Below are 45,308 nucleotides of genomic sequence, written 5' to 3'. Positions count from 1 at the left end.
GAGCTGTTCCCCCGCCGGCGGTGCGACGGCGCGGCGGCGCCGCCCGGTCGGCGCGCTCACGGGGTGCGGCTGCGGCGGGGTGTGGTCACCGCTCTGGTCGTGCGGTACGGCGTCGTGGCGGCCGTGGTCGATCGGTGCGTCGGCGGGCGCACCGCCGGCCGGCGCGGGGGAGCTCCCCGGTACCGGAGCGGCATCCCCGGGCACCGGAACGGGACCGCCCGGCACCGGGCCGGTGCCGGCCGGTGCCGCGGACTCCTGCGCGGCACCGCCGTCCGGCCGGTCGGCATCGGCCGGCGGAAGGGCGAACACGGTACGCGGCCCGGCCTCCTGCGCCGCGGCACGTTCCGCCGCGGCGGCGAGGGCCCTGCGGCGGCGCCCCGTCGGCTGCTGCTCCGCCGAGGCGGAGGCGTCGCCGGCGGCCGGTGCGGGCAGGGCAGGGGGCAGCGCCTGCTGCTGGTCGCCCGGTGCGGGCATCCCCTGCGGCGGCACGGCGCCACCCAGCCCGGTGCCCGAGGCCGCGGCGCCCGCGGCATGCTCGTCGGCGGTGACGACGGAACCCTCGACGCCCGCCCCTTCTCCACGGCCGCCGGCCGGCTGCGGCTCCGCCCGCGGTTCCGGCTGCGGCTGCGCGATCGCGCGGCGCCGACGCCCCGTACCGCCGGAGGCCGCAGGCTCGACGGCCTCGGCGGGCAGCTCCTCGGCGGCCACCGCGGCCCGCCGGCGCCGCCGCCCGGTCGGGGGAGCGGTCTCCGCCCGGCCCGCCTCGGCGGACGGCGCCGCCACCTCGCTCTCCAGGAAGGCGTCCACGGAGGACCGCCGCGCCCGCCGGCGCCCACCGCCCCCGGAGGCCTGCTCGGCGCCGGACGACCCCTCCGCGACGACCGGAGCCGGGCCGGGGACCGCCGCGGAACCCGATGCGGGCGCCTGGCCCGCCCCCATCGGCGCCGCCTCGATCTGTGCCGGTCCCGTCTCGGCCGGGGCGGCCGCCACGGCGCCCGCTCCGGCGCCGATCGGCACTTCGAGCACGTACGCACTGCCACTCATGCCCGGCACCTCGTGCGTCTGGAGCACGCCGCCGTGGGCGCGCACGATCCCGCGCACGATCGGCTCGTGCACCGGATTCCCGCCGGCGTACGGCCCGCGCACCTCGATGCGCACGACCTCACCGCGTTGCGCCGCCGCCACCACGACGGTGTTGTCCATGTAGCCCCCGGCGGACACGGGCGCGTTGCCGGTCGCGTCGACACCGGCGACATCCGCGACGAGGTGCGCGAGGGCCACGGCGAGGCGCTGCGGGTCGACCTCCGCCTCCAGGGGCGGCGCGTGCACGGCGAACTGCACCCGGCCCGGCCCGATCAGCTCGACGGCCCCGTCGACACCGGCGGCGACGACGGCGTCCATCATCACCTTCGTACGGGAGACCCCCTGGCCGTCCGCGTCGAGCCGCTGGTGGTCGAGGACGTTGTCGATGAGCGTGGTCATCCGCGAATAGCCCGCGGACAGATGGTGGAGGACCTGGTTCGCCTCCGGCCACAGCTGCCCGGCGTCGTCCGCGGCGAGCGCCGCCAGCTCGCGGCGCAGTTCGTCCAGCGGCCCGCGCAGGGAGGTGCCCAGCAGGGTCAGCAACTGCTCGTGGCGTGCTGCCAGCGCCTCGTACCGGTCCTTCTCACGCTCCCCGAGCGCCGCGTACCGCTCCTCGCCGGCGGCCAGCTCCTCCTCGTGCTGCTCCCGCAGCTCCTCCAGCTCGGTGACGTGCTTCTGACGCAGCGCGGTGAGATCGGAGGCGTGCTCCTCGGAGAGCCGCTCCAACTCCTCGGCGTGTGCCTTCCCGACGGCCTCCTTCTCCGCGGTGAGCTTGTCGAAGGGGCGGCGGTCGCTGAAGGTCATGACGGCGCCGACGAGCTGGTCGCCGTCGCGCACGGGTGCCGTGGTCAGGTCGACGGGCACCTGGTCGCCGCTCTTGGACCACATCACCTGCCCGCGCACCCGGTGCTTGCGGCCGGAGCGGAGGGTGTCGGCGAGCGGTGACTCGTCGTACGTGGAGGGCGACCCGTCGGCCCGGGAATGCAGGACGAGCGTGTGCAGCTCCTTGCCGCCCAGCTCACCGGCGCGGTAGCCCAGTATCTGGGCGGCGGCCGGGTTGACGAGCACGACCCGCCCGTCGGTGTCGGTGCCGACGACCCCCTCGGACGCAGCCCGCAGGATCATCTCCGTCTGCCGCTGCGACCGCGCCAGCTCTGCCTCGGTGTCGACGGTCCCGGCCAGGTCGCGCACGACGAGCATCAGCAGCTCGTCGCCGGTGTAGCCGTGGCTGTCGTACGCCTGCTGGCCGTTCTCCAGGTTTGCGCTGGTGACCTCGACGGGGAACTCGCTCCCGTCGGTCCGCCGCGCCATCATCCGGGTCGGCTTGGTCCGCGCGCGGGGGTCGATGTGATCGGGCCGCCGCATGGACCCGGGGATCAGCTTGGAGTCGAACTGCGGCAGCAGATCCAGCAGCCCCCGCCCGACGAGCGCGGTGCCCGGCGCCTCGAACGCCTCCAGCGCTATGGCGTTGGCGTTGACCACGGTGCCGTTGGCGTTGACCAGCACCAACGCGTCGGGCAGCGCATCCAGTATGGCTGCGAGGCGAGCAGCGCCTCGGGGTGGCCTGCTGCTCACGAGACGCTTCCTCCCTGTTACCGCACCTTGCCGACCGCTCGGGCCATCTTGCCAACCGGCCCGCGGCGTGTCACGCGAGGGAGTCTAAGGGCAGCGGTTGCGCCCGCGACGAGGGATGAGAAGGAGGTCGCACGACGAAGTGACACAGAACGTGTGACCGGATCTACGACACCGGTCCTGACCGATCCACGCCGCGGTCCACCTCCCGGTCGCGACGGGGCCGAGCCCCGGCGCACCCGTCCGGGCCCGCGAGGCGCCGCCGCCCCACGGCCCCACCCGCGACCCGTCCGCGCCGTCCTGCGGGCCCGTACGGTGACCCGTCCTGTGATCCGTCCTACGGCGAGGCCTCGGACAGGGGACCGATACCGGCCGTCGGAACGGCGGCCCCGGTCAGGGCGCCCGCATCGCTCGGGGGAACGGCATCGGGCAGGGGGAGGGCGCCGCCCGGGAACGCGCCGTTCAGGGAGGTGGCACCGGGTGCGGTCATGTCCGGCAGCAGCGGAACGAACCGGTCCCACCGCTCGATCTCGCACCCGTTGCCCCGCCCGAAGACGGCGTCGACCGGTCGCCCGTCCCAGGTCCCGGTCACACGGGCGGTGGCCGGCCCGCCGTACTGCATCGTGCAGACGGACCCCTCGGGCACCGGAGCGAAGGTCTCCGTCCCCCACCGCGTGTTCCGCTCCACCGCCCGGCACGCCCCGTCCACGTCCGGGTGACTGCCGCCGCCCGGGTGGCAGGACAGCTCGTACGTCCCGTCCCTGCCCGCGCCGGCGTGCCGGACCTGGACGACGAGGTGATCGGCGGAGGCCCCTCCGGCCCCGGAACGGGTGGGCGACGACGGGACGGTGGACGTGGTGGACGTGGTGGACGCGGTGGACGTGGTGGACGCGGTGGACGCGGTGGACGCCGACAGGGTGACTACGGAGACGGCAGTGAGCAGCGGGGCGGCGGTGCCGACGAGCAGCCGGCGCACCCGAGCGGAGAAGGGAGCCATGCCCTGACCAACGCTCCCCGCCGTGTGACGTTGCGGCACGCGCCGCCCACCAGGGGCAAGGGCTTTGCCCTGGGCCCCGCCTGCCTAGTACCGTGGGAGCCGATTGGTGACACGACGCTCGGCTGTGTCATCATCTGCACGCACCACTCGCGCTCACGCGGGCGGTTGTGCTGGAGGCGTCGCCTAGTCCGGTCTATGGCGCCGCACTGCTAATGCGGTTTGGGCCTTCAAGCCCATCGAGGGTTCAAATCCCTCCGCCTCCGCCGTATCCATCAGGGAGTCCCGCCGGCATCGCCGGGACTCCCTGATGCGTTTCCGGATCTCCGCCTCCCACCCCCTCCGCCACAGGGGCGGCACCGAAGATCGTTCCTTCGACGCGACGCGGCGATGCCCTCCACCCTTCCCCGGCCCGTACCGACCCCGGCGTACGCGCCGGCACCGCGGAACAGCGACGCACCGGGCACTGCCTCACCGCCTACCGCCTCCTGCCTACCGCCCCGCCGTGCCGCGCGCCCACGACTCGGCCCGGGCGACGGACTTGGCCGGACGCCTCGCCGCAACGGCGCGCGGGCGCATCCCGGCACGCCGAACACCTCGACGGAGCCCCGGCGTCGCAACTCCGCGCCACATCGACCGCGCTCGCCACGCCCGCCCACCGACCCCACCCCGAAGGACGCGCGGAACCGTCACCGCCACCCCCTTGCGTCGACGGGGCACACCCCCGACGGAGACGGCTTCCTCCTCCGCGCCACCCTGTGGGAACCCTGCTTCCCGGGCGGTGTCACTCAACGCCCCAGTTTGACGTTTTCGCAGGTCAGGTGGGCTGGAGGAATCGGATTTCACATGTCGGCGGCAGTCATGTAATGTTCTTCCTGTCGCCGCGAGCGGGCCGAAAGGACCGGAAGCGAAGGCAAAAACAGAAAACAAGCACTCGTAGCTTAACGGATAGAGCATCTGACTACGGATCAGAAGGTTGCAGGTTCGAATCCTGCCGAGTGCGCAGCATGTCAGAGGCCCTGTGGAGAGATCCACAGGGCCTCTGCTTTATGCCTTGACGGCAGTGTTTGACGTTGAGGTTGAAAGGGTGGGGTGACAGTGGGCGTTGGCGGTGCTACATCCTCGTCATGAGGTACGCGGATGGCGGCGGTCTGACCGCGGTGGGGTGGGTTAAGCGTGAAGCAGTGCGCTTCGAGGCCGCGGAGATGTTCGAGCAAGGTGTGCGGCCGCCGGAGGTGGCCCGCAGGTTACGGGTGTCGCGGAAGTCGGCGTACGCCTGGCACGCCGCCTGGCGCCAGGGCGGCAAAGCAGCTCTGGCGTCCAAGGGGGCCGGCGGCTTCCCCTGTCAGCTCAGCTACGCCCAGGCAGAACGCCTGCAGGTCGAGCTGGAGGCAGGGGCGGCCGCGCACGGCTGGACGGAGGACCAGCGCTGGACGCTGGCGAGGGTCGCGGAGCTGATCCACCGCCTGTTCGGCTACCGGTACACCCCGCGCGGGGTGTCGTACCTGCTGCACCGGCTGGGCTGGTCACCCCAGGTTCCTGCGCACCGGGCCGTCGAGCGGGACGAACAGGCCGTCGCCGCGTGGCGGACGGAGCATTGGTCACGGGTAAGAGGACGGCCCAGCTCCTGGGCGCGTGGATAGCCCTTGAGGACGAGGCCGGGCAGGACCTGAAACCCGGCAAGGGTCGTACATGGTCGCAGCGAGGTAGGACTCCGCTGGTCAGAGTGGTGGGCAAGGGTTCTGGTCGGGTCCTGATGGCCGGGATGATCTGCGTCAGACCGGGCCGCGAGACCAGGCTGATCTACCGGACTCAGACGCCATCCGCTTTCCGAACGCGATCGCTTGGTTCGGGCTGGGTGGGCATGAACTGCGGCTGACGGCGGGAGAGATGCGGACGGTTCGTTCGCTCGCGTCGCTTGTGGAGGTGGCTGGTGCCGTCGGTGCTCGGTCTGCTGGAGGCTCGGGAGAAGAAGGTGCGGGAAGAGGTCGCACGGTTGCAGGAGGAGGCCGAGCGGGTGCAGGCCGCGCTCGGCGAGGCGGAACGCGCGCTTCAGCGTCTGGTGGATGCCCGTGCAACGGTGACCGAGGTACTGGCCGAGCCGCCTGCCGCGGTGGCGGAACCAGTGCGGAGTGCGGTGACGGGATCGGTGGTGCCGCACCGGACCGAAGGCATGGCGGTGTCGGTCCTGGCACCGGATTACCAGCGGATCGTGTCGGTGCTGGAGTCGGAAGCGGGCGTGGAGGGCATGCGCTGCCAGCAGCTGGCTGCGGCCCTGGGACTTCAGGCGGTGCCCGCGAAGGTCGAGGGGCTGCGGTCGAAGGCGAAACGCCTGGTGGAGAGGGGATGGGCCGTGCAGGTGCGACCCGGGGTGTTCACCGCGCTCGTGGCGCCGTCCGGCTGAACGCAGCAGGGCGGCGCCCGGCCAGGCGGCCGCTCATGAGCATGGTCATGGACCACAGCACCATGTCAGATACCTCCATCATCACGAACCGCTTCCTTCAGTTGATCACCTGACCACACCCCGACAACTCACCCTCACCCGGCAGTTCAGGACGTCTCGCTGCCTGAGAACGCACGAGCCCTGCTACCTCGCCGCCCGACGCGGCAAGAAGCGGGCCCTGGCCGCCCTCCAGCACTCGATCCTCATCTCCGTCCGGCACATGTTCACCCGCGGCACCGAATACGCCGACCTCGGCGGCCGGTACTTCATCGAACGCACCGGCCGGGCCAGGAAGACCCGCCGTCTGGTCAGCCAGCTCAACCAACTCGGCTACCACGTCACCCTCCAAACGGAAGGAGCCACCTGACCAGCGGCTACGGACACACGGATGGTGGATTTTCGAATCAGTTTTCGTCTCATTCATCGCCGTTCACGGCCGTTCAGACGAGACCGGAGGGGGTAGACGCTCAGACGACCGACCGCTCATGAACGCAGGACGGCCCCGTCCGAGACCCTCGGCCCCACCACCACAGTTGGAAAGCGTGTTGGGGGGAGCCGTCCTGACATGAACGGCTGGGGACGCTTCCCGCAACCGTGCGGAGTCCGCCGAGATCACGGAGCGGGTGAGAGCAGGGAGTCGCGATGCAAGCGGCCGATCCCGGCGGACATCTCGTCAAGGTGACGCGAAAAAGGCTGAACCTGCGCCCGCCTCCGAACCGGTCTGAGATCCTGGAGACCGATCGAGAGGGGTCGCACGTATGGAGTGGAAGACGCACGGTGAGCGACAGATCTACACGAACAAGTGGGTGAATCTGTGTCTGGCCGACGTCCAGCAGCCTGACGGGCGCAGGTGGGAGTACCACGTTGTTCGCCTGCGGCACCTGGCCGTGGCCGCCGTGGTCAACGACCGCCAAGAGGTCCTGATGATGTGGCGGCACCGCTTCATCACGGACTCGTGGGCGTGGGAGTTGCCCATGGGCCTGGTCGAGGAGGGCGAGACTCCGGAGGAGGCTGCGGCCCGTGAGGTCCTGGAGGAAACGGGCTGGCGCCCTGGCCCCATCAAGCCCCTGATCTACGCCGAGCCGGCCAATGGCATCACCGACTCTCAGCATCACGTCTTCCGCGTGGACGGCGCGACCTACGCCGGACCTCCAACGGAGAAGAACGAGTCCGACCGCATCGAGTGGATTCCCCTCTCAGAGGTGCGGGGCATGATCGACCGCCGAGAAGTCGTCAGCAGCGGCTCGCTCGTCGGCCTGCTGTACCTGCTCATGGATGAAGCGATCCGCTAACTGGCGGGAGGAGTTCCCGTAGCCGCGCCTCGAAGGCCAGGGCTACGGGTTCCTGCCTGTGTGGGGCCAACTGGTCGTAGAACTCCCTGAGATGGCCTGACACTCGTTCGGAGGCCACTGCCGACGCCGGTTCCAGTGCTTGCGTGGCGGTGTCGCACGCCTGGGCGAGCTTGCCCTGATCCAGCTGCGTACGGGCAAGCCAGAACGAGTGAAACGCCCGACCGCGCTGGTTGGTGCGGGCCTCGCGCCGCAACGCGTCCGCGATCAGGGGGTCGGCGGTCGCTGATCCTGCACACGCGGGAGTACGCGAGGTCGTGCGAGCGGTACGCGGGCCGCTTCCTGCACCACAACCCGAAGCCGGGCGGTGGCCCCCGCGACCTGCTGATGGTCATCACCGCGGCGCGCGCCATGAAGGCGGCCGGGTTCAAGGTCTTCGACGACTTGTGGACCGTGGACGGCACGAACCTCGCGCAGTGCGACTCGGACTGCGGCCGTCCGTACGGTCAGGACTACCAGGAGTAGGACACGACAGCAGCGACGCGGCCGGCCTCGACTCGTGGTCGGCCGCGTTCGCCCGGAAGGAGAACAGACGTTGCCCGGGTCACCCGCTGAACTGCCGATCGTGGTGCTCGACGCGCTCATGCCCACGTCCCAGCGCCTGGTCCTCGACCGCCGGGGCTCCATGGTGTGGGAGGTGGAAAGCCATCGAGGCCGCTACGCCGTGAAAGTCGGCTACCCGATCGAGGCCACGGCCGAATGGGCCGCCCAGCCCTGGACCGCCCTCGCGCCCGCACGCGAAGGGGCCGTCCTGCTGCGCCTCGGCCTGGTCGACCTCGCGTACGGCGAGTGGGAACGTGGCACCTGGAACTTCCAGCCGTGGCACGAAGGGCCGGACCTGCACCAGCTCTGGGAGCCCTGCCGTAGGCCGGACTCGTCCATCGCACCGCACACCAGCGTGGCGTTGGGCTGCGTCGAGGCCCTGGCCGAACTGCACGCAAAGGGCTGGGCGCACGGTGACGTACAGCCCGCCCACTTCATCATCGGCCCGGAACGAACGCACCTCATCGACCTCGCCTTCGCCCGAGGCGGCCACGTGCCCGAGGGGTACGACTTCCCGTTCCGCGGCTGCCTCGTCCACTACGAGGCACCGGAGATCGCACGCAGCGTGCTCGACACCGGAGAAGCCGAGCCGACGCAGGAAGCAGACGTGTACCCGCTCGGCGCCTCGTTGCTCATCTCCGCCACCGGCTGGCGGGCCGTCGAGTACCCAGACGACGCTCCACGTCCCGTCCAGAGAGAAGCAGTGGCCGAAGGCCGACGCCGACCGGTCAAGGCACCCGGAGAGCTGGGCAAACTGGTCGACACGATGCTCAGCCACGCCCCCGAGAACCGGCCGACCATCTTCGAGGTGGGCAAGGCCCTGAACTGCCTCTGAGACGCCATCCGCTTACCGATCAGCGGGTTGGTCTGGTCGAACAGGGGTCTTGATCGGGTGATCGCGGTGCGGTCGGCGCATGAAGGCAGGGCCTCTTGGTAGCTCGGGGTTGTCGAAGCCAACGAGCACAGGAGGCCCTGTTGCCGCAGTCTTTCGCGCTCGCGCCCGTGGAGTCCAACGCGCCGTCTCGGTCGTGTGACTGCCTCGCGCACAGGTTCGGCAATGCGGCGGACGGGCCAGACCGTGTGCGGTGTTACGGCTCGGACCTGACAGACGCGGAGTGGCAGGTCATCCGGCCGTTGCTGCCGGTTCCGGCATGGTTTCAGGGGCGGGGAGGCCGGCCGGAGGGCTATTGCCACCGCGTGATGCTGGACGCGGTGCGCTACGTGGTCGACAACGGCGTCAAGTGGGCCAACCTGCCGGCGGACTTCCCGCCGTACCGGCGGGTGCACGCCTTCGCCCGCCGCTGGCAGGTGACGGGTCTGCTCGCCGAGTTCCACGACCGGCTGCCCGACCGCGTGCGCCAGAAGGAGGGCCGCACGGTGGACCCGACGGCCGCGATTGTGGACTCGCAGTCGGTGCGGGCAGCGGCGAATATCCCGCGCTCAACATCCGGCTGGGACGGCGGAAAGAAGGTGGGCGGCCGCAAGCGGCACCTGGTGGTGGACTGCCTCGGCCTTGTCCTGGCTGTCGCGGTGAGTGCGGCGAGCGTGCAGGACCGCGACGCTGGCGTCCCTCTGCTCGCAAGACTGCGCGAGATGTACTTCTCCATCCGCCTGGTGTGGGCGGACGGCGGCTATTCCGGGCGGCTGGTCGTCTGGGCTGCCGAGAAGTGCCGGCTCACCGTGGAGGTCGTCAGACGCTCCGACGACACCAGCGGGTTCGTGGTGCTGCCGCGCAGGTGGGTGGTGGAGAGAACGCTGAGCTGGCTGATGCGTTCGCGTCGTCTGGTGCGTGACTACGAGACGCTGTCCGTCGTGCACGTATCTGACGACGACGCCAGCACCCACCACGCCAAGCCCTTACGGGAGTTCTGCAACCGCAACAGCGACTGGCTCACCATCGTCAAGCTCCCGCCCTACGCACCCGACCTCAACCCCGTCGAAGGCGTATGGGCCCACCTGAAGAAGTCCCTGGCCAACCTCGCACCCCGCACGATCGACGACCTCACCCCACTCGTGAAGAACCGCTTACGCGGCATCCAACGCCGACCCGAGATCCTCAACGGCTTCATAGCCGAGACCGCACTCGGTCCGGAGCCTCCGTAGCCTGTCACCCCACCCTTTCAACCTCAGCGGCAACCGGTTGGACGCTGCTCGTCGGGTGCGGCCGGCACCCGTCGCCTCAGCTCGGTCGTCGAGACTCCGTGGACCGTGCGTCTGGTGATTGAGCGCCCGACGGGCAGCGGCAACAGATTGAGGGTGCGCCTCTACGTGATCCGTCGAGTGGCGCCGGCGCTCAGGCGCCCCAATGTTCAGCGTGCTCCCGTAGGTGCTTGTCGAGTTCGGGCGGATGGAGTTCGAGCGCTCTCACGGCTGACGCGGTCAAGGCGACTCGCACTGGCGAGAAGTCTCCTATGTCGGGATCGTCGAGCTCAGGGCCGCTGCGGCGGGTTGTGTCCAGGTCCAGCACGTCGGCGCGAAAGCAGTTCTGTACGACGGTGACCTTGACGCCCGGCTCGGTCAAGGTCAGGAACTCGCTCGCAGGGCCGATCGTGGCACCGATCTCTTCCATCACTTCGCGGCGTAGAGCCGCTTCAAGGTCGGTGTCCTCAGCTTCGACGCCCCCACCGACCATCGTGTAGTAGGAGGAGCCCCCGGCCGTCCTCGACGCAGGAACACCAGCTGACCGCCATCGATCAGAACCGCACGAACGTTGTGACGGACCTTCATATGCGCGACGGTAGTGCGTCCACCCCGGCGAGGAAGCCCGACCCCACCTCCGCGTCGCCGCGCCGCACGTCCGCCGACGGATGCCAGCGCTGCACGGACTGCTCAGCCCGGGTGCGCAGCTTCGCATCCGGGTCCTCCAGCAGTCCGACCGCCGCCCGTAGCGCCACGATGCCGCCGCGCGCGTCGAGCAGCCGGAACGCGCTGACACGGACGTGCCGAGGTGCTCGGAGCCGGCGCGCTCCAGTAGCCAGTCGGCGGGCAGTTCCTTTGCCAAGGGCAGCAGGGCGGCGGCAGTCTCGCGGACGACACAGGCGGCGGGGTCGTCGAGCAGCGACCGCAGTGGCTTCGCATCCACGCAGTCCAGTGCCCGCAGCCCCGCCACCGCCCGCGCCCGCACCCCGGCCACCGGGTGCCCAAGAAGCGGCCACAGCAGCCCGGCGTCGTCGCGGTTCCCGCACTCGGCCAGCCCGATCACCGCACCGGGCGGCAACTCAAGGTCGTCCGGTGCCGTGCACCGCTGCCGGTGCCAGGCCACCGGATCACCGCCCAGTTGTCGTACGACATACCGGGCGCAGGCACGCACGAGCGCGGACCGGTCGCTGAGAAAGGACTCCGCCTGCTCCGCCTGCCCCGCCCGCCGTAGTCCGGTGACGCCCGCTGAACGGGTGCGCGGGTTGCGCGCGGACAGCAGTGCTGGCAGCACCTCGTCGTACGCCTCCTCGTCCCCCAGAGCCGCGAGCGCCGCTGTGGCACACAGGTCCTGGACCGCGGCGTCCTCGTCCCGGGCGGCCGCGCGGGCCAGCTCAGGAACTGCGGGCGGTACCGGGCCACCTCACGCACTCCTGCGTCCAGCGTGAGCCAGTCACCGGGGTCGGAGACGTCGAGCGTGCCCTGAAGCGGCGCAGCTCCCGCGAGCCGCGTCGCTGCCGCCGTCCCGTCCCCGGTGTCCTCAAGCATTCCCGCCCCCTCCAGCATCCGTACCGGGTGATCGCAGGACGCGGGGTTGCCGCAGGGCGCGCGAGACGAGGCCCGTGATCGCCGAGGGCCGTGGCTCGGCACCCTGCCCGAAGTCTCGTACCCGCTGCCTGCTCCTTGACGGCCCCACGGCCGCGTGGGGGTCCCCGGGTGGCCTGCGAATCCCGTCCCGGCTTCCGGGGCACGGTTTCCGGGGTCCCGTTCCGGCTGTCGGGCTCCGGCAGTGGACCGTGTCCGGTGGGTCCGTGGGCCGTCGCGGTGGGCCGCACCTGTGCGGGTGCGTGATCTGGATCACGCGATGTCACAGCCGTCACGTGCCCGGTGTCTTGAGGTCGACCCCCTGGATACGGGGGAGGGCGTTGTGAACCTCGAAGGAGACACCATGGCTGAGAACACCGATGTCGTCGTCGTCGGGGGCGGGTACGCCGGCGTCATGGCCGCCAACCGCCTCACCCGGCGCGACGACGTGACGGTGACGTTGGTCAACCCGCGTCCGGACTTCGTCCACCGGGTCCGGCTGCACCAGCTGGTCTGCGGGTCGGGCGACGCCGTGGTCGACTACCGGGAGGTGCTGGGCGAGCGGGTCCGGCTGCTCGTGGACAGCGTCGTGCGGATCGACGCGGCCGGACGCGGCGTGAAGCTGGCGAGCGGCGGCACCCTCGGTTACGACTACCTGGTCTACGCGGTGGGCAGCGGCAGCGCCGATCCGGGGGTGCCCGGCGCGGCGGAGTTCGCCCACCCGATCGCCACCTACGAGGAGGCGGAGCGGCTGCGCCCGGTGCTCGCCGCCGCGCCCGCGTCCGCCGTGGTGACCGTGGTCGGAGCCGGTCCGACCGGGATCGAGGTCGCCGCCGAGCTGGCGGAGGAGGGGCGGGCGGTGACCCTGGTGTGCGGCGGGGTGCTCGGGCCGTACCTGCACCCCCGGGGCCGCCGGTCGGTCGCCGGGCGGCTGACCGCGCTCGGGGTGACCGTGGTCGAGGGCCCCGGGGCCGTCGTGAACGCCGTGACCGGTGATGCCGTCCGCCTCGCCGACGGGCGGACGCTGCACAGCGACGTGACCGTCTGGACCGCGGGTTTCACCGTGCCGGAGCTCGCCGCGCGCAGCGGACTGAGCACCGACGCCCTGGGACGGTTGCGCACGGACGAGACCCTGACGAGCGTGGACGACGAGCGCATCGTCGCGGCCGGCGACTCGGCTGCGCCGTCGGACCTGCCGCTGCGGATGAGCTGCCAGGCCGCCATGCCGCTGGGCGCGCGGGCCGCCGACACGGTGCTCAGCCGCATCGCGGGCGAGCGGCCGAGGCCGCTGCAGCAGGTGTTCGCGGGCCAGTGCATCAGCCTGGGACGGCGCGCCGGCATCTTCCAGTTCGCCCGCCGTCACGACGTCGCGGTGGGTTTCCACATCGACGGCCGCACGGGTGCCAGGCTCAAGGAGCTGGTGTGCCGCAGCATCATCAAGCAGCTGGCCGACGAGGCACGCAAGCCCGGGGCGTACGGCCTGCACCGCGTCCCGGGCGGGGCCAAGCGTCGGCAGATGCTCGACACCGGTTCCGCTGCCGCGGCGGGTGCCGCACCGGTCGCGGCGAAGCACACGGCCTGACCGGCTCCGACGGAGGGAACCAGAGATGAGCGAGCACGTCACCGACCCGGCCACGCAGGCATTCGTCGCCCACCGCGGCCTGCTCTTCACCGTCGCCTACGAGATGCTCGGCTCGGCGGCCGACGCGGAGGACGTCCTGCAGGAGACCTGGCTGCGGTGGGGCGGCGTGGACCTGGAGCAGGTGCGCGACCAGCGCGCGTACCTGGTCCGGATCACGACCCGGCAGGCGCTGAACCGGCTGCGCACCCTGAAGCGCCGCAAGGAGGCGTACGTCGGACCCTGGCTGCCCGAGCCGGTGCTCACCGCACCCGATGTCGCCGAGGACGCCGAACTCGCCGAGAGCGTCTCCATGGCGCTCATGCTCGTCCTGGAGACCCTGTCGCCGACGGAACGTGCCGTCTTCGTGCTGCGCGAGGTGTTCGGCGTCGACTACGAGGAGATCGCCGCCGCGGTCGACAAGAGCACCGCGGCGGTCCGCCAGATCGCGCACCGCGCCCGCCGGCACGTTGATGCCCGCCGCCCCCGCGAGGCGGTCTCGGCGAGCCGGACCCGGACCGCGCTGGAGTCGTTCCAGCGCGCGGTCGAGACCGGGGACCTGCAGGGTCTGATGGACGTGCTCGCCCCCGAGGTCGTCCTGCTGAGTGACGGCGGCGGCGTCAAGCAGGCCGCACGCCGGCCGGTCGTCGGCGTCGACAAGGTGGCCCGGTTCGTCATCGGCGGCTCGGGCAAGGCCGCCGGCACCTTCACCACCCACCCCGCCACGGTCAACGGAAACCCGGCCCTCCTCTTCCGTGTGCACGGCGAGATCGACGGCGTCATGGCGATCCGGGTCGAGGGCGACCGTATCGCCGGCCTCTACTACGTCCGCAACCCGGAGAAGCTGACCCGCATCGGGTCCGAGACCCGGCTCACCGTGCGGTGACCACGGGCGGCGCGGGTCGGTGACAGCAGGCGGCTCAGGCCGGGGCGGGGAGGGGCGGGAGGGGGCCGCGCCGGTCCTCCCCGCGCCCTGCGTCGCCCCGCGGCTCGCCTGCGGTCACCGGCCCGCGAGCCGCCCTGTGCTGCTCCTGTGGGTGAACGTGCGCCGGGCGTGCCGGGGCCGGCGGTCGGTGCGCCCGGCCTCCGGCCCGGTCCTGCGGGTCCTGCGGGTCCTGCGGCTCCCACCGTGGCTGTCAGTGGCGTCCCCTACGCTCACGGGTGATGGCACAGACATGGCATTGCACCGGGCTGCGGTGGTCGTCGGGCGTCCCCGTGCTGGGCTGGGACGGAGGGCACAGCAGTGCGCTGAGCCGGGGGAGGACCGTGGCCTTCGGGGTGGCCGAGGGGAGTGCGCGGATCTGCGTCGGGGCCCGTGGGCATGCCTGTCCGGCGCGGGCGGAGGTGCCGGCGCGCAGTACGGGCGCCCGGTGCGAGGAGTGCGCTCGGCTGGAGCGGGCGCACAGCGTCGCCGCCGACACGATCGCGGACGATCCCCGGCCGTACCACGTGTACCTGGCCTGGTTCGGGCCCGGCCTGACCAAGGTCGGCATCACGGCCGTCGAGCGGGGGCCCGCCCGGCTGCTGGAGCAGGGTGCCGTCTGCTTCAGCTGGCTCGGTGCCGGGCCTCTGATGGCCGCGCGGCGGGCCGAGGAACTGCTCCGGGCGGCCCTGCGGGTGCCCGACCGGATCCCGTACACCGAGAAGCGGGCGGTGCGGGCCGCGCTGCCCGCCACCGAGGCCGAACGCGCCGGTGAGATCGCCGGGCTGCACCCCCGGGCCCTCGCCCTTCCCGGCTGGCCCGAGTCACTCGGCCCCCGGCCCTTCCGGCCCGTGGACCACCTGCGCGCCTTCGGGCTCACCGGCGCCCCCGCCGCCATCGGGGAGGTCGGCGAGCTGGTCGCCGGAGGCGAGATCGGCGGACGGCTGGTCGGCGCGGCCGGGCCGGATCTGCACCTCGCCGTCGACGACGCCGGCACCGTCGTCGTCCTCGACACCCGGCTCATGGGCGGGTGGGGGATCGTGCCGGCCGCGTCCGCCGGGGACGGCCGGATCCCGGTACCCGTACGGCGGTTCCGGCAGCCTGCCGCGCACACTCAGGACGAGTTGTTCTGAGGGGATTCGTCCCCTGGTCGTCTTCCCGGCGGGTCGTCGTCCCGGCGGGTCGTCGTTCCGGCAGGCCCTCCGCCCCCGCGCCCAGCCCCCGCCTGAGAACCGCCTGTGTGTTTCTCAGGGAAATCACAGACTGTTGAAAGCGTCCTCTCAGAGCCCCCGGACATCGTGTCCGGCATGACCACGACGTCGCCCCAGGGGCGCACCGAACTGCTGAGGCCGGACGGGAGCCCCGTCCGCGTGCTGGTGGTGGACGACGAGACGTCGATCACCGAGCTGCTGTCCATGGCCCTGCGGTACGAAGGCTGGCAGATCCGTACGGCGGGGGACGGCCAGGGCGCCGTCCAGAGCGCGCGGGAGTTCCGGCCCGACGCGGTCGTGCTCGACATGATGCTGCCCGACATGGACGGCCTGACCATCCTCGGACGGCTGCGCCGCGAGCTGCCCGACGTGCCGGTGCTCTTCCTCACGGCCAAGGACGCCGTCGAGGACCGGATCGCCGGGCTCACCGCCGGTGGGGACGACTACGTCACCAAGCCGTTCAGCCTGGAGGAGGTCGTCGCCCGGCTGCGCGGCCTGATCCGGCGGTCCGGTGCGGCCGACCGGCGGTCGGACTCCGTCCTCGTCGTGGGTGATCTGATGCTCGACGAGGACAGCCACGAGGTGTCCCGGGGCGGCGACAACATCCACCTCACCGCCACCGAGTTCGAGCTGCTGCGCTTCCTGATGCGCAACCCGCGGCGCGTGCTCAGCAAGGCGCAGATCCTCGACCGGGTCTGGTCCTACGACTTCGGCGGTCAGGCCAACGTCGTCGAGCTGTACATCTCCTACCTGCGCCGGAAGATCGACGCCGGTCGGGAACCCATGATCCACACCCGGCGCGGCGCGGGCTACCTGATCAAGCCAGCGGTGTCATGAGCGGTCGGCGGCGACCGCGTACGCAGAGGCGGGGACGCCAGCCGCGCACGCTGCGCACGCGCCTCGTCGTCGCGGCGGTGACCCTGATCGCGGTGGTGTGCGCGGTGATCGGCACGGTGACCACGCTCGCCCTGCGCTCACACCTCTACCAGCAACTGGACGACAAGGTCTGGGACACCGCCAAGCGGGCGGTGGGCGGCCGCCAGTTGGACAAGCCGGGCGAGCCGCCGCCGCCGTCGGTCCCCGCCGGTCAGAAGGTCGGCAAGCTGGTCACGCAGCCGCCGGCCCAGCCCGGCACCATCGCCGCCTACGTCGAGGACGGCACCCTCACCGCCGCTGCCGTCGGCAAGCAGACGAGCTACAGCAACGGCGCCTTCAAGAACATGGAGGCCGTCCAGCTCGACGCCGGGCAGCGGGCGGCGCTCGCGTCCGTCCCCCAGGACCGGCATGCGCACTCCGTGGACGTGCCCGGACTGGGCGAGTACCGCGTGCAGTACATCCCCGGCCTCGACGCCGGTGAGGCGTACTACGTCGCCCTGCCCACGCAGGACGTCACCAGCACGATCAGCACCCTCGTCCTCGTCGAGATCAGTGTCACCGCCGCCGGGCTCGTCGCCGCCGGCATCGCCGGATACGTGCTCGTCGGCGTCGCCACCCGCCCCCTGCGCAGGGTGGCCGCCACCGCCACCCGTGTCTCCGAACTACCGCTGCACTCCGGCGAGGTGAACCTCAGCGAGCGCGTCCCGGACTCCGAGTGCGACCCGCACACCGAGGTCGGCCGCGTCGGCGTCGCGCTCAACCGGATGCTCGACCATGTACACGGTGCGCTGCACGCCCGGCAGCAGAGCGAGACACGGGTACGGCAGTTCGTCGCCGACGCCAGCCACGAGCTGCGGACCCCGCTGGCCTCCATCCGCGGGTACGCCGAACTGACGCGGCGCGGACGGGAGGACGTGGGCCCCGACACGCGGCACGCCCTCGGGCGGATCGAGTCCGAGGCCGGTCGGATGACCCTGCTGGTGGAGGATCTGCTGCTGCTCGCCCGGCTGGACGCGGGCCGGCCGTTGCAGTTCGCCGACACCGACCTCGTACCGCTGGTCGTCGACACCGTCAGTGACGCCCGGGCGGCCGGGCGGGACCACGTGTGGCGGCTGGACCTGCCCGACGAGCCCGCGCCGGTCTGGGCGGACGCGGCCCGGCTGCAGCAGGTGCTGGTCAATCTGCTCGCCAACGCCCGCACGCACACGCCCCCGGGGACGACCGTCACCGCGCGGGTGCAGCGGCGCGGGACGTGGCTGTGCGTGGACGTGGAGGACAACGGGCCGGGGATTCCGGACGCGTTGCTGCCACGGGTGTTCGAGCGGTTCGCGCGCGGCGATTCGGCGCGCTCGCGCGCCACCGGCTCCACGGGACTCGGCCTCGCCATCGTGCAGGCCGTGGTCACCGCGCACGGTGGTTCCGTGACCGTCGACAGCGTGCCCGGGCGCACCGTGTTCACCGTGCACCTGCCTGTCCCGGTGCCCTCGGCGCACCCGCGGTCCGTGGCGGTCACGACGCCCGAAACGCACCGGCAACCGGACTCACAGGCACAGCACAGCACTGCCACACGGGTGCAACAGGGCGCTTGACGAGAGTCGTTCGCATGCGAACCGACTCTTCTCCCGGCACCCTGCCGGCGCGGGAGCACCTCCCGGCCGCAGGGGCCGGTGCCCCTGTTCTGGACGTAGTGATCCCCGTCTACAACGAGGAGAGGGACCTCCCGCCGTGCGTGCGCAGACTGCACGAGCATCTCGCGCGCACGTTCCCGTACCCCTTCCGCATCACGATCGCGGACAACGCGTCGACGGACGCCACCCCGCACGTGGCGCGGCAGCTGGAGGCGGAGCTCCCCGAGGTCGCCCACTTCCGCCTGGACCTCAAGGGCCGGGGCCGCGCCCTGCGGACCGTGTGGTCCGCCTCCGACGCCCCGATCCTCGCCTACATGGACGTCGACCTGTCCACCGACCTCAACGCCCTGCTGCCGCTGGTGGCGCCGCTGATCTCCGGGCACTCGGACCTGGCGATCGGCTCGCGGCTCGCCCGCAGCGCCCGGGTCGTGCGCGGCCCGAAGCGCGAGTTCATCTCCCGCTCCTACAACCTGATCCTGCGCGGCTCCCTCCAGGCCCGGTTCTCCGACGCCCAGTGCGGCTTCAAGGCGATCCGCAGGGACGTCGCCCAGGCGCTGCTGCCGCTGGTCGAGGACACCGGCTGGTTCTTCGACACCGAGATGCTGGTGCTCGCCGAGCGCGCGGGCCTGCGGATCCACGAGGTGCCCGTCGACTGGGTCGACGACCCCGACTCCACCGTGCACATCGTCAGGACGGCCACCGACGACCTCAAGGGCGTGTGGCGGGTCGGCCGGGCGCTGGCCACCGGCTCGCTGCCGCTGGACCGGCTGGCGCGGCCCTTCGGGGACGACCCGCGGGACCGGGACATCGAGGACGTGCCCAAGGGGCTGGCGCGCCAGCTCGTCGGGTTCTGCGTGGTCGGCGCCCTGTCCACCCTCTTCTACCTCCTGCTCTACAGCGTCTTCCGCTCCTTCACCGGCTCGCAGACCGCCAACGCGCTCGCCCTCCTGGTCTCCGCCGTCGCGAACACCGCCGCCAACCGGCGTCTCACCTTCGGTGTCCGCGGTCGTGGCGGCGCCGTCCGGCACCAGGCGCAGGGCCTGGTCGTCTTCGGTATCGGCCTGGCCCTGACCAGCGGTTCCCTCGCCGCGCTCAACGCGGCGACCTCCGACCCCGCGCACTCCACCGAGCTGGCGGTCCTCGTCGCCGCCAACCTCGCGGCCACCGTGCTCCGCTTCCTGCTCTTCCGCGCCTGGGTCTTCCCCGACCAGCGGGAGGACGCCTGGCAACAGCCGCAGCCGTATCGGCCCGGGACCGTCGTCCAGGGCACCGACGGCACCCGCGGCCTCCGCGGCCCCCGCTCCTCCCGCGGCCCTCGCCCGTCGCCGTCCCCCGGCCCCCACCCCTCGTACGGACCTCCCCCGCCGTACGCCCCCCAGCCGTCGTACGCCCCCCACGCCCCCCACGACTCATACGACCCCACCGCCCGATCCCGTGCCGCGGACGCCGCGGAAGGCACCTGGCGGGACGTCACCGTGCAGCACCAGCCGGCTCACCCCTACGACTCCGACCCGAGGGAATCGCGATGACCACGCACTTCGACCAGGCCACCGGCTGGGGACCGCCTCCCGGCGCTCCCCCGGAGCCGGCCGTCGCGGCGCCGCGGCAGCCCCCGACCGGCGTACGGAGGTTGTGGCACGGCCGGCCCGAGGACCCGGGCTGGGCGCGTCCGGCCCTCCTCGGCCTGCTGCTGGTGACCGGCCTGCTGTACCTGTACGACCTCAGCGCCTCCGGATACGCCAACTCCTTCTACTCCGCGGCCGTCCAGGCCGGCAGCAAGAGCTGGAAGGCGTTCTTCTTCGGCTCGCTCGACGCCGCGAACGCCATCACCGTCGACAAGCCCCCGGCCTCCCTGTGGCCGATGGAGCTGTCGGTGCGGATCTTCGGCCTGAACTCGTGGGCGATCCTCGTCCCCGAGGTGCTGATGGGCGTCGCCACGGTCGCCGTGGTGTACGCGGGCGTACGGCGCCGGTTCAGCCCCGCGGCCGGACTGATCGCCGGAGGGGTGCTGGCCCTCACGCCCGTGGCAGCGCTGATGTTCCGGTTCAACAACCCTGACGCGATGCTGGCGTTGCTCATGGCGACCGCCTGCTACCTCGTCGTCCGCGCGCTGGAGGACGGGCGGACCAAGTGGCTGGTCTGGGCCGGTGTCGCGATCGGTTTCGCGTTCCTCGCCAAGACGTTGCAGGCCTTCCTGATCCTGCCGGCGCTGGCGGCCGTGTACGCGGTCTGCGCGCCGGTGTCGCTGCGGAAGCGGTTCGGGCAACTGGCCCTCGCCACCGGCGCGCTGGTCGTCTCCGGCGGCTGGTGGGTCGCGATCGTCGAGCTGTGGCCGGCCTCCTCGCGCCCGTACGTCGGAGGCTCGCAGAACAACTCGTTCCTGGAGCTGACCTTCGGCTACAACGGGCTGGGCCGGCTCAACGGCGACGAGACCGGCAGCGTCGGCGGCGGGGGCGGCGGGGGCGGCGGCGGACAGTGGGGCGAGACCGGCTGGGACCGCATGTTCAGCTCCGAGATCGGCGGTCAGATCTCCTGGCTCCTGCCGACCGCACTGATCCTGCTCGCCGCGGGCCTGTGGGCGACGCGGAAGGCGCGTCGCACGTCGGTCACACGCGGAGCGTTCCTGGTGTGGGGCGGCTCGCTGCTGATGACGCTCGTCGTCTTCAGCTACATGGCGGGCATCTTCCACCAGTACTACACCGTCGCCCTCGCGCCCTACCTGGCGGCGGTGGTCGGCATGGGCGCCGGGCTGCTGTGGGAGCGCCGCCGGGAGACATGGGCGGGACCGGCGCTCGCCGCCTCCGTGGTGGCCGCGGCCGCCTGGGGGTACGTGCTGCTCAACCGCACCCCGGACTACCTGCCCTGGCTGAAGTGGCTGGTGCTGGTCGGCGGCCTGACCGCCGCCCTGGGCCTGATCTTCGTCGGCCGGTTGACCCGGCGGCTGGCGCTCGCTGCGGCGGCGGTCGGCGTGGTGGCCTCCCTCGCCGGCCCGACCGCGTACACCCTCAGTACGCTTCAGCAGGGCCACACCGGCTCCATCGTCACAGCCGGTCCGGCGGGCGCGAGCAGGATGGGCGGCCGCGGCGGTGGCCCCGGGGGTGGTCCCGGCGGCCGCGGCGGACTCCCGGGCGGCGGAATGCCGGGCCAGCAGGGCCAGCAGAACGGCAACGGGAACGCCCAGGGCGGCGGGCCCGGCGGGCCGGGCTTCCCCGGCGGCGGCAACGGCGGCTTCCCCGGCGGCGGCGCACCGGGTCAGCAGGGCCAGGGCCAGCAGGGGCAGGGCCAGGGTCAGGGGCAGCAGGGTCGGCAGAACGGCGGTGCAGGTGGCGGAGGCATGGGCGGCCTGCTCAACGGTGCCAGCGTCGACTCCCAGGCCAAGAAGCTGCTGGAGGCCGGCGCCGACGACTACACCTGGGCCGCGGCGGCCATCGGCGCCCAGAACGCGGCGAGTTACCAGCTGGCCACCGGCGAACCGGTGATGGCGGTCGGCGGCTTCAACGGCACCGACCCGTCCCCGACGCTGGCCCGGTTCCAGCAGTACGTGGAGGACGGGAAGATCCACTACTTCATCGCCGGCGGCACCGGAGCCGGTGGCATGCGCGGCGGCAGCGACGGAACGTCGTCGCAGATCACCTCCTGGGTGGAGGCCAACTTCAAGAAGATCACGGTCGGTTCGGCCACCTTCTACGACCTCACCCAGAAGGCGAGCGGCTGAGCCGAGGGGCAGCCCGTCCGGTTCGCAGGCGGAGTGCCACGGGACACCGCACAGCGCTGTCGCTGTGCGGTGTCCGCGCGTTCGGTCGTGCCGTCTCGCAGGCCCGAGAAGGCCCGAGGAAGCCCTCTTGCGCCCGCGTGCTCCGACGCACCCATGTCCGAAGGTGACCTCTGTCCGAAGGTGACCTCGTCCTCGACGGGGTTCGGTACGGTCCGTCCGCTGGGGCGGCCACCGGGGATTCCGCCAGGGGAGTTCCCCGCGGCACGTTCGGCTCCCGCCCTCGGCGCCCCGCACCGGCCGTCACGGCACGGCGTCATCGGCCGGCGGCCGTCTGAGGACCCGTCGGCCTGGGTAGACGTGCGGCGGCGGGTACCGCCCGGTGCACGCGGTTCATCGTGCTCACCGGGTGCCCGGGGTGATCGGTGTCGCCGAGTCGAGGAAGGTTGCGCCCATGACCAGGTCGGGCCGGCAGGCCGGGGGCACTGCCCGCAGCAGCGTCTGGCTGGAGGGCCGGGCGCGTGGCCGGCGTGGCGGCGGGCAGCCCTCGGGACTCGACCGGGACCGCATCACCGGGGCGACGGTGCGGCTGCTGGACGCCGGGGGTCTGGACGGTTTCTCCATGCGGCGGCTGGCCCGCGAGCTGGACGTGACCGCGATGTCCGTCTACTGGTACGTCGACGCCAAGGACGACCTCCTCGAACTCGCCCTGGACGCCGTCTGCGGCGAGGTGCGCCTGCCCGGTCCGGGTGCCGCGGACGAGGACTGGCGGGAGCAACTGCGCCGACTGGCCACCGAGTACCGGCGGGTACTGGCGCGGCATCCCTGGATGTCGCCGCTGATCGGCCGGTTCCTCAACATCGGGCCCCACAACCTGGCGTTCTCCCGCGCGGTCCGGCACGTCGTGTGCCGCACCGGCCTGCCTGCCGACCGCATCACGAGCGCGATCGCCGCGGTCCTCCAGTTCGTGTACGGCTACGGGACCCGGGAAGGCTGCTTCCACACCCACGGCGCCGCCCTCGGCACGACCCGTGACGCCTACGTCCGGCACGCGCCGGCGGAGGTGTCCGAGCCCCCGGCCGCCGCCGAGGCCGTCCAGGAGTCCCGGAAGACCACGGAGGCCCGCGGCGGCGACACGGTCGCGGAGCTGATGGAACGGGACTTCGGCTACGCCCTGGACCTGCTGATCGCGGGCATCGAGGTGATGGCCGGGCGCGGCTGACCGCCGCCCCTACCGCGGGTCCTGGGCCAGCCGGGCCGGGAACCCGCCCGTGGCCACCGGACCCCACCGCACCGGTGTGACCCGGATGATCGACTTGCCCTGCTTCACCATCGCCGCCCGGTACTCGTCCCAGTCCGGGTGCTCGCCCGCGATGTTGCGGTAGTACTCGACGAGCGGTTCCACGGAGTCCGGCGCGTCGACGACCTCCGCGGTCCCGTCGATCTGGACCCACGGCCCGTTCCACTCGTCACTGAGCACGACGAGGCTGACGCGCTCGTCCCGCTTGGCGTTCCTCGTCTTGGCCCGCTCGGGGTACGTGGAGACGACGATGCGCCCCGAGTCGTCGACCCCGCAGGTCAGCGGCGACCCCTGAGGACTGCCGTCGGCCCGCCGGGTCAGCAGGATCGCCCGGTGCCGGGGGCGGACGAAGTCCAGCAGTCCGTCGCGGGAAACCGTCGTGTTCGTCGCGATGTTCGGCGCCATGGCCTCAGCCTAGGACGTGCTGCCCCCGCAGACCCGCAGACCCGCAGACCCGCAGACCCGCAGACCCGTGGCGGGCACGCGGGAAGGTCCGCGTGCCCGCCACGGGCCGGGGCCGGTTACTCGCCCGGGTGGGCGAGTCCGGCGTCGTGGCCGTCCGCGTCGCCGGCACCGACGGTCAGGGCGCCGGCCCGGGCGGCGACCGCGGGTGTGACCGGGACGGCTGCCGGGGCGGCGGGCGCCGCGGTCCGGGCGTCGGCCTCGGCGGCCTGGGCGAGGGCGCCGGTGGTGCGCAGCGGCACCTCCTTGATGAACAGGGTCACGATGAGCGCGAGGAGGGCGATCGGGGCGACGTAGAGGAAGACGTCGGCGATGCCGTGGCCGTAGGCGCCCTCCAGCCAGTTGCGAATGCCGGTCGGCAGCGCGTCCATGTCGGGGAGCCGGCCGCTGCCGCTCGTCTTCGCCGCGGCCATCTGCTCCTGCGGGCTGAGCTGGCCGATGGTGTCCTTGGCGTAGTGGGTGATCCGCGTCGACATCACCGAGCCCAGCACCGACACGCCCACGGCACCGCCGAGCGAGCGGAAGAAGGTCACGACGGAGGACGCGGAGCCGAGGTCGGCCGGGTCGACCTGGTTCTGCGTGCACAGCACCAGGTTCTGCATCATCATGCCGACGCCGAGACCCATCAGCGCCATGAAGATCGCGAGGTGCCAGTACGGGGTGTCGTGGCGCATGGTGCCCAGCAGGCCCAGGCCCGCCGTCAGCAGCACACCGCCGGCCAGCAGCCAGGCCTTCCACCTGCCGGTGCGGGTGATGACCTGGCCGGAGATCGTGGACGACACGAACAGGCCGCCGATCATCGGGATGGTCATGACGCCCGACATGGTCGGCGACTTGTCACGCGCCAGCTGGAAGTACTGGCTGAAGAAGACGGTGCCGGCGAACATCGCGACACCGACGAACATCGAGGCGAGCGAGGCCAGCGCGATGGTGCGGTTGCGGAACAGCCGCAGCGGGATGATCGGTTCGGCTGCCCGGGTCTCGACGAGGAGGAAGACCAGGGCGAGTGCGACGGAACCGCCGACCATCGCGCAGGTCTGCCACGACAGCCAGTCGTACCTGTCGTCGGCGAAGGTGACCCAGACCAGCAGCAGCGAGACCGCCGCGGTGATGAAGAACGCGCCCGCCCAGTCGACCTTGACCTTGCGCCGGGTCTCCGGCAGGTGCAGCGTCTTCTGCAGCACCACCAGCGCGATCAGCGCGAACGGCACACCGACGTAGAGGCACCAGCGCCAGCCCAGCCAGTCGGTGTCCGTGATGACGCCGCCGATCAGCGGACCGCCGACGGTGGCGACGGCGAAGGTGGCGCCCAGGTAGCCGGAGTAACGGCCGCGCTCACGCGGGGAGATCATCGCCGCCATGACGATCTGCGCCAGGGCGGACAGGCCGCCCGCTCCGACGCCCTGCACCGCGCGGGCGGTGATCAGCATGCCGGGGTTCTGCGCCAGACCCGCGGCGACCGAGCCCACGATGTAGACGACGAGCGCGAGCTGGACCAGTGCCTTCTTGCTGACCAGGTCGGCGAGCTTGCCCCACAGGGGAGTGGAGGCCGTCATCGCCAGCAGGGCGGCGGTCACCACCCAGGTGTACGCGCTCTGGCCGCCGCCGAGGTCCTTGATGATCTCGGGCAGGGCGTTGGAGACGATGGTGGAGGACAGGATGGCGGCGAACATGCCGAGCAGCAGCCCGGAGAGCGCCTCCATGATCTGCCGGTGCGTCATCGGAGCGTGGCCGCCGGAGGAGCCATCCCCGTGCTTGGCATGAGCCCGCACACCGGCTGGTGTGGTCGTTGCCATGGGCTTCCTTCTCTTAGGTGCTTGCGGGTGTACGGGTGGTCGCAGCGAGCCCGCCGGGTGGCGGCGCCGGTCTCGGGGGTGCCGCCCGGCCGTCGTCGAAGCTGGCGCGCAGCCGGGTCATGAGCCGGGTGAGCTGGGCGACCTCCTCGTCGCTCCAGTCGGCGAGCCGCTCGGCGAGCATCCGGGACGTCGCCCGGGACATCCCGTCGAGCTTGTGCCGGCCCTCGGGGGTGAGGCCCACGATCCGCGAGCGCTTGTCCGCCGGATCGGGGGACCGCTCGATCCAGCCCCGCTCGGCGACGTGGGCGACGTGCCGGCTGGTGACCGACAGATCCACGGCCAGCAGTTCGGCGAGCCTGCTCACCCGCATGTCGCCGTGGCGCCCGAGCAGTGTCAGTACGGCCGCCGAGCCGCTCGGGCAGTCGGACGGCAGGAGCCGTCCCATCTCCCGTTTCACGGCACCGAAGGCGCTGAACTGACGGATCAGCTCCTCGTACTGCGCCTGTGCGGCCATCACACACCTCCGAGTTTGTTGCTCCGGGCAACCATAGCTATGTTTGGTTGCTGAAGGCAAACAAATGGGCGAGGCCTGGGCTAAAAACTTGGCAAAGGCGCCTACGTCGAGCGCAAACGGCCAGGTGGCGGCGGGTGCGGCAGCAGCAGGACCCGCACTTGGGCCGCACCGGCGGATTCGCTAGGGTCTCGGGCCATGGCTAACACCCAGGGCCCGCAGGGCAACCACGACCCCGCCGGCAGCACCCAGATGTTCCGCGCCTTCGTCGACGAGGCCCCTCGGGGCGAGCAGCAGCAGGCCTCCTCCGGCCCCCGCGTCGGTCTGATCGCCGGCGTGGTCGTCGCGGTGGTGATCGTGGCGGTGGTGGCCTGGATGGCGCTGAAGTAGGCCCGCGCCCGGACCGCCTCCGGCCCGGGCACACAGGTTCCGGCGGACGGCGGGAGCACGAGCGCTCCCGAACGGGACCGCCGGACCCTCCGTGTGCCCGGAACACGTGCCGCCCCGCGGGGACCGTGCCGGTGGCACGCTCCGCGGCGGGGCGCCGACCCGGGTGCGTCCGCCGCGCCCTTCGCCCCGCCGCACAGGCACCCCTTGCCGCGCCGCCCCTCCCGGACGCGGCGCCAGGCCCGGTTCGGCCGGCGGCGCCACGCACGTCCCGGCCGCGGCGCGGGGCACCTCTTCGTCGCGCCGCCGTGCCGCCGGGCGACTGCTCACCCATGTGCCGCCGCCCGCCGAGCGCCGGCCCTCACCCGGTCGCACCCCTCGCGCGCGTCCCGGAGTCCGGGGGCGTCCCGGACGGCGCGAGGCGCCACCGGACGCGGTGGCGCCTCGCGGCGGTCGTCGACGCCCCGTCGGGCGCGGGGCCGGGCGGGTCAGTCCGAGATCAGGCCCTCCCTCAGCTGGGCCAGGGTGCGGGTGAGCAGCCGGGAGACGTGCATCTGGGAGATGCCGACCTCCTCGCCGATCTGCGACTGGGTCATGTTCGCGAAGAAGCGCAGCATGATGATCCGCCGCTCGCGCGGCGGCAGCTTGGCCAGCAGCGGCTTGAGGGACTCGCGGTACTCCACGCCCTCCAGCGCCGTGTCCTCGTACCCCAGCCGGTCGGCGAGGGAGCCCTCGCCGCCGTCGTCCTCGGGTGCCGGGGAGTCCAGCGAGGAGGCGGTGTAGGCGTTGCCGACCGCGAGGCCGTCGACCACGTCCTCCTCGGAGACGCCGAGCGCGGTGGCGAGTTCGCTGACGGTCGGGGAGCGGTCGAGCTTCTGGGAGAGCTCGTCGCTGGTCTTGGTGAGGGCGAGCCGGAGCTCCTGGAGGCGGCGCGGGACGCGTACCGACCAGGAGGTGTCGCGGAAGAAGCGCTTGATCTCGCCGACGACGGTCGGCATCGCGAACGTCGGGAACTCCACGCCGCGTTCGCAGTCGAAGCGGTCGATCGCCTTGATCAGGCCGATGGTGCCGACCTGGACGATGTCCTCCATCGGCTCGTTGCGCGAGCGGAAGCGCGCGGCGGCGTAGCGGACGAGCGGGAGGTTCAGCTCGATGAGCGTGTCCCGGACGTAGGCGCGTTCGGGGCTGGCCTCGTCGAGGACGGCGAGCCGCAGGAACAGGGAGCGGGACAGGGTTCGGGTGTCGATGGCTTCGGACGCCGGGAGGTCCGTGGCGGTCGGAGCCGGGGCCGGCGCGGCCGTCAGGGCCGGAACCTCGTCCATGGAGTCGAGAGCGTCGAGCGTCTCCGGCGCTGTCTCGCTCTTCGTGAGCGTGAGCACCACCTTCGAGCTGCCCTGGTCTGCGGACATGCCACCCCCTCTGGGTCGCGGGACGGTCGTGGCGAACGTCCCCACGGAGGAACGCCAGCCTTCACCTGAATACCGGAGCCGAGGCCACGGCAAACGCGCTTCCGGAAGAATGTCACATGTCGGCAACACGCTGTAGTGACATGTCGACATGCGAGACGCGAAACGGCCCTGGAAGAAGGGGGTCTGATGCCATTTCAGCGCTCAACTGCCGGGAACCGCCCTGGTGAGCGATTCGCTCGCGCAGGTTACGCGTCGATCCTGTTTGCGGATCGCAGTCGCTGAAAGCTACGGGCGAGCAGTCTCGAAACATGCATCTGTGAGACGCCGAGTTCTGCACTGATCTGTGACTGGGTCAGATTGCTGTAGTAGCGCAGCAGCAGAATGCGCTGTTCGCGCTCCGGCAACTGGACCAGTAGATGCCGCACCAGGTCGCGGTGCTCCACGCCGTCCAGGGCCGGGTCCTCGTAACCGAGCCGGTCCACCAGTCCCGGCAGCCCGTCCCCCTCCTGGGCGGCCTCCAGCGAGGTCGCGTGGTACGACCGCCCGGCCTCGATGCAGGAGAGCACCTCCTCCTCGCTGATGCGCAGCCGCTCGGCGATCTCGGCGGTGGAGGGGGAGCGCCCGTGGGCGGTGGTCAGGTCCTCGGTGGCGCTGTTGACCTGGACCCACAACTCGTGCAGCCGGCGCGGGACGTGGACCGTGCGGACGTTGTCCCGGAAGTACCGCTTGATCTCGCCGACGACGGTCGGCATCGCGAACGTCGGGAACTGCACGCCCCGGTCCGGGTCGAAGCGGTCGATGGCGTTGATCAGGCCGATGGTGCCGACCTGGACCACGTCCTCCATCGGCTCGTTGCGGGAGCGGAAACGGGCCGCCGCGTAGCGCACGAGCGGGAGGTTGGCCTCGATCAGCGCCCCGCGCACCCGGTTGTGCTCCGGCGTGCCCGGCTGGAGTTCCTTCAGCTGCGCGAAGAGCACCTGGGTGAGCGCCCGGGTGTCGGCGCCGCGGCTGCGCTGCGGAGCGGTGGCCGCGGTCACCTGGGGAGGCGCGGTACTGGCCGACACGGTCAACGCCACCTCGTTCGAATCGGTCAACTCATCCGTCAAAAGCGGTCATAGCATCACAAGACATGTGCACTGTGTGCAAGCACCGCAAATCAACGTGTTGAGGGCGATTCGCCGCATTTCACCCCTGCTTCGGGGCGCGGACGCGGCGAAGCCCTCCACCGTTGCGGCGGAGGGCTTCCGAGGGGCCTCGTCGGTTCGCCCTCAGAACTCGTAGTCGGCGATCACCCACGTGGCGAACTCGCGCCACAGGGCGACACCGGCCTGGTGCTCGGGGTGCTCCACGTAGCGGCGCAGCGCATCGGCGTCCTCGAAGGCCGAGTTGATGGCGAAGTCGTAGGCGATCGGGCGGTCGCTGAAGTTCCATCCCAGCTCCCAGTGGCGGATCTCCTCGATCCTGCCGTCGAGTGCGCGGAAGGCCTCGACGCCCCTCTCGACGCGCGGGTCGCGGCGATCGACGCCCTCGTCGAGCTTGAAGAGGACGAGGTGGCGGATCATGGGCTCTCCCGGTTCAGCTCTTGCCTCCGTTGACGATCCACGTCATGCAGTCGCCGATGGCCTTGGCGGCGTCCGATATGCCCTCGAACCCTACCTGGACGTAGTCGGCGGCCCTGGCCGGGTCCGTGATGATCACGTACAGCGCGAAGACCACGAGTACATAGACGGCGATCTTCTTCGCGTTCACCGCCATCGCGGCCTCCCCTGTCGTGTCCGCGCCCCCGTGGGACCCGCTACCGGCCGCGAGTGTAGCCACACGTCCATATTTAAGGACCAACGACCCGCGGACCAAGGTCTTTTTCCGGGGGAACAGGGTCCTTCTCCGGCATGCCCGGCGGACGGGTGCACGCAGGATGGAGAGGCGCCCCCGGAACGGCAGAACTCCGGCGGGCGGCACGGGACCGACCCCCACTGCGGGACGCGTCCGGCGATCCCCCGTAAGCCGGCCACGCGTCGGGGGGCCGGTCCCCGCCGGGGGAGCGGCCGTCCCCCGAGACCGCTCCCCCCGCCCCGGCCCCCGTCGCCCCGTCACCGGCTTCGCGCGGGCGGGACCCGACACGCCGGCCGGCGCGGGAACGGCGTCCGGCGCGGGGCCGAACCCACCGCGTTCGGGACGTCCTGCCGGAGACGGACGAGCCGGAGATGCACGAAGGGTCCGGCTCGATGAGCCGGACCCTTCGTTCCAGAGCGGTAGCGGAGGGATTTGAACCCTCGGTGACTTGCGCCACACTCGCTTTCGAGGCGAGCTCCTTCGGCCGCTCGGACACGCTACCGAGAGAGACCCTACAGCACCGGTGGCCCGGCGCCGAAATCCGTATCCGTACCGGCGTCCGCGGGGCCGTCAGGAGGAGCGGAAGAAGTCTGTGAGGAGCCGGGCGCACTCGTCCGCGAGTACACCCTCGACCACTTCGGGACGGTGGTTGAGCCGGCGGTCCCGGACGACGTCCCAGAGGGAACCGGCGGCCCCCGCCTTGTCGTCGCGGGCGCCGTAGACGACCCGGTCCACCCGGGACAGCACGATCGCCCCCGCGCACATCGTGCACGGCTCCAGGGTGACGACGAGCGTGCAGCCGGTCAGCCGCCACTCGCCGACCGCCTCGGCGGCCCTGCGGATCGCGAGGACCTCCGCGTGCGCGGTCGGATCGCCGGTGGCCTCGCGCTCGTTGTGCCCGGTCGCGAGCACGGTCGTGCCGTCCGGGGCCAGCACGACGGCGCCCACCGGTACGTCCCCGCCCCGGACGGCCTGTCCGGCCTCGTCCAGGGCGAGCCGCATCGCGGCCCGCCAGCGGTCGCGTACCGGGTCCGGTCGGTTCGTGGTGTCGGGGGCGGTCAGCGGACGGCCTCCAGGAGGTCCGAGGCGCCCAGGGCGTCGGCGATCTCCGTCAGCGCGTCGCCCTCGACGGACAGCAGCTCCTTCCCGGTGAGCCCGAGGTCGTCGAGGATGCCGGTGTCGCCGACCGGGCCGTGCGGCACGTCGGTGCCGTCGTCCTCGTCGCCGTCGGCGGTCTCGGGCTCGCCGTCCTCGGTCCCGTCGAGATCGAGCGCGTCCAGGTCGGAGCCGTCGTCCCCGGGTTCCCGGCCGAGCAGCTCGTCGGTGAGCAGCAGCTCGCCGTAGGAGCTGCGGGCGGCGACGGCGGCGTTCGAGACGAAGACCCGCGGGTCGTCCTCCCCGTCCACGCGGACGAGGCCGAACCACGCGTCCTCCTGTTCGATCAGGACGAGCACCGTGTCCTCGTCGGTCGAGGCTTCCCTGGCCAGGTCGGCCAGATCCGACAGGGTTTCCACATCGTCGAGCTCTGTGTCGCTCGCTTCCCACCCGTCTTCGGTGCGCGCGAGCAGTGCGGCGAAGTACACCGTGACTCTCCCACTGGTCTGAGGCGTGCCGGTTGGGGGTCCCCCCGGCGGAGGCTGAGGGTGGGAGAACTCGGGCTTCGAGCCCCACCCACTCGGCATCGTGGCAGAAACGAGGCGTTCAGGGGGCGTCTTCGGCTCCCTGTGTCCGACGGTTTCGACCGGACCTGAACGAGTTCTGCGCGTAGGACGCCGGCATGTGCCCCCGGCACAAGCGCGACGGACTCCCCCGCACTGTCGTTGCCACCATGTGCGGATCGTACGCGGGAACTCCCCGCTTTCCCGTACGTCCACCACGGCAACACCGCCACCGGCGTGGAACTTCCCGGGTGCCGCGGGCCCTCGCGGTGCCGTCGCCGGGCCCGGCGGGGCCTACCAGCGGAACGTCCGCATACGCATCGCGTGGCGCAGCCGGGCCGTCTTGGCGCGTCGCGGCTGGACCCGGGCGCGCAGTTCCCTGGCCTCGGCGAGTTCGCGCAGGAACTGGGCTCGGCGGCGGCGCCGTTCGGCGTCGGTCTCCGACGGCGCGGCAGGGACGGGGCGGCCGCCGGCATCCCGCGCGCCGCGGTCCGGGCGGCCGCCCGTGTCCCGCATGCCGCGGCCGGCGCCGCCGGTGTCGTCGGCGCCGTCGGTGTCGTTCGATCGGTCCGGCCGTTCAGGCATCAGGCACACCACCCCCCGCTCCGTCCTCCCCACCTTCCCCCCGGTGAGCGGTTCGAAGCCAGCACACGGCCGAATCGATGCGCAGGGGATCACGCTGAGTGGGGGCGTCCGGCCCCATGCGGCCCGGTTACTGTTGTGGACATGCGTCTCCACGTCGTCGACCACCCCTTGGTCGCCCACAAGCTCACCACGCTGCGCGACCAGCGCACCGATTCCGCGACCTTCCGGCGGCTCGCCGACGAGCTGGTCACCCTGCTCGCCTACGAGGCCACGCGCGACGTGCGCACCGAGGTCGTCGACATCCGGACGCCGGTCGCGCAGACCACCGGCGTGAAGCTGGCTCGCCCCCGTCCGCTGGTGGTGCCGATCCTGCGCGCCGGACTCGGCATGCTGGATGGCATGGTCCGGCTGCTGCCGACCGCCGAGGTGGGCTTCCTGGGCATGATCCGCAACGAGGAGACGCTGCAGGCCTCCACGTACGCCTCCCGCATGCCGGAGGACCTCTCCGGCCGCCAGGTGTACGTCCTGGACCCGATGCTGGCCACGGGCGGCACGCTGGTCGCGGCGATCCGTGAGCTGATCGAGCGCGGCGCCGACGACGTCACCGCGGTGGTCCTGCTGGCCGCCCCGGAGGGTGTCGAGGTGATGGAGCGGGAGCTGGCCGGCGCCCCGGTCACCGTCGTCACGGCCGCCGTCGACGACCATCTCGACGAGCACGGCTACATCGTCCCGGGCCTGGGCGACGCCGGCGACCGCCTGTACGGGGCTGCGGAGTAGGCCGATCCGGTGCCGGACCGGCGGGGAAGCCTCCCGGCGATCCGGCTCCGCAACCGGCGGGAGGCTCCCGTCGGCGCGCCGTGCCCGGTCCCCGGTGCCTCGTCCCCGGCTCCACTCCGGTGCGGCGGGTTCGTCCCACCGGGGCCGGCGCGGTCGGCCCGTCCCGCCGGGGCCGGTGCCACGGGGCTTCTCCGGCTTCCCGGCGGCACGGGGGACCCTCCCGCGCAGAAACGGTCCTTCCGGGGAGGCGGCCGGTGCGGTTCAGCAGCCCTTCCGCGAAGCCGTCGGGGCCGGCTGCGGGTTCATCAGCTCGGCCAGCGCACGCGCGGCGTCGGGCTGGGCGGCCAGCGACTTGAAGCCGCTGCCGAGGATCAGGTCGACGGCCTCGCCCTTGCGGGCCGCGTCGGTGCGGCGCTCGGCGGCGGGGAGCTGGGTGGCGAGCACCGGCAGCGTGCTGTTGAGCGAGGACGCGGGTCCCAGCAGCACACCGGCGCCGGTGATCTTCTTGTCGTACTCCTTCGTCGCGTTGCCCACCTCGCCGATGTGGAAGCCGCGCTTGCGCAGTTCGTCGGCGGTCTGCTTCGCCAGGCCACTGCGGGGCGTGGCGTTGAGCACGTTGACGGTGATCCGGTCCGGCTCGGGCAGCGCGACCGGGCGGGGCGACGGCGTGGCCCTGGTGGCGCAGTCGGCCTTCGTACCGGCCGCAGAGGCCTTGTCGCCCCCGGTGAAGACATCGATGAGCTGCAGCGTGCCCCAGCCCATCACGCCGAGGAGGGCGACACCGGTGACGCTCATCAGCAGAAGCCTGCCGCGGCGTCGAGGGCGGCGCATCCTCGGGTACTTGTCCCCCGTGATCCGGTACTTCCCGCCCATGCCGGGTGGCGTCAGCATGCTCATGGCCGCAGCGTAGTGTGCCTGAGCGGCCGTGCCTACTAGATGATCATTCGACGTCGCCCAGGAGAACCCGAAAGGGTCAAACCGTTATCCGAGGCGGGCTCAGTCCAGCTCCAGGACGCGCGCGTGCAGCACCTGGCGCTGCTGCAGGGCCGCGCGCACCGCGCGGTGCAGTCCGTCCTCCAGGTACAGGTCGCCCTGCCACTTCACGACGTGCGCGAAGAGGTCGCCGTAGAACGTCGAGTCCTCGGCGAGCAGGGTCTCCAGGTCGAGCTGCTGCTTGGTGGTCACCAACTGATCGAGGCGGACCGGGCGCGGTGCCACGTCCGCCCACTGCCGGGTGCTCTCCCGGCCGTGGTCGGGGTACGGCCGGCCGTTTCCGATGCGCTTGAAGATCACACGGAAAGCCTACCGGGCAAGGGGTTCCGGGCGCAGCCACGGCGACGGAGTGCGGCACTGCAGAAACCGTGACGCACCAGGTCGAACCGGGAGCGACGGGTCGGCGGACCGATGAGCCGAGGAGCGCCGCTCGCCCCCCGCCGGTACCGGACGTGCACCGTCCGGTGCCGGGTGAACACGGCCTGGCACCGGGCGAGTACGGCCGGATGCCGAGCGCGTGCGGGCCGCCGCGGGACAGAGGGCTGCCGGGGCTCGGGGACCGTCGGCACCGGTCCGCTCCAGATCCCCCGGCCGGTCGACCCTCCCGGTTGACGCGCCCGGTTGACCCCGGCCCGTCGACGCCCCGGTGGGTCCGGCACGGGCGGTCCGGCACCGCCGGTTCTGGGTGAGGGGGAGGGGGGAAGAGGAGGGGCCGGCGGGGCCGGCGGGGCGCGCGGCCCGGCCGGGTGGCCGTCCGCGCGCTCGTCGTGTCTCCCGGCGGAGACGGTGGTGCCGCGTCGGCCCCGAACGTCTCCGCCGGTGCCTCAGCGTTCGGATTCCTGCGGCGGCCGTTCCGGCTGCTGCGGCTCGCGCGTGTCGGGCTTCGGCGCGGCGCGCTGCGCCTCCGCGCGCAGCAGGGCGCGCAGGACCGCGTACGGGTCGGTGGACATGGGGTGCTCCTTGCGTCGTGCTGACGGTGGCCCGGGAGTACGGGCCGGTCAGCAGAGCAGGACCACCGAGCGCAGGGCGGCCAGCGCGTGCGGTGCCCGCGGTGCGGGGGCACCGCGGCCGGGGACGGCACCGGGCACCGGGAGCGGGGCGGACGGCTGCCGGACGGCGGTGCGGCGCGCCGCGGTGCGGTGCCCGGCGCGGGCGGGCGCACGCACCCACACCGTGTCCGCGACGTCGTGCTCCGCGCTCTCGGCGGCCACGGCGGCGGGCGCCGCGGGCAGTTCGGCGAGAGCGCCCGGCATCAGCAGGGCCAGCAGCAGCACGAACGCGCGCAGCCAGGTCCGGCTGTGCGGCAGGGCTCGTGGTGCGCGGCTCACGTCGTGTCATCTCCCCGTGGCCGGCGGCGCGGGCCTCGCGCCGTGCCGCAGATACGCCCGCACGGGCCAGTGCCGTGACCGGAAGGGTTCACCTACCGACCCGCCCGGTCCCGGCACCGGGCGGGTCAGAGCTCCTGGGGGATCTGCCGGGTCCGCCCCCGGATCCGTACGGCCGTGACGATCTCCACCACCCCGACCGCGATCAGCCAGATGCCGCCGACGACGGTGAGCACGGCGATCGACTCGAAGGGGGAGTCGATCAGCACGATGCCGGCGACGAAGGTGATCACGCCGAGGAAGACCTGCCAGCCGCGGGCGGGCATGGACGGGTCGGAAGCGGCGGCCAGGGTCTGGGTGATGCCGCGGATCAGCCATCCGATGCCGATCCACAACGCGAGCAGCAGGGTCGACTGCATGGGGCCGCGGAAGCAGAACAGCCCCAGCACGATCGCCAGGGCGCCGCTGATGAAGGCCAGCACGCGCAGGGAGGTCGTGCGGTGCGTGCCGAACGCGGCGACCAGCTGGAACACGCCGCTGATCAGCAGGTAGATCCCGAAGAGGATGCCGGCGACCCGCACCGAGGCGTCGGGCCAGGCCAGCACCACGATGCCCAGGACCAGCGAGGCCGCGCCGGTGACCAGCACGATCTGCCAGGCGGCGCGGGAGAGGGCGTGCAGGGGGCCTTCGAGGGGCGGTTCGGGTTCGTGGGCTCCGTACGCGGCGTGGTGCTGTGCGTGGACCCTGCGGTCGTCGTCGTCCGGGCTCCAGGGGGAGCCGGTCGGTGCCTCGGTCATGCTCCCAGCTGAAGCCGTGCCGCCGTACGGCGCCACTCGGGACGTCCGGTCGGGCGGCGGGGCCGGGGAGTGCGGCGAACGTCCCGCCTGCCCCGCGACGCCCGGCACGCCCTACCCCTGCCGGGCGTTCCTCGCCCTCGCCGCCGCCTTCACCTCCTGCTTGTGCGCCCGTACCCTCGCCAGGGAGTCCGGGCCGGTGATGTCGGCGACCGAGCGGAAGGACCGCGCCTCGCCGTAGCCGCCGGCGGCCTCCCTCCAGCCGGGGGGCGTGACGCCGAGCTGCTTGCCGAGCAGGGCCAGGAAGATCTGCGCCTTCTGCTTGCCGAAGCCCGGTAGGTCCTGCAGACGGCGCAGCAGTTCGCGGCCGTCGTCGACGCCCCGCCAGACGAGTTCGGCGTTGCCGTCGTAGTGCTCGACCAGGTACTGGCACAGCTGCTGGATGCGCTTGGCCATGGCGCCCGGGTAGCGGTGCACGGCCGGCTTCTCCGACAGCAGCGAGGCGAACGCCTCCGGATCCTGCACGGCGATGTCGTGGGCGTCGAGGTCGTCGGCGCCCATGCGGTCCGCGATCGTCCGCGGCCCCTTGAACGCCCACTCCATCGGGACCTGCTGGTCCAGCAGCATGCCGACCAGCGCGGCGAGGGGGGACCGGCCCAGCAGTTCGTCGGCCGCGGGTTCCTGGGCGAGGTGAAGGGTGACGTCCATGCGTCGATGATCCCGCGCACCCCGCCGGGGCGCGCGCCGGTGGCCGTGGCCCGTGGCCCGGCCGTGGCGGTGCCGGACGAGGGCGTGCCCGCTGCGTTCGTCCGAGCTGCCGGCCTGCCGGCCTGCCGGCAGCGCTCGCCCCGGCGCCGGCTGGGACCGCCCGGCTGCGGCCGTGCCAGCTGACGCGGTGCCTGCGTGACCCGGACGCCCGGGCGGCGCTGTCGGCGCCGGTCGTCCGGACGGGTGCCCGCCCCCGGGGGCCGCCCAACTCGCCTGTGCTCCGCGGGCGGTAGCCTTTCCGTGATGATCGAGGTGACTCCGGACGCACTCGTCGCGCACTACGGTCTGCGCCCCCTGCCCCGCGAGGGCGGACTGTTCCGCCGCACCTGGGCGGGCCCCGCACGGCCGGACGGCCGCCCCACGGGCTCGGCGATCGTCGTCCTGCTCACCGCGGACGACTTCTCCGCCCTGCACCGCCTGCCCACCGACGAGATCTGGCACTTCCACCTCGGCGACCCGCTCCAGCTGCTCCTCCTCGCTCCCGACGGCACCGCGCGCACGGCCGTGCTCGGCCCCGACCTGCACGCGGGCCAGCACCTCCAGTTCACCGTGCCCGCCGGGACGTGGATGGGCGCGCGGGTCGCCGAGGGCGGCGCGTGGACCTTCTTCGGCTGCACCATGGCGCCCGGCTTCACCGACGCCGACTACGAGCACGGCGACGCGGCCGAGCTGACGGCGCGGTATCCGGCCCGGGCCGCGCAGATCGTGGAACTGTGCCGCCCATGAGTCTGCTTCACGGACAGACCGCCCTGGTCACCGGCGCGGGCGGGGGAATCGGCCGGGGCATCGCGCTGCGCCTCGCCGAGGAGGGGGCCGCGGTCGCCGTGCACTGCCGCACCGCGGTCGAACCGGCCCGCGCGGTGGCCGCCGCCGTCGAGGACGCCGGAGGACGCGCCGTCGTCCTGCGCGCCGAACTCACCGACGAGGAGGAGTGCCGACGGCTGGTGCGGGAGGCGGCGGACTGGGGCGGCGGACGGCTCACCGCCCTGGTGAACAACGCGGGAGTGCAGCCCGTGCAGGAGCTGGCCGGCATGACGGCCGCCCAGTGGCGCCACGTCGTCGACACCAACCTCGGGAGTGTCTTCGCCTGCACCCAGGCCGCCGCCGCGCTCATGCGGGACACGGGCGGCGGCAGCATCACGCACATCGCCTCCATCGAGGCGCGGCAGCCCGCCCCGCTGCATTCCCACTACAGCGCCGCCAAGGCGGCCGTCGTGATGCACGCCCGTGCCGCGGCCCAGGAGTACGGACCGCTCGGCATCCGCGTCAACTCCGTCTCTCCCGGCCTGATCGACCGCCCCGGGCTGGCCGGGGCCTGGGCGGAAGGGGTGGAGCGGTGGCACCGGGCCGCGCCGCTCGGCCGGCTGGGCAGCCCCCGGGACATCGGCGACGCATGCGTCTTCCTGGCCTCGCCGCTCGCGTCCTGGGTGAGTGGCCACGACCTGGTGGTGGACGGAGGCGTCTCGGCCCGGCCCACCTGGTGAGCCGGGATCACGCGGTCAGCGGGGCCAGGCGGTCAGCGGGGCCAGGCACGGCGTCCCCGCCCGCACACCTGCACCCGAGCGGCTTTGCCCTTTCTTTGCAACGCATCCCCGTGCTGCCTCGTCTCTCCGCTCGATCCATCCCCCAGCCCGGCCGCACACCGGGACGACCCGATGAGAGAGAGCAACCCGATGCGTGACTCGATGCGCCGAACCGTCCTCGGCACCCTGGCGCTCGCCTGCGCCGCCGTCCTCGCGGGCCCCGCCACCGCACTCGCCGACGACGCGACCCCCAGCCCGGTTCCCACCGCGGTTCCCAGCGCCGTCCCGACGGCCGCCCCGGCCGAGCCGACCCGCGACGCGGGCACCGCCCCCAGCCCGGTCGCCTCGGTCCCCGGCGAGCGGACCCGGGACCAGGTCTCCGTCGTGCCGCGCGGCGCCGCCGACACCGGGGTGCCGGAGGCGTCCTCACCGGCCGGGTACGCGGACGACCTGATCGGCGGGGGCGCCGCGGCGCTCGTCGTGGGCGGCGCGACCGTTCTCGTCGTACGCCGCAGGCGGGCGACGGGGGCATGACGATCCCGCTGTCCCGGCGGGCGTTCACCGCGGCGGCCCTGGCCGCGCTGGTCACGGGCTGCGCCGGGCACGCCGCCGAGCCGGACGCGGCCGCGCGCCGCCCCGGGGACGACCGGGGCCGGGGCAGCCCGGAGGGCGCGGCGAGCACCCGGCCGTCCCCGCCGGCCCGGCCCTCCGCGAACGGGACGCCCGCCCTCGGGCGTTCGGCTCCGGTCGTACTGCTGATCCCGGCCATCGACGTCGACACCCCGCTCATCCCGCTGGGACTCGCGGCGGACGGCAGCGTGCAGGTGCCCCCGGTCACCGCGAACGACCGGGCGGGCTGGTACCGGCACTCACCGACCCCCGGCGAGGTCGGCCCGTCGGTCGTCCTCGGCCATGTCACGGTCGGTACCCACGGCGACGGCGTCTTCCGCCACCTCGCGCGGCTGCGGCGCGGCGACCGGATCGCGGTGCGCCGGGAGGACGGCACCACGGCCCGGTTCGCCGTCACCGCCGTACGCGCCACCGCCAAGGCGGACTTCCCGACGCAGGACGTCTACGGCGACGTGGACCGCCCGGAGCTCCGCCTGATCACCTGCGGCGGTCCGAGAACCGGCGGCGGGTACCGCGACAACGTGATCGTGTTCGCCGCACTGAGTACCGCCACGGCTCCCTGACCCCCGCGAGGTGCCGGGCCAGCGGAACGTACGCCGCCGGCCCGGCATCCCTTCCCGCAAGCGTCCCCGCGACGGCATCACGACCCTGGAGAGCGTTGAAACGGTCTCGCGACACGGCGGCGTCGGAACTCTTCGCCGCCCTCTATCCGCGCCTCGCCGGCTGGTGCCGCCGTCTCGTCGACGACGACGAGACGGCCCACGAGATCGCCTCCGAGGCGTTCACCCGACTCTGGGCCCGCTGGAGCCGCGTCGAGGAGCCGCGCGGCTTCCTCTACGTCACCGCGGCCAACCTCGTCCGGGACCACTGGCGCCGACTCGAGCGCGAACGCCGCGCGATGCGCCGCGCCACGACCGAGGCCGCCCTCGACTCCCGCACCGAGCCGGCGGACCCCTCGGTACGCCTGCTGGTCCAGTCGCTGCCGGAGCGACTGCGCGTCCCGATCCTCCTCCACTACTACGCTGACATGCCGGTCCGGGAGGTGTCCGTGCTGACCGGTCGCAAGGAGGGAACCGTCAAGGCCGACCTGCACGCGGCCCGCGAACTGCTCCGCGTCCATCTGAGGAGAAGCCTTGACCACTCGCTTTGACGACGACCTCGGCGCCCCGGACCCCGGACCGGACGACCCCCTCGCGGTGATCCTGCGCCCCGCCCCCGGCCACCTCGCCCCGCCCCCCGGCCGCTACCGGGCGATCCGCCGCGCCGCGTCCCGCCGCAGAGCGCTGCGCACCGCGGCCGGCGTCGGCGCCTCCTGCGCCGTGGCGCTCCTCGTCGCCGTACCGCTGTACCTGGCGAAACCCGCGCAGCCGAGTTCCCCCGCCCCGCCGCTGGCGCCCCCGCCCGCGACCGGTCGTACGGTGCCCACCGCCCCGTCGGCCGTCACCCCCTCGCCGTCGCCCTCGTCGGCGCCGCGGGAAGGCGCGTCCCCCCGCCCCTCCACGCCCCCCCGGGCCCCCGGGACCCCGACCTCCCGGAGAGACGCGGCGGCCGTCCCCTCGCCCGTCGGCCGCACCACCCCGGAACCGGAGACCCGCCGCACCGACCTGGTCCGCCCCGGCACCTGAGCCCGCCCCGCCTCCAGCCTCCTTGGCCGCCCCCTGCCTCCTCGGCAGGGGCAGCGACCCGCCGTCACCGGGGCTGCCGGGCGGTCCGCGCCCCGAAGAGGGGGCGGCAAGGGGATGAAAGGGATGTTCCGGATTTCTCGAAACGCCGTGACGCCTGCACGGTGCCGCATGTCCCGTGCCCTAGTTTCCAGAACGGGTCCGGGAGCCGGGCCCGTTGCGCGGCGGGAGGAGACATGATGCGGTGCCCATTGCCCGGACGGCGTCTGCTGCCGGTCGTCGCGGGGCTGAGCGCCCTCGCGCTGGCCGCATGCGGCGCCGACACCCGTTCCGGTGCCGGTGACTCCTCCGGCGTCGCGCCGACCGCCGGGCCGGTGATCCGGGCGCCGCGCGAGTTCAGCGGCATCGCCTGGCTCGCCACCGAGCGGACGCCCACCGAGGCGAAGGGCTACGGCGAGGGCGAGCCCCAGGAGGTCTTCCTGATCTGCCACGACGCGAGGGACAACGACGCCGAGCGCGACCTGCCCCGTCTCTCGATCGTGCGGACCCCCGTGGACACCGACGGGATCATCGTCCAGAACCTCGACGTCGCCTTCCCCACCGTGCCGAACGACCTCGAAAGCATCGCCCGGCTGCCGGGCCGCGACGAGGCTCTCCTGGTGGAGAGCAACGCGGACGGCGACGACCCCGACCCCACCATCTACCTCGCCCGGTGGGACGACCGTCTGAACGTCGAGATCGCCGGCTCGGTGCCGTGGCCCGAGACCCCCGAACCGCTCGTGAACGTCGAGGCGACGGCCGTCGCGACCGTGCGCGGGAAGGACTACTTCGTCTACGCCGAGCGGGCGGAGGGCAGCGACACCACCGCCATCAACATGACCCGCCTGACCGTCGGCAGGGACGGGACGATCACCTTCGGCACACGGTGGACGTCGGTCTCCTTCACGGCACCCGAGCCGCCGGGCGCGCGCCCCGCCTCGGGCCTCGACATCGACAACGAGGGCAACCTCTACATCTCGTCCGCCTACGACCCCGGCGACCTCGGTCCCTTCGACAGCGCCGTGTACCGGGCGGCCACGGTCGGCCCCGGCGGGGCCCTCGGTGCGCAGCTGCGTCCGGTCGAGCCGCCGCAGCAACTCGCCCGCAGCTCCGGACTCAAGGTCGAGGGCGTCGGTCTGGTCGACGGCTCCTTCCCGATCTTCATCAGCGACGACGACGAGGACTACGGCGGCCTGCTCCGGCAGCTGCGGGTGACGGGCCCGAGCGACCGGCCCCGCACCCGGGACCAGCGCTGACAGGCGGCCCCGGACCCGGTCCCGTCCGGTACCGGGGCCTGCGTCGACCAGCGGTTTCGGTCCGGTACCGGGTCCTGCGCTGAGTGGCGGTCCCGGTCCGGTCCGGTATCGGGTCCTGCGTCGACGGGCGGTCCCGGTCCGGTACCGGGCGGGTTCTCCGCACGGGGTGGCCGGGCCACCCGCACGATCGTGACCCCTGCCCGACGGGCCTGTCAGCCAAGTGCGACGCGTGCCCCCGCCCCCCGTCCCCGCCTCGGCCCCGTCCCCGCCTCGGCCCCGGCCCTGGCGAAGGACCCGGTCCCGGCGAAGGACCCGGTCCCGGCGAAGGGCCGAGGCCGACGGCCGTGGACGTGGGGCAGAGAGCCGGGACACCCGTACGAGGCGGTCGGATGGCGCTGCGGGCATGGCGCCACGACGATGAAACGAGCGGCGCGACGCCCGCCGGGACCATGCCCCCGCGGCGGTTCCCTGCGGAGCCCGGCGGGTGCGAGGCAGCGGGAGAGGGCGGTATGAGCACACTCGAGCTCACGGTCCAGGCGACCATCGCCATGATCCTCCTCGTCGACCCGTTCACCCGCGCCATCTTCTTCCGCCTGATCACCGAGCACGAGCCCGAGCGGCGGCGCGAGTACGTCGTCCGCATCATGACCGTCGTCGGCGTCACCCTGGGCGGCTCGGCTCTCGTCGGCCGGGAGCTGCTCGAGCTCATCGGCATCGACCTCGGGGCCTTCGGGGTGGCCGGCGGACTGGTCCTGGCCCTCATGGGGTTCGAGATGCTCTTCGGAGGCCAGCAGCCCCGTGCGCAGGGCGGTGCCTCCGCCCACGAGCGGCCGGCGCCGGAATCGGCCGAGTCCTCGATCGTGGTGCCCTACGCCATCCCCTTCATGGCGGGGCCGGGCGCCATCACCACGGTGATCACGATCTCCTCCACGGGAAGCGGCTGGTCCGGCCCGGTCGCCGCGCTGATCGCCGTGGGCATCACCGTTGCGCTCATCCCGGTGGGCCACCTGATGCTGGTCAACCGCATGAACATGTCGGATTCGACCGTCGCCATCATGACCCGCTTCGGCGGCCTCTTCGTCGCCACCATCGGCATCCAGCTCATGCTCAGCGGCATCCGCTCGTACTTCGGCCTCTCCTGAGCGCGTCCAGCTCCCTCCCGCCCGTGGCCGAAGGCCGTCGCCCCCGCTCCCCGGAGCCGGTCACCCCGGCGGCACACGTCGGCCCCGCCGCTCTTCCCATCTGCGACGGGGGCCATGAAACGCAGAGCGGCTCAGCGGGCCGGGGATGCAGAGCGCCGGCAGCAAGGCGGGCACCGCCCACCAGGCTCACCGGACCGCCCGTACGGCCCTGGGCGAAGCCGTGCGACGCGGCCACGCGGCGAAGAACGCTGCCGCGCTGGCGAAGCCTCCCCGGACGGAAGAGGACGAGAACGAGGTGGAGCCCTACTCGGTCGACGAGGTGCAGAGTCTCCTGCTCGAAGTGAACAAGCGCCGGAACAGCGCCCGCTGGATGCTGGCCCTGGCGCTCGGACTGCGGCAGGGGGAGACGCTCGGACTGCGGTGGTCCGACGTGGAGCTGGACAACGAGTACCTGAAGCTTCGCCGGAACCGGTTGCGGCCGAAGTACGAGCACGGGTGTGGCGAGGCGGCGCCGTGCGGCCGGAAGGCCGGCTACTGCGCGGCCCGGGTGCGGGTGCGGCGCGAGACGAAGAACACGAAGCCACGCGCCGGCCGTCGCGCCGTGCCCCTCCCGGGCCCGCTGGTCGTGATGCTCCGCTCCCACCGGGAGGCGCAGGCCCGGGAGCGGACGGCGGCCGGGAACCTGTGGACCGAGTCGGAGTACGTGTTCACCAAGCCGTTGGGCGGGCCGCTCAGTCCGAACACGGATCATCACGACTGGAAGCGGCTGCTGGAAGACGCCGGCGTCCGGGACGGGCGCCTGCACGACGCACGGCACGCCGCGGGCACCGTGCTGATGCTGCTGGGGGTCCCGGATCGGGTCATCGACCAGATCACGGGTTGGGAGCCGGGCGGCGCCGCCCGGATGCGGGCGCGGTACCTGCACGTGACCGATCCCATGCTCAAGGAGGCGGCCCGGAAGATCGAGCGCGCCATCCGGGAAGCCCCGGAAAAGCTCGCTGTGGACAAGGACCAGGACGACGAGGCGTAGGGACAACGTCGAAGGGCCCCCTGTTTCCAGGGGGCCCTTCGACATCGTGCCCGGTGAGGCACTGGCGGAGGATACGAGATTCGAACTCGTGAGGGGTTGCCCCCAACACGCTTTCCAAGCGTGCGCCCTAGGCCTCTAGGCGAATCCTCCGCCGGAAACATTACATGACCGAGGGGAGTGCTCGCGAACTCGTACCCCCCGGCCGGGATCGGGTACTGTGTGCAAAGCCCCTCACGCGGCGCTATCTGACTGAACTCCCCCAGGGCCGGAAGGCAGCAAGGGTAGGTCGGCTCTGGCGGGTGCGTGGGGGGCGCTTGCGTTGCCCGGTGGGCCGCAGGTGGGCGGGGTGGGCCCCTGCCGGGTCCGGCTCGCTCCGGCCCCTTGAGGGTTCACCGGTCGCCGGGTCCGGAAAACGCCGGGTGTCTTCCGGGGCGGGGCTTCGCCGGGGCCGGGGCGTCCCTCGTCCGCGGGTCCGCTCTGTCAGCGGGCGCCTATAACCTCGTAGGCGTGTCGTCTCTCGCGCTGTACCGCCGCTATCGCCCGGAGTCGTTCGCTGAGGTCATCGGGCAGGAGCATGTCACCGACCCGCTGCAGCAGGCCCTGCGGAACAACCGGGTCAGTCACGCGTACCTGTTCAGTGGTCCGCGCGGCTGCGGCAAGACGACCAGCGCCCGCATCCTCGCCCGCTGCCTGAACTGCGAGCAGGGCCCCACGCCGACCCCCTGCGGGGAATGCGACTCCTGCCGGGACCTGGCCAGGAACGGGCCGGGTTCCATCGACGTCATCGAGATCGACGCCGCGTCGCACGGTGGTGTGGACGACGCCCGCGACCTGCGCGAGAAGGCCTTCTTCGGACCGGCCCGCAGCCGCTACAAGATCTACATCATCGACGAGGCCCACATGGTCACGTCGGCCGGTTTCAACGCGCTGCTCAAGGTCGTCGAGGAGCCCCCGGAGCATCTGAAGTTCATCTTCGCGACCACCGAGCCGGAGAAGGTCATCGGCACCATCCGGTCGCGGACCCACCACTACCCGTTCCGGCTGGTCCCCCCGGGGACCCTCCGGGACTATCTCGCCGAGGTGTGCCGGAAGGAGGAGATCGCCGTCGAGGACGGCGTCCTGCCGCTCGTGGTGCGCGCCGGTGCCGGGTCCGTGCGTGACTCGATGTCCGTCATGGACCAGCTCCTCGCCGGCGCCGGCGAGGACGGAGTGACGTACGCCATGGCCACGGCGCTGCTCGGTTACACCGAGGGCTCCCTGCTCGACTCCGTCGTCGATTCCTTCGTCTCCGGTGACGGCGCCGCCGCCTTCGAGGTCGTGGACCGCGTCATCGAGGGCGGCAACGACCCGCGGCGCTTCGTCGCCGACCTGCTGGAGCGACTGCGGGACCTCGTCATCCTCGCCGCTGTGCCGGACGCCGCCGAGAAGGGGCTGATCGACGCCCCGGCCGACGTCATCGAGCGCATGCGGGCGCAGGCCGGCTCCTTCGGCGCCGCCGAACTCAGCCGCGCCGCCGACCTGGTCAACGAGGGGCTCACCGAGATGCGCGGTGCGACCTCGCCCCGACTCCAGCTGGAACTCATCTGCGCCCGTGTGCTCCTCCCGGGCGCCTACGGCGACGAGCGCTCCGTCACGGCCCGCCTCGACCGGCTGGAGCGCGGCGTGAACTTCTCCGCGGGTGCCGGGCTGCCCGCCGCCGGGTACGTCCCCGGGCCCGAGGCCCACGGCGCGGGCATCGGCGGCCCGGCGGCCGACGGCGCACCGGTTCCGCCCGGTGGCGGCGTCGCCGCGGCCCGC

The 45,308-nt window shown here is 72.7% G+C and carries 42 protein-coding genes, 4 tRNA genes, 1 other RNA gene and 6 pseudogenes; 30 read left to right on the top strand and 23 right to left on the bottom strand.

What is annotated here, in order from left to right:
* Positions 1-2,658: PAS domain-containing protein (locus I3F54_RS28425; RefSeq protein WP_240121779.1), on the bottom strand; the 2,658-nt coding region annotated here is incomplete at its 3' end.
* A 475-nt stretch (positions 2,659-3,133) separates the two neighbouring features.
* Positions 3,134-3,652 (bottom strand): annotated as a pseudogene (locus I3F54_RS28420) (SSI family serine proteinase inhibitor); the annotation flags it as partial.
* A gap of 172 nt (positions 3,653-3,824) precedes the next feature.
* Here I3F54_RS28420 and I3F54_RS28415 point away from each other — a divergent pair.
* The 6 genes from I3F54_RS28415 (at position 3,825) to I3F54_RS28390 (ending at position 7,384) form a co-directional block, all read left to right on the top strand.
* Positions 3,825-3,915 (top strand) — tRNA-Ser (locus I3F54_RS28415).
* Between the two features lie 664 nt (positions 3,916-4,579).
* A tRNA-Arg gene (locus I3F54_RS28410) sits at positions 4,580-4,652 on the top strand.
* 124 nt (positions 4,653-4,776) lie between these two features.
* A complete protein-coding gene (locus I3F54_RS28405) occupies positions 4,777-5,292 on the top strand; it encodes a winged helix-turn-helix domain-containing protein (protein WP_240121778.1) in 516 nt (171 codons plus the stop codon).
* Positions 5,293-5,582: 290 nt separating this feature from the next.
* Positions 5,583-6,053: a hypothetical protein gene (locus I3F54_RS28400; protein WP_240121777.1), complete on the top strand. Its 471-nt coding sequence runs from the start codon at positions 5,583-5,585 to the stop codon at positions 6,051-6,053.
* A gap of 259 nt (positions 6,054-6,312) precedes the next feature.
* The gene (locus tag I3F54_RS28395) at positions 6,313-6,459 is read left to right on the top strand and encodes a hypothetical protein (RefSeq protein ID WP_240121776.1); all 147 of its coding nucleotides are present in this window, start codon (positions 6,313-6,315) and stop codon (positions 6,457-6,459) included.
* A gap of 391 nt (positions 6,460-6,850) precedes the next feature.
* Positions 6,851-7,384 (top strand): NUDIX hydrolase, encoded by a 534-nt coding sequence (locus I3F54_RS28390; RefSeq protein WP_240121775.1) that lies wholly within the window; start codon positions 6,851-6,853, stop codon positions 7,382-7,384.
* Here the strand turns inward: I3F54_RS28390 and I3F54_RS28385 are convergent.
* Positions 7,362-7,670 (bottom strand): annotated as a pseudogene (locus I3F54_RS28385) (hypothetical protein); the annotation flags it as partial. The gene I3F54_RS28390 and the pseudogene I3F54_RS28385 sit on opposite strands and share 23 nt — an antisense overlap.
* On the opposite strand from I3F54_RS28385, the pseudogene I3F54_RS28380 reads away from it, so the two are divergent.
* The 3 genes and pseudogenes from I3F54_RS28380 to I3F54_RS28370 form a co-directional block, all read left to right on the top strand.
* Positions 7,655-7,906 (top strand): annotated as a pseudogene (locus I3F54_RS28380) (hypothetical protein); the annotation flags it as partial. The pseudogenes I3F54_RS28385 and I3F54_RS28380 sit on opposite strands and share 16 nt — an antisense overlap.
* A gap of 118 nt (positions 7,907-8,024) precedes the next feature.
* Positions 8,025-8,819, top strand: a complete 795-nt coding sequence (locus I3F54_RS28375) for a protein kinase (protein ID WP_374205978.1) — start codon at positions 8,025-8,027, stop codon at positions 8,817-8,819.
* Positions 8,820-8,986: 167 nt separating this feature from the next.
* Positions 8,987-10,087 (top strand): IS5 family transposase, encoded by a 1,101-nt coding sequence (locus I3F54_RS28370; protein WP_308374048.1) that lies wholly within the window; start codon positions 8,987-8,989, stop codon positions 10,085-10,087.
* A gap of 190 nt (positions 10,088-10,277) precedes the next feature.
* On the opposite strand, the gene I3F54_RS28365 is transcribed toward I3F54_RS28370, so the two are convergent.
* Both I3F54_RS28365 and I3F54_RS28360 read right to left on the bottom strand, forming a co-directional pair.
* A complete protein-coding gene (locus I3F54_RS28365; protein ID WP_240121772.1) occupies positions 10,278-10,616 on the bottom strand; it encodes an NUDIX domain-containing protein in 339 nt (112 codons plus the stop codon).
* A 91-nt stretch (positions 10,617-10,707) separates the two neighbouring features.
* Positions 10,708-11,516 (bottom strand): annotated as a pseudogene (locus I3F54_RS28360) (hypothetical protein); the annotation flags it as partial.
* 552 nt (positions 11,517-12,068) lie between these two features.
* Here I3F54_RS28360 and I3F54_RS28355 point away from each other — a divergent pair.
* The 8 genes from I3F54_RS28355 (at position 12,069) to I3F54_RS28320 (ending at position 22,893) form a co-directional block, all read left to right on the top strand.
* Positions 12,069-13,286, top strand: coding sequence for an NAD(P)/FAD-dependent oxidoreductase (locus tag I3F54_RS28355; RefSeq protein WP_240121771.1), 1,218 nt, complete (start codon positions 12,069-12,071; stop codon positions 13,284-13,286).
* Positions 13,287-13,311: 25 nt separating this feature from the next.
* Positions 13,312-14,208: an RNA polymerase sigma-70 factor gene (locus I3F54_RS28350; protein ID WP_240121770.1), complete on the top strand. Its 897-nt coding sequence runs from the start codon at positions 13,312-13,314 to the stop codon at positions 14,206-14,208.
* Between the two features lie 278 nt (positions 14,209-14,486).
* On the top strand, positions 14,487-15,377 hold the full coding sequence (locus I3F54_RS28345) for a DUF2797 domain-containing protein (protein ID WP_240121769.1): 891 nt from the start codon (positions 14,487-14,489) through the stop codon (positions 15,375-15,377).
* Between the two features lie 174 nt (positions 15,378-15,551).
* Entirely contained in the window at positions 15,552-16,292 is a 741-nt protein-coding gene (locus tag I3F54_RS28340) for a response regulator transcription factor (protein ID WP_240121768.1), read from the top strand.
* Positions 16,289-17,920, top strand: coding sequence for a HAMP domain-containing sensor histidine kinase (locus I3F54_RS28335; protein ID WP_240121767.1), 1,632 nt, complete (start codon positions 16,289-16,291; stop codon positions 17,918-17,920). The genes I3F54_RS28340 and I3F54_RS28335 overlap by 4 nt, the downstream gene beginning before the upstream one ends.
* 14 nt (positions 17,921-17,934) lie before the next feature.
* Positions 17,935-19,488 carry a bifunctional glycosyltransferase family 2/GtrA family protein gene (locus tag I3F54_RS28330; RefSeq protein ID WP_240121766.1) on the top strand — a complete coding sequence of 518 codons (1,554 nt, stop codon included), beginning with the start codon at positions 17,935-17,937 and terminating at the stop codon, positions 19,486-19,488.
* The gene (locus tag I3F54_RS28325; protein WP_240121765.1) at positions 19,485-21,674 is read left to right on the top strand and encodes a glycosyltransferase family 39 protein; all 2,190 of its coding nucleotides are present in this window, start codon (positions 19,485-19,487) and stop codon (positions 21,672-21,674) included. The genes I3F54_RS28330 and I3F54_RS28325 overlap by 4 nt, the downstream gene beginning before the upstream one ends.
* 451 nt (positions 21,675-22,125) lie before the next feature.
* On the top strand, positions 22,126-22,893 hold the full coding sequence (locus I3F54_RS28320) for a TetR/AcrR family transcriptional regulator (RefSeq protein ID WP_240121764.1): 768 nt from the start codon (positions 22,126-22,128) through the stop codon (positions 22,891-22,893).
* A gap of 9 nt (positions 22,894-22,902) precedes the next feature.
* Here I3F54_RS28320 and I3F54_RS28315 read toward each other — a convergent pair whose 3' ends face one another.
* From I3F54_RS28315 to I3F54_RS28305, 3 genes and pseudogenes are all read right to left on the bottom strand, one after another.
* Positions 22,903-23,376, bottom strand: coding sequence for a PPOX class F420-dependent oxidoreductase (locus tag I3F54_RS28315; RefSeq protein ID WP_240121763.1), 474 nt, complete (start codon positions 23,374-23,376; stop codon positions 22,903-22,905).
* A gap of 179 nt (positions 23,377-23,555) precedes the next feature.
* Positions 23,556-25,229: pseudogene (locus I3F54_RS28310) on the bottom strand (MDR family MFS transporter); the annotation flags it as partial.
* 13 nt (positions 25,230-25,242) lie between these two features.
* Positions 25,243-25,743 (bottom strand): MarR family winged helix-turn-helix transcriptional regulator, encoded by a 501-nt coding sequence (locus I3F54_RS28305; protein WP_240121761.1) that lies wholly within the window; start codon positions 25,741-25,743, stop codon positions 25,243-25,245.
* A gap of 195 nt (positions 25,744-25,938) precedes the next feature.
* On the opposite strand from I3F54_RS28305, the gene I3F54_RS28300 reads away from it, so the two are divergent.
* Entirely contained in the window at positions 25,939-26,130 is a 192-nt protein-coding gene (locus I3F54_RS28300; RefSeq protein WP_240121760.1) for a hypothetical protein, read from the top strand.
* Between the two features lie 485 nt (positions 26,131-26,615).
* Here the strand turns inward: I3F54_RS28300 and I3F54_RS28295 are convergent, their stop codons facing one another.
* The 8 genes from I3F54_RS28295 to I3F54_RS28260 form a co-directional block, all read right to left on the bottom strand.
* On the bottom strand, positions 26,616-27,536 hold the full coding sequence (locus I3F54_RS28295; RefSeq protein WP_240121759.1) for an RNA polymerase sigma factor SigF: 921 nt from the start codon (positions 27,534-27,536) through the stop codon (positions 26,616-26,618).
* Between the two features lie 245 nt (positions 27,537-27,781).
* Positions 27,782-28,642, bottom strand: coding sequence for an RNA polymerase sigma factor SigF (locus I3F54_RS28290; protein ID WP_275676959.1), 861 nt, complete (start codon positions 28,640-28,642; stop codon positions 27,782-27,784).
* Between the two features lie 162 nt (positions 28,643-28,804).
* Positions 28,805-29,098, bottom strand: coding sequence for a Dabb family protein (locus I3F54_RS28285; RefSeq protein WP_240121758.1), 294 nt, complete (start codon positions 29,096-29,098; stop codon positions 28,805-28,807).
* A 13-nt stretch (positions 29,099-29,111) separates the two neighbouring features.
* Positions 29,112-29,291 carry a hypothetical protein gene (locus I3F54_RS28280; RefSeq protein ID WP_240121757.1) on the bottom strand — a complete coding sequence of 60 codons (180 nt, stop codon included), beginning with the start codon at positions 29,289-29,291 and terminating at the stop codon, positions 29,112-29,114.
* 495 nt (positions 29,292-29,786) lie between these two features.
* A tRNA-Ser gene (locus tag I3F54_RS28275) sits at positions 29,787-29,871 on the bottom strand.
* 68 nt (positions 29,872-29,939) lie between these two features.
* On the bottom strand, positions 29,940-30,371 hold the full coding sequence (gene tadA / locus I3F54_RS28270) for a tRNA adenosine(34) deaminase TadA (RefSeq protein ID WP_240121756.1): 432 nt from the start codon (positions 30,369-30,371) through the stop codon (positions 29,940-29,942).
* 56 nt (positions 30,372-30,427) lie between these two features.
* Positions 30,428-30,952, bottom strand: coding sequence for a hypothetical protein (locus tag I3F54_RS28265; RefSeq protein ID WP_240121755.1), 525 nt, complete (start codon positions 30,950-30,952; stop codon positions 30,428-30,430).
* A 369-nt stretch (positions 30,953-31,321) separates the two neighbouring features.
* Positions 31,322-31,612, bottom strand: a complete 291-nt coding sequence (locus I3F54_RS28260; protein ID WP_374205977.1) for a hypothetical protein — start codon at positions 31,610-31,612, stop codon at positions 31,322-31,324.
* Positions 31,613-31,753: 141 nt separating this feature from the next.
* Here I3F54_RS28260 and upp point away from each other — a divergent pair, with 141 nt between their 5' ends.
* Positions 31,754-32,389 carry a uracil phosphoribosyltransferase gene (gene upp / locus I3F54_RS28255; RefSeq protein ID WP_240121754.1) on the top strand — a complete coding sequence of 212 codons (636 nt, stop codon included), beginning with the start codon at positions 31,754-31,756 and terminating at the stop codon, positions 32,387-32,389.
* Between the two features lie 261 nt (positions 32,390-32,650).
* Here upp and I3F54_RS28250 read toward each other — a convergent pair whose 3' ends face one another.
* The 6 genes from I3F54_RS28250 to I3F54_RS28230 all read right to left on the bottom strand — a co-directional run bounded on the left by I3F54_RS28250 (position 32,651) and on the right by I3F54_RS28230 (position 36,209).
* Entirely contained in the window at positions 32,651-33,262 is a 612-nt protein-coding gene (locus I3F54_RS28250) for a LytR C-terminal domain-containing protein (protein WP_240121781.1), read from the bottom strand.
* Positions 33,263-33,385: 123 nt separating this feature from the next.
* Positions 33,386-33,682, bottom strand: coding sequence for a type II toxin-antitoxin system VapB family antitoxin (locus I3F54_RS28245; protein ID WP_004943146.1), 297 nt, complete (start codon positions 33,680-33,682; stop codon positions 33,386-33,388).
* A gap of 524 nt (positions 33,683-34,206) precedes the next feature.
* Entirely contained in the window at positions 34,207-34,332 is a 126-nt protein-coding gene (locus I3F54_RS32220) for a hypothetical protein (RefSeq protein WP_275676956.1), read from the bottom strand.
* 48 nt (positions 34,333-34,380) lie between these two features.
* On the bottom strand, positions 34,381-34,710 hold the full coding sequence (locus I3F54_RS28240; protein WP_240121753.1) for a hypothetical protein: 330 nt from the start codon (positions 34,708-34,710) through the stop codon (positions 34,381-34,383).
* 125 nt (positions 34,711-34,835) lie between these two features.
* Positions 34,836-35,504, bottom strand: coding sequence for an HdeD family acid-resistance protein (locus tag I3F54_RS28235; RefSeq protein ID WP_240121752.1), 669 nt, complete (start codon positions 35,502-35,504; stop codon positions 34,836-34,838).
* Positions 35,505-35,615: 111 nt separating this feature from the next.
* Entirely contained in the window at positions 35,616-36,209 is a 594-nt protein-coding gene (locus I3F54_RS28230) for an HhH-GPD-type base excision DNA repair protein (RefSeq protein WP_240121751.1), read from the bottom strand.
* A gap of 303 nt (positions 36,210-36,512) precedes the next feature.
* Here I3F54_RS28230 and I3F54_RS28225 point away from each other — a divergent pair, with 303 nt between their 5' ends.
* The 9 genes and pseudogenes from I3F54_RS28225 to I3F54_RS28185 form a co-directional block, all read left to right on the top strand.
* Positions 36,513-36,995 carry a cupin domain-containing protein gene (locus I3F54_RS28225; protein ID WP_240121750.1) on the top strand — a complete coding sequence of 161 codons (483 nt, stop codon included), beginning with the start codon at positions 36,513-36,515 and terminating at the stop codon, positions 36,993-36,995.
* Entirely contained in the window at positions 36,992-37,753 is a 762-nt protein-coding gene (locus tag I3F54_RS28220) for an SDR family NAD(P)-dependent oxidoreductase (protein ID WP_240121749.1), read from the top strand. Before I3F54_RS28225 ends, I3F54_RS28220 begins: the two co-directional genes overlap by 4 nt.
* Positions 37,754-37,954: 201 nt before the next feature.
* On the top strand, positions 37,955-38,326 hold the full coding sequence (locus I3F54_RS28215) for a Tat pathway signal sequence domain protein (protein ID WP_240121780.1): 372 nt from the start codon (positions 37,955-37,957) through the stop codon (positions 38,324-38,326).
* Positions 38,323-38,985 carry a class F sortase gene (locus tag I3F54_RS28210; protein ID WP_240121748.1) on the top strand — a complete coding sequence of 221 codons (663 nt, stop codon included), beginning with the start codon at positions 38,323-38,325 and terminating at the stop codon, positions 38,983-38,985. Before I3F54_RS28215 ends, I3F54_RS28210 begins: the two co-directional genes overlap by 4 nt.
* Positions 38,986-39,080: 95 nt before the next feature.
* Positions 39,081-39,572, top strand: coding sequence for an RNA polymerase sigma factor (locus I3F54_RS28205; protein ID WP_240121747.1), 492 nt, complete (start codon positions 39,081-39,083; stop codon positions 39,570-39,572).
* Positions 39,556-40,047 (top strand): hypothetical protein, encoded by a 492-nt coding sequence (locus tag I3F54_RS28200; RefSeq protein WP_240121746.1) that lies wholly within the window; start codon positions 39,556-39,558, stop codon positions 40,045-40,047. Before I3F54_RS28205 ends, I3F54_RS28200 begins: the two co-directional genes overlap by 17 nt.
* Positions 40,048-40,295: 248 nt before the next feature.
* Positions 40,296-41,339: a hypothetical protein gene (locus I3F54_RS28195; RefSeq protein WP_240121745.1), complete on the top strand. Its 1,044-nt coding sequence runs from the start codon at positions 40,296-40,298 to the stop codon at positions 41,337-41,339.
* Positions 41,340-41,848: 509 nt separating this feature from the next.
* A complete protein-coding gene (locus I3F54_RS28190) occupies positions 41,849-42,481 on the top strand; it encodes a MarC family protein (RefSeq protein WP_240121744.1) in 633 nt (210 codons plus the stop codon).
* A 145-nt stretch (positions 42,482-42,626) separates the two neighbouring features.
* Positions 42,627-43,511 (top strand): annotated as a pseudogene (locus I3F54_RS28185) (tyrosine-type recombinase/integrase); the annotation flags it as partial.
* Between the two features lie 62 nt (positions 43,512-43,573).
* On the opposite strand, the gene I3F54_RS28180 reads toward I3F54_RS28185, so the two are convergent.
* Positions 43,574-43,661 (bottom strand) — tRNA-Ser (locus I3F54_RS28180).
* A 72-nt stretch (positions 43,662-43,733) separates the two neighbouring features.
* On the opposite strand from I3F54_RS28180, the gene ffs reads away from it, so the two are divergent.
* Positions 43,734-43,832: signal recognition particle sRNA small type (gene ffs, locus I3F54_RS28175), an RNA gene on the top strand.
* A 186-nt stretch (positions 43,833-44,018) separates the two neighbouring features.
* Positions 44,019-45,308 (top strand): DNA polymerase III subunit gamma and tau (locus I3F54_RS28170; protein WP_240121743.1); only part of this gene is annotated, 1,290 nt, incomplete at its 3' end.

The organism is Streptomyces sp. MUM 2J (genome assembly GCF_022414535.1).
Lineage (GTDB): Bacteria > Actinomycetota > Actinomycetes > Streptomycetales > Streptomycetaceae > Streptomyces.
The sequence above is the reverse complement of the archived record's forward strand: the minus strand, read 5'-3'. Positions and strand labels throughout refer to the sequence as shown.

Bases quoted from the DNA above. Each gene is read 5' to 3' on its own strand.
- I3F54_RS28405 (WP_240121778.1), top strand. From the start codon at position 4,777: ATGAGGTACGCGGATGGCGGCGGTCTGACCGCGGTGGGGTGGGTTAAG.
- I3F54_RS28395 (WP_240121776.1), top strand. From the start codon at position 6,313: ATGTTCACCCGCGGCACCGAATACGCCGACCTCGGCGGCCGGTACTTC.
- I3F54_RS28390 (WP_240121775.1), top strand. From the start codon at position 6,851: ATGGAGTGGAAGACGCACGGTGAGCGACAGATCTACACGAACAAGTGG.
- I3F54_RS28375 (WP_374205978.1), top strand. From the start codon at position 8,025: ATGCCCACGTCCCAGCGCCTGGTCCTCGACCGCCGGGGCTCCATGGTG.
- I3F54_RS28365 (WP_240121772.1), bottom strand. From the start codon at position 10,616: ATGGTCGGTGGGGGCGTCGAAGCTGAGGACACCGACCTTGAAGCGGCT.
- I3F54_RS28355 (WP_240121771.1), top strand. From the start codon at position 12,069: ATGGCTGAGAACACCGATGTCGTCGTCGTCGGGGGCGGGTACGCCGGC.
- I3F54_RS28350 (WP_240121770.1), top strand. From the start codon at position 13,312: ATGAGCGAGCACGTCACCGACCCGGCCACGCAGGCATTCGTCGCCCAC.
- I3F54_RS28345 (WP_240121769.1), top strand. From the start codon at position 14,487: ATGGCACAGACATGGCATTGCACCGGGCTGCGGTGGTCGTCGGGCGTC.
- I3F54_RS28340 (WP_240121768.1), top strand. From the start codon at position 15,552: ATGACCACGACGTCGCCCCAGGGGCGCACCGAACTGCTGAGGCCGGAC.
- I3F54_RS28335 (WP_240121767.1), top strand. From the start codon at position 16,289: ATGAGCGGTCGGCGGCGACCGCGTACGCAGAGGCGGGGACGCCAGCCG.
- I3F54_RS28330 (WP_240121766.1), top strand. From the start codon at position 17,935: ATGCGAACCGACTCTTCTCCCGGCACCCTGCCGGCGCGGGAGCACCTC.
- I3F54_RS28325 (WP_240121765.1), top strand. From the start codon at position 19,485: ATGACCACGCACTTCGACCAGGCCACCGGCTGGGGACCGCCTCCCGGC.
- I3F54_RS28320 (WP_240121764.1), top strand. From the start codon at position 22,126: ATGACCAGGTCGGGCCGGCAGGCCGGGGGCACTGCCCGCAGCAGCGTC.
- I3F54_RS28315 (WP_240121763.1), bottom strand. From the start codon at position 23,376: ATGGCGCCGAACATCGCGACGAACACGACGGTTTCCCGCGACGGACTG.
- I3F54_RS28305 (WP_240121761.1), bottom strand. From the start codon at position 25,743: ATGGCCGCACAGGCGCAGTACGAGGAGCTGATCCGTCAGTTCAGCGCC.
- I3F54_RS28300 (WP_240121760.1), top strand. From the start codon at position 25,939: ATGGCTAACACCCAGGGCCCGCAGGGCAACCACGACCCCGCCGGCAGC.
- I3F54_RS28295 (WP_240121759.1), bottom strand. From the start codon at position 27,536: ATGTCCGCAGACCAGGGCAGCTCGAAGGTGGTGCTCACGCTCACGAAG.
- I3F54_RS28285 (WP_240121758.1), bottom strand. From the start codon at position 29,098: ATGATCCGCCACCTCGTCCTCTTCAAGCTCGACGAGGGCGTCGATCGC.
- I3F54_RS28280 (WP_240121757.1), bottom strand. From the start codon at position 29,291: ATGGCGGTGAACGCGAAGAAGATCGCCGTCTATGTACTCGTGGTCTTC.
- tadA (WP_240121756.1), bottom strand. From the start codon at position 30,371: ATGCGGCTCGCCCTGGACGAGGCCGGACAGGCCGTCCGGGGCGGGGAC.
- I3F54_RS28260 (WP_374205977.1), bottom strand. From the start codon at position 31,612: ATGCCTGAACGGCCGGACCGATCGAACGACACCGACGGCGCCGACGAC.
- upp (WP_240121754.1), top strand. From the start codon at position 31,754: ATGCGTCTCCACGTCGTCGACCACCCCTTGGTCGCCCACAAGCTCACC.
- I3F54_RS28250 (WP_240121781.1), bottom strand. From the start codon at position 33,262: ATGGGCGGGAAGTACCGGATCACGGGGGACAAGTACCCGAGGATGCGC.
- I3F54_RS32220 (WP_275676956.1), bottom strand. From the start codon at position 34,332: ATGTCCACCGACCCGTACGCGGTCCTGCGCGCCCTGCTGCGCGCGGAG.
- I3F54_RS28235 (WP_240121752.1), bottom strand. From the start codon at position 35,504: ATGACCGAGGCACCGACCGGCTCCCCCTGGAGCCCGGACGACGACGAC.
- I3F54_RS28230 (WP_240121751.1), bottom strand. From the start codon at position 36,209: ATGGACGTCACCCTTCACCTCGCCCAGGAACCCGCGGCCGACGAACTG.
- I3F54_RS28225 (WP_240121750.1), top strand. From the start codon at position 36,513: ATGATCGAGGTGACTCCGGACGCACTCGTCGCGCACTACGGTCTGCGC.
- I3F54_RS28220 (WP_240121749.1), top strand. From the start codon at position 36,992: ATGAGTCTGCTTCACGGACAGACCGCCCTGGTCACCGGCGCGGGCGGG.
- I3F54_RS28215 (WP_240121780.1), top strand. From the start codon at position 37,955: ATGCGCCGAACCGTCCTCGGCACCCTGGCGCTCGCCTGCGCCGCCGTC.
- I3F54_RS28210 (WP_240121748.1), top strand. From the start codon at position 38,323: ATGACGATCCCGCTGTCCCGGCGGGCGTTCACCGCGGCGGCCCTGGCC.
- I3F54_RS28190 (WP_240121744.1), top strand. From the start codon at position 41,849: ATGAGCACACTCGAGCTCACGGTCCAGGCGACCATCGCCATGATCCTC.